Annotated in this window: 38 protein-coding genes (1 of these 38 only partly in view); 20 read left to right on the top strand and 18 right to left on the bottom strand. The window is 53.5% G+C overall.

What is annotated here, in order from left to right; translation table 11 throughout:
• The 3 genes from HALA3H3_RS23815 to HALA3H3_RS23825 form a co-directional block, all read left to right on the top strand.
• Positions 1-503: the 3' end of an N-acyl-D-amino-acid deacylase family protein gene (locus HALA3H3_RS23815; RefSeq protein ID WP_022524042.1), read on the top strand. It extends 985 nt beyond the left edge of the window; 503 of the gene's 1,488 nt are visible here — the last part of the coding sequence; the start codon falls outside the window, past its left edge; it ends in the stop codon at positions 501-503.
• Entirely contained in the window at positions 500-892 is a 393-nt protein-coding gene (locus HALA3H3_RS23820) for a RidA family protein (RefSeq protein WP_022524043.1), read from the top strand. The genes HALA3H3_RS23815 and HALA3H3_RS23820 overlap by 4 nt, the downstream gene beginning before the upstream one ends.
• A 156-nt stretch (positions 893-1,048) precedes the next feature.
• Positions 1,049-2,563, top strand: coding sequence for a sodium:solute symporter family protein (locus HALA3H3_RS23825; RefSeq protein WP_022524044.1), 1,515 nt, complete (start codon positions 1,049-1,051; stop codon positions 2,561-2,563).
• Positions 2,564-2,635: 72 nt separating this feature from the next.
• On the opposite strand, the gene HALA3H3_RS23830 is transcribed toward HALA3H3_RS23825, so the two are convergent.
• The 11 genes from HALA3H3_RS23830 to HALA3H3_RS23880 form a co-directional block, all read right to left on the bottom strand.
• Positions 2,636-4,111: a mannitol dehydrogenase family protein gene (locus tag HALA3H3_RS23830; RefSeq protein ID WP_022524045.1), complete on the bottom strand. Its 1,476-nt coding sequence runs from the start codon at positions 4,109-4,111 to the stop codon at positions 2,636-2,638.
• A 3-nt stretch (positions 4,112-4,114) separates the two neighbouring features.
• A complete protein-coding gene (locus HALA3H3_RS23835) occupies positions 4,115-5,395 on the bottom strand; it encodes a TRAP transporter large permease (protein ID WP_022524046.1) in 1,281 nt (426 codons plus the stop codon).
• A gap of 2 nt (positions 5,396-5,397) precedes the next feature.
• Positions 5,398-5,976 (bottom strand): TRAP transporter small permease, encoded by a 579-nt coding sequence (locus HALA3H3_RS23840; RefSeq protein ID WP_022524047.1) that lies wholly within the window; start codon positions 5,974-5,976, stop codon positions 5,398-5,400.
• Positions 5,977-6,070: 94 nt separating this feature from the next.
• Positions 6,071-7,039 (bottom strand): TRAP transporter substrate-binding protein, encoded by a 969-nt coding sequence (locus HALA3H3_RS23845; RefSeq protein WP_022524048.1) that lies wholly within the window; start codon positions 7,037-7,039, stop codon positions 6,071-6,073.
• Positions 7,040-7,125: 86 nt separating this feature from the next.
• Complete coding sequence (locus HALA3H3_RS23850) at positions 7,126-8,148, bottom strand: Zn-dependent oxidoreductase (RefSeq protein WP_009287704.1); 1,023 nt, start codon at positions 8,146-8,148, stop codon at positions 7,126-7,128.
• Positions 8,149-8,162: 14 nt separating this feature from the next.
• Positions 8,163-9,374 carry a D-mannonate dehydratase ManD gene (manD, locus tag HALA3H3_RS23855; protein ID WP_022524049.1) on the bottom strand — a complete coding sequence of 404 codons (1,212 nt, stop codon included), beginning with the start codon at positions 9,372-9,374 and terminating at the stop codon, positions 8,163-8,165.
• 30 nt (positions 9,375-9,404) lie between these two features.
• Positions 9,405-10,826 (bottom strand): glucuronate isomerase, encoded by a 1,422-nt coding sequence (uxaC, locus tag HALA3H3_RS23860; RefSeq protein ID WP_022524050.1) that lies wholly within the window; start codon positions 10,824-10,826, stop codon positions 9,405-9,407.
• Between the two features lie 36 nt (positions 10,827-10,862).
• Positions 10,863-12,152, bottom strand: coding sequence for a TRAP transporter large permease (locus tag HALA3H3_RS23865; protein ID WP_022524051.1), 1,290 nt, complete (start codon positions 12,150-12,152; stop codon positions 10,863-10,865).
• Positions 12,149-12,643 carry a TRAP transporter small permease gene (locus HALA3H3_RS23870; RefSeq protein ID WP_022524052.1) on the bottom strand — a complete coding sequence of 165 codons (495 nt, stop codon included), beginning with the start codon at positions 12,641-12,643 and terminating at the stop codon, positions 12,149-12,151. The genes HALA3H3_RS23865 and HALA3H3_RS23870 overlap by 4 nt, the downstream gene beginning before the upstream one ends.
• Before the next feature lie 95 nt (positions 12,644-12,738).
• A complete protein-coding gene (locus tag HALA3H3_RS23875; protein ID WP_022524053.1) occupies positions 12,739-13,698 on the bottom strand; it encodes a C4-dicarboxylate TRAP transporter substrate-binding protein in 960 nt (319 codons plus the stop codon).
• A gap of 106 nt (positions 13,699-13,804) precedes the next feature.
• Complete coding sequence (locus HALA3H3_RS23880; protein ID WP_022524054.1) at positions 13,805-14,536, bottom strand: GntR family transcriptional regulator; 732 nt, start codon at positions 14,534-14,536, stop codon at positions 13,805-13,807.
• 355 nt (positions 14,537-14,891) lie between these two features.
• Here HALA3H3_RS23880 and HALA3H3_RS23885 point away from each other — a divergent pair, with 355 nt between their 5' ends.
• The 8 genes from HALA3H3_RS23885 to HALA3H3_RS23920 all read left to right on the top strand — a co-directional run bounded on the left by HALA3H3_RS23885 (position 14,892) and on the right by HALA3H3_RS23920 (position 24,092).
• Complete coding sequence (locus HALA3H3_RS23885; protein WP_022524055.1) at positions 14,892-16,445, top strand: sensor domain-containing diguanylate cyclase; 1,554 nt, start codon at positions 14,892-14,894, stop codon at positions 16,443-16,445.
• Between the two features lie 40 nt (positions 16,446-16,485).
• Entirely contained in the window at positions 16,486-17,151 is a 666-nt protein-coding gene (locus tag HALA3H3_RS23890) for an ABC transporter ATP-binding protein (RefSeq protein ID WP_022524056.1), read from the top strand.
• Positions 17,148-19,649 carry an FtsX-like permease family protein gene (locus HALA3H3_RS23895; RefSeq protein ID WP_022524057.1) on the top strand — a complete coding sequence of 834 codons (2,502 nt, stop codon included), beginning with the start codon at positions 17,148-17,150 and terminating at the stop codon, positions 19,647-19,649. Before HALA3H3_RS23890 ends, HALA3H3_RS23895 begins: the two co-directional genes overlap by 4 nt.
• The gene (locus tag HALA3H3_RS23900; protein WP_022524058.1) at positions 19,646-20,818 is read left to right on the top strand and encodes a lipocalin-like domain-containing protein; all 1,173 of its coding nucleotides are present in this window, start codon (positions 19,646-19,648) and stop codon (positions 20,816-20,818) included. Before HALA3H3_RS23895 ends, HALA3H3_RS23900 begins: the two co-directional genes overlap by 4 nt.
• A gap of 115 nt (positions 20,819-20,933) precedes the next feature.
• Positions 20,934-21,854, top strand: coding sequence for a beta-keto acid cleavage family enzyme (locus tag HALA3H3_RS23905; RefSeq protein WP_022524059.1), 921 nt, complete (start codon positions 20,934-20,936; stop codon positions 21,852-21,854).
• Positions 21,851-22,804 (top strand): L-carnitine dehydrogenase, encoded by a 954-nt coding sequence (locus HALA3H3_RS23910; protein ID WP_022524060.1) that lies wholly within the window; start codon positions 21,851-21,853, stop codon positions 22,802-22,804. The genes HALA3H3_RS23905 and HALA3H3_RS23910 overlap by 4 nt, the downstream gene beginning before the upstream one ends.
• Positions 22,804-23,259, top strand: coding sequence for a thioesterase family protein (locus HALA3H3_RS23915; RefSeq protein WP_022524061.1), 456 nt, complete (start codon positions 22,804-22,806; stop codon positions 23,257-23,259). The genes HALA3H3_RS23910 and HALA3H3_RS23915 overlap by 1 nt, the downstream gene beginning before the upstream one ends.
• Before the next feature lie 14 nt (positions 23,260-23,273).
• Positions 23,274-24,092 carry an alpha/beta hydrolase fold domain-containing protein gene (locus HALA3H3_RS23920; protein WP_022524062.1) on the top strand — a complete coding sequence of 273 codons (819 nt, stop codon included), beginning with the start codon at positions 23,274-23,276 and terminating at the stop codon, positions 24,090-24,092.
• Between the two features lie 69 nt (positions 24,093-24,161).
• Here HALA3H3_RS23920 and HALA3H3_RS23925 read toward each other — a convergent pair whose 3' ends face one another.
• The 3 genes from HALA3H3_RS23925 to HALA3H3_RS23935 form a co-directional block, all read right to left on the bottom strand.
• A complete protein-coding gene (locus HALA3H3_RS23925) occupies positions 24,162-25,145 on the bottom strand; it encodes an ABC transporter substrate-binding protein (protein ID WP_022524063.1) in 984 nt (327 codons plus the stop codon).
• Positions 25,146-25,242: 97 nt separating this feature from the next.
• A complete protein-coding gene (locus tag HALA3H3_RS23930; RefSeq protein ID WP_052475578.1) occupies positions 25,243-26,232 on the bottom strand; it encodes a GlxA family transcriptional regulator in 990 nt (329 codons plus the stop codon).
• 34 nt (positions 26,233-26,266) lie between these two features.
• Positions 26,267-27,502, bottom strand: coding sequence for a GAK system CofD-like protein (locus tag HALA3H3_RS23935; protein ID WP_022524065.1), 1,236 nt, complete (start codon positions 27,500-27,502; stop codon positions 26,267-26,269).
• A gap of 258 nt (positions 27,503-27,760) precedes the next feature.
• Here HALA3H3_RS23935 and HALA3H3_RS23940 point away from each other — a divergent pair, with 258 nt between their 5' ends.
• The 7 genes from HALA3H3_RS23940 to HALA3H3_RS23970 all read left to right on the top strand — a co-directional run bounded on the left by HALA3H3_RS23940 (position 27,761) and on the right by HALA3H3_RS23970 (position 34,013).
• On the top strand, positions 27,761-29,221 hold the full coding sequence (locus tag HALA3H3_RS23940; RefSeq protein WP_053857087.1) for an aminoglycoside phosphotransferase family protein: 1,461 nt from the start codon (positions 27,761-27,763) through the stop codon (positions 29,219-29,221).
• Positions 29,214-30,140, top strand: coding sequence for a GAK system ATP-grasp enzyme (locus HALA3H3_RS23945; RefSeq protein WP_022524067.1), 927 nt, complete (start codon positions 29,214-29,216; stop codon positions 30,138-30,140). Before HALA3H3_RS23940 ends, HALA3H3_RS23945 begins: the two co-directional genes overlap by 8 nt.
• Positions 30,137-31,246: an HprK-related kinase B gene (locus HALA3H3_RS23950; protein ID WP_022524068.1), complete on the top strand. Its 1,110-nt coding sequence runs from the start codon at positions 30,137-30,139 to the stop codon at positions 31,244-31,246. Before HALA3H3_RS23945 ends, HALA3H3_RS23950 begins: the two co-directional genes overlap by 4 nt.
• Positions 31,246-31,938 carry a histidine phosphatase family protein gene (locus tag HALA3H3_RS23955; RefSeq protein WP_022524069.1) on the top strand — a complete coding sequence of 231 codons (693 nt, stop codon included), beginning with the start codon at positions 31,246-31,248 and terminating at the stop codon, positions 31,936-31,938. The genes HALA3H3_RS23950 and HALA3H3_RS23955 overlap by 1 nt, the downstream gene beginning before the upstream one ends.
• A gap of 27 nt (positions 31,939-31,965) precedes the next feature.
• Positions 31,966-33,300, top strand: coding sequence for a metallophosphoesterase (locus HALA3H3_RS23960; protein WP_022524070.1), 1,335 nt, complete (start codon positions 31,966-31,968; stop codon positions 33,298-33,300).
• Entirely contained in the window at positions 33,297-33,578 is a 282-nt protein-coding gene (locus tag HALA3H3_RS23965) for an amphi-Trp domain-containing protein (protein ID WP_022524071.1), read from the top strand. Before HALA3H3_RS23960 ends, HALA3H3_RS23965 begins: the two co-directional genes overlap by 4 nt.
• Positions 33,579-33,695: 117 nt before the next feature.
• Positions 33,696-34,013 (top strand): hypothetical protein, encoded by a 318-nt coding sequence (locus tag HALA3H3_RS23970; RefSeq protein ID WP_022524072.1) that lies wholly within the window; start codon positions 33,696-33,698, stop codon positions 34,011-34,013.
• Between the two features lie 46 nt (positions 34,014-34,059).
• Here HALA3H3_RS23970 and HALA3H3_RS23975 read toward each other — a convergent pair whose 3' ends face one another.
• Entirely contained in the window at positions 34,060-34,314 is a 255-nt protein-coding gene (locus HALA3H3_RS23975) for a putative hemolysin (RefSeq protein ID WP_022524073.1), read from the bottom strand.
• 258 nt (positions 34,315-34,572) lie between these two features.
• Between HALA3H3_RS23975 and HALA3H3_RS23980 the strand changes: the two genes are divergently transcribed.
• Positions 34,573-35,061, top strand: a complete 489-nt coding sequence (locus HALA3H3_RS23980) for a pyridoxamine 5'-phosphate oxidase family protein (protein ID WP_022524074.1) — start codon at positions 34,573-34,575, stop codon at positions 35,059-35,061.
• On the top strand, positions 35,042-35,617 hold the full coding sequence (locus HALA3H3_RS23985) for a CAP domain-containing protein (RefSeq protein ID WP_022524075.1): 576 nt from the start codon (positions 35,042-35,044) through the stop codon (positions 35,615-35,617). The genes HALA3H3_RS23980 and HALA3H3_RS23985 overlap by 20 nt, the downstream gene beginning before the upstream one ends.
• Positions 35,618-35,632: 15 nt before the next feature.
• Here the strand turns inward: HALA3H3_RS23985 and HALA3H3_RS23990 are convergent, their stop codons facing one another.
• The 3 genes from HALA3H3_RS23990 to HALA3H3_RS24000 form a co-directional block, all read right to left on the bottom strand.
• Positions 35,633-36,121 (bottom strand): CreA family protein, encoded by a 489-nt coding sequence (locus HALA3H3_RS23990; protein WP_022524076.1) that lies wholly within the window; start codon positions 36,119-36,121, stop codon positions 35,633-35,635.
• Positions 36,122-36,298: 177 nt separating this feature from the next.
• Positions 36,299-37,069: a SapC family protein gene (locus HALA3H3_RS23995; protein ID WP_022524077.1), complete on the bottom strand. Its 771-nt coding sequence runs from the start codon at positions 37,067-37,069 to the stop codon at positions 36,299-36,301.
• A 72-nt stretch (positions 37,070-37,141) separates the two neighbouring features.
• Positions 37,142-41,809 carry a putative Ig domain-containing protein gene (locus tag HALA3H3_RS24000; RefSeq protein WP_022524078.1) on the bottom strand — a complete coding sequence of 1,556 codons (4,668 nt, stop codon included), beginning with the start codon at positions 41,807-41,809 and terminating at the stop codon, positions 37,142-37,144.
• Positions 41,810-41,921 lie beyond the last annotated feature (112 nt).

Here is a 41,921-nt window from a genome sequence, read left to right on the forward strand (position 1 = left end):
CGGCCAAGCAGCTACAGCCGGCGGGGGCGGTTTACCACAACATGAGTGAAGCGGATATGCAGCAAGTGTTAGCGCACCCGCTCTCCATGGTCGGTTCCGATGGATTACCGAACGACCCGCACCCCCACCCACGCCTTTGGGGAGCCTTTCCGCGTGTGCTGGCCCACTACAGCCGCGATTTAAAGCTAATGCCGCTGGCCGAAGCGGTACGCAAAATGACCAGCCTTTCAGCGGCTAATTTCGGTTTAACGGATCGCGGCGTGATCCGCATAGGCGCCTACGCAGACCTCACTCTTTTTGATCTAACGATTCTTGAAGATACGGCCAATTACGAGACCCCCATTGCGGCCGCTAAAGGCATCGAAATGGTCATAGTGAACGGCAAAATCGCCTATCAACACGGCGCCATTTCAGACCAACGCGCTGGCAGGATGCTGCGCAGAACAGAGCGTATTGCTCAATCGATCCCCACCTTTCAACCCAACCAGGAGAAAACATCATGAGCATTACACGATACGGCACGGAAGGCGGCGTAGGCACCGGCGGTCAGAAGCTGCCCTTTGCCCGCGCCGTAGAGGCAGGTGGCTGGCTATACGTCTCCGGACAAACACCCATGACCGACGGCGAAGTCGTTGAAGGCGGCATTGTTGAGCAGACCCGCCTCGCCTTCGATAACTGCCTGGCCATTATGCAAGAAGCAGGTTTCGGTGTTGAAGACGTCGTGCATGTCACCACCGTGCTCACCGATGCGCGCTATTTCACCTCGTTCAACAAGGTGTTTAAGGAGGTCTTTGGCGACAACCCACCAGCACGCATCTGCAGCGTTCAAGACTTGGTGGTGGATTGCAAAGTCGAGGTTGACGTGAAGTGCTTCCGCGCTGATCGCGTCTAGACACCCAGCTTTAAGTACCCAAAAAAAGCGCCGCACCCCGGCAAGGGCGCAGCGCCAGATTACCGCGTGATTAGGATAAAAAGCCCCGCGGTAATCGCTTCCATTGCCTACCTTCGGCCGCGGCAACGGCCGGATAAACAACGATAAGAGGTTAACATGAACAGCCAACTATTCCTTATTACCTTCGTGCTCTACATTGTCGCCATGATTGTGTTTGGCTGGTGGATTTCAAGACACAAACGGGGCAACGGCGACGACTTCCTACTCGGTGGGCGAAGCGTGCCGCTATTCCTTACCGTGGGTACTACAGTGGCGACCATGGTGGGCACCGGCTCCAGCATGGGCGCCGTTGGGTTCGGGTTCGGTTACGCCAACGGCTGGGCGGGTGCCTTATACGGGCTTGGAGGCGCCGTGGGTATTCTACTGCTCGCGGTCTGTTTTGCTCCCATACGTAAACTTCGCTTTATGACCATGAGTGAGGAACTCGCCTATTACGTCGGTGCGAATCGGCTGGTACGTAATGTGGTCGCGCTACTTATCTATATTGCCTGTATAGGCTGGCTGGGAGCACATATTCTTGGCGGTGGTCTCTACCTTTCCTGGATGGCGGATATCGATCTAACCACCGCACGTATTCTGGTGGCGTTAGGCTTCGGCATTTACTGCGTGGTGGGGGGTTATTTTGCGGTTATCTGGACTGACACCATTCAAGCGGTTGTACTGTTTGCGGGTTTTATTTTGATGGCGGTGCTGGCGCTAGTGGAGGTTGGCGGCTTCTCAGGCCTTACGGCAGGTATGGATGCGGGGGCCACTAGCTTTCTAGGTATTGGTCAAATTGGTGCGCTGCCAGCGCTGTCACTCGCTGCCGTCATTGCCATTGGCGTGCTTGCTACACCCTCCTTTCGTCAGCGCATTTATTCAGGAAAATCAGTCAAATCGGTACGCCGCTCGTTCTTAATCACCGGCGTTCTTTACCTGGGCTTTTCGATCATTCCCGCGATTATTGGTATGGCCACCCACGCCCTTAACCCTGGGCTTGAAAATAGCAACTTCGCCTTCCCTTTCCTGGCCACTGAAATTATGCCCCTAGGATTAGGACTACTGCTATTGGTAGCGGGTCTTTCCGCTACGATGTCTAGCGCGAGCTCCGATGCCATTGCCGGTGTTTCCACGCTGATTCGCGATCTATATGTGCGGGCAACGGGCCGCACGCCCTCAGCGCGAAATGTAGTGCGCTTCTCGCGTATTGCGCTAGTGGCAACCATTGGTCTGGCGCTGCTGTTCGCGCTGGCCTCAGACAATGTCATCACTTACATCACCCGCATGATCTCGACGATTCTTTCAGGGCTGTTTGTGAGTGCCATGCTGGGCCGTTTCTGGCCGCGTTATAACTGGCAGGGTGCCATCGCCACGCTGATTTTCGCATCAGCGACGTCATTAACGATTATTGCCAATAGCGACTGGACAGCCTTCTGGGGTAATCCAAGCATCCCCGCGGTGCTGGTAGCGCTGGTAGCGCTGGTAGCGGGTGTGATTGTAAGCCTAGCGACGCCCGCTTCACGCGTGACTTCTGCCCAGGCACTGGCAATTCTTGACCAAGAGCGCAAGCGTATGGAGCAAGTGCCCGAACCGACTCTCACGAACGCTGAAGCGCCCGCTGCACCTCGCTAATCGTTAGCCATTAGTGCGCACTAAAAAACCCCACTGATTGATTCAATCAGTGGGGTTTTGAACTTAACGGGATTATAAGCCCGCTAGTGCCTCACGCAACCCGCCCTGGGTGAGTGTTTGATATGCCACCAGCACCGCCTGTGCAAACGCATCGTCTTGTGCCAATGCGTTTGGCACCACATCGTCCATGGCTAAATAGGCCGCTACCAGCGCGCGGGGATCGCTACCATGCATCTGGTGCAGCTCTGCAAAGCGCTTGGCTAGCGGATCATCCACGAGGTAACTATTTCCTTGCAGGTCTTGACCCGCGGTATAGCGAATCCAGGCCGCCACCCCCAACGCCACGCAGGGCGAAGTTTGACCAGCGGCACTACGTTCCAGCGCGCCGGAAAGCCAGCGCTGTGGAAGCTTTTGGCTACCATCCATAGCGATCTGCTGCAGACGATGACGCAAACTGTCATTGGCAAAGCGTGCCAGCAGCGAGTCAGCATAAGCGTCTAAATCGATTCCCTCGGGCATCTCAAGTGTAGGTGCCGCTTCTTCAAGCATATATCGGCGCAACAGCGCCCGAAGCTCGACGTGATTGATGCCGTCATAAACCGTTTCGATACCTGCAAGCGCGCCAAGATAGGCAAGCAAGGAGTGGCTGCCATTGAGCATGCGCAGCTTCATGATTTCAAACGGCGCCACATCTGCCACCATCTCAACCCCCTCAGCTTCCCAGCCGGGTCGCCCCTGGGGGAAGTTATCTTCAACCACCCACTGCGTGAACGCTTCGCATACCACGGCGTTTGGATCGGTAACGCCCAGTGCCGCTAAGCGCTCAAAATCGGCGTCGGTCATCGCGGGGACGATGCGATCCACCATGCTGCAGGGAAAAGCCACTTCACTGGCAATCCAACTGGCCAACGTTGCGTCTCGATGCTCGGCCAGTTGCACCACCGCTTGGCGAGTCCGCTTACCGTTATCCGGCATATTGTCGCAAGAGAGCACGGTAAAGGGGGCAATGCCAGCCTCATGCCGCCGAGCTAACGCTTCCACCAATAGCCCTGGTGCGGTACGTGGCTGCTGGGGCGAGGCTATATCGCCGATGATCATGGGGTCATCGACTCTCAACTCACCGCTGGCAGGGTTTAAAAAGTAGCCTTTCTCAGTGACTGTTAACGTAACGACACGGGTATCCGCAGACGCCATTCGCGCCAGGAGCGCCTCTCGGTCTCGGCCCCAGCTATCCATACCTTCGTCCGCGCCATCACGGCCCGAGAATAGCGTCTCTTCAATAACGCCAATTTCACGCAGCGTGACGCTGTCACTATCGGCGTACTCCGCTACATGATAGCGCTGCCCTGCCGCACGTAAGCCGTCGACTAAACCAACGCTAGAGCGTAAATTCGCGCTGCAAACGCCCCACTCACCATCGCCACTGCGTTGGCGATAACGTTCTAAATAGACCGCTTGGTGGGCACGATGAAAAGCGCCTAACCCCAGATGGACAATCCCGATCCGACCACTTCTTGGCTTTGCTTCAATAAGCTTTGGAGCCATCATCAACTACTCTCCCATCAGCAAGTTAGGCAACCAAAGCGAAATCGCGGGGACATAGGTCACCAACAACAGTACCGCCAAGTTGCACAGCAAAAAAGGCACGATGGCTTTTGCCACCGTCAACATAGGTAGCTTGCCAATCCCCGCTACCACGAATAGGCAGACCCCCACCGGCGGGGTTGTCAGCCCAATCATCAGGTTCAACACCGCGATTACCGCAAAGTGAACCGGATCGACACCCACGCCAGTGGCGACTCCCACCAAGGCCGGGAAAAGAATAATCAGCGCGGCAATAGTCTCCATAAAAGCGCCAACAAACAAAAGAATCAGGTTAAGGATGAGTAAAACAATGAGCGGGTTATCGCTAATGGAGAGAATCAGTGAGGCTATCATCTGAGGGATCTGCTCACTGGTGAGTATCCAGCCAAACAGGTTGGCTAACCCCACCATCAGCAGGAGTGCCGAAGAGGTTAATACGGTGTCTGACAAAATCGCCGGAAGCTTTTTCCACGACAGGCCTTTATACACATACATGCCGACGACCAAGGCATAGAGGCAAGCCACAATAGAAGCTTCGGTAGGGGTAAAGAACCCGCCAATAATGCCGTAGAGAATAATCACAGTCATCAGCAGTGCCCAGAAGGCCGTTTTGGCTTCGCGCAGCAGCTGCAAAAACGGTACCCGCTGCTCTTTGGGATATCCACGCCGAACGGCCAGGATATACACCGTAATCATCATGGCGAGGCCCATTAGAAGCCCCGGTACGGCACCTGCCAGGAACATCCGTCCGACCGAAATCCCGCTGAGCGAACCGGCAATGATCATGGGTACGCTGGGCGGTATAATCGGCCCAACGGTTGACGAGGCGGCGGTAACCGCAGCAGCAAACGGCTTGTCATAGCCTGAGCGAGCCATACCGGGAATCATCACCGAACCGATGCTGGCTGAATCTGCAACCGCCGTGCCGGAGATACCACCGAAAATCATCGACCCTGCCACATTGGCCAAGCCAAGACCGCCGCGAATGTGGCCTAACAGAGCATTGGAAAAACGCACAATATGATCAGTGATATTGCCCACGTTCATTAAATTGCCGGCCAGCACAAAGCCGGGAATACACAGCAGCACGAAGGTGTCGATACCCGCATACATGCGCTGCGGCACGATGGTTAATGAAATGCCTTCAAGCAGCAGATAAGAGAGCGAGGCTAACCCCAGCGCAAACGCAATGGGCATTCCCACCAAGAGCAAAACCAAGAAAACGCTAAAGAGGATAATAACTTCCATGCTTACGACTCCGGAAGGGAGGCAGAGGAGCGACACATTGCGATAATTCCCTCAAGACACCCCAGCAAGCTGTAAACCAGGAGAAGCGCAAAGGTGACTACCGTTGAGAAAAAGATATACAGCATGGGAACATGCAGCGTTGGCGAGGTTTGCCAAGCGCCGTTTTGCGCATACTGCCAAGCGTAAGGCAGCACCAAAAAGGCAAACAGGCCAATCAGCGCACAGATCAACACTTGAAAGGCTGCTTGTATGCGCGGCGCCAGTAGATGATGGAAAAGCTCAACGCTGATGTTTCGGTTCTGTCGCAGCACCACACCAACAGATAGTGCCACCATATAAATAAACAGATAGCGCGAGAGTTCTTCGGTCCAGGCTATCGAAAACGGCAAAAATAGCCGTGAACAAATTTGCAGCAGTACCGTGGCGGCAATCGCAATCAGCGCCGTAACAGCCAACGTCAGAAAGCACGTGTCCACCCAGCCAATGACACGCCCAATGGGGCCTTTAAATTTAGGCACCGCCGACATTGAATCCAGACTCTCCAACGCTTGCTGTTCAAGCGCTTTGTGACCCGAGTTCATAACCGTATCCTCATGGGCAAGCTGCTTGTATCGTTAGAAAATGGACTGGCGCACGCCAGCCCATTGTCATTATCAATTGACCACAAATCCGAGCTTACAGGTCTTGGATAGCGTCAAAGAGTTCACGCTGCTCTTCGGTTAAGGCCTCAAGCACGGCGGGGCGAGCTTTCTCTGCAAAGGCATCGACATCGACTTCCACGAACTCCATGCCACGCTCCTGTAGCGCTTGCTCAAGACGTGCTTGGTCATCAACGAAAAGCTCGGCTTGATACTCCTGCATCGTTTGAGCAGCGTCTCGCACCACTTGCTGAAGTTCTTCCGGCATACTTTCCAACTGGTTACGGCCAATCACCACGTAGATCCAGCTGCGCACATGGCCGGTCATGTTGACGTAGTCCTGCACCTCATTAAAGCTGGCGCTTTCGATCAGACTAAGCGGGTTCTCTTGACCTTCCAGGGTGTTTTGCTGCAGCGCAGTGAACACTTCGCTAAACGCCATTGGGGTTGGACGTGCCCCCATTGCCTGCCATGTATCAACGAATAGCGGCACGTTAGGAACGCGAAGACGTAACCCATCCAGCTCATCAGGCGTGCGGATAGGACGATTGGAGGTCAGCTCACGGGGGCCACGCTCAAACCACGCCAAAGGTACCAGGTTAGTGCGTTCAGTGATTTGCGCTTCAATCTCAGCACCAATATCGCCGTTAACGGCGGCATGGAGGTGTTCGGAATCTCTAAAGGCGTACGGTACCGCCATCATCGCGGCTTTCGGCGCCCAGTTCTGTAAGCTTTCACCGGTAATAGTCATATCCGCCGTGCCCAGTTGGATACTGTTGATCACGTCCATCTCGTTCCCAAGCTGCTCACTGGGATAGAGGCGTACTTCGATCTGCCCGTCAGAGTTTGCTTCGACCTCCTGTTTAAATTTCTCAGCGGCCTGGTGCCAAATGTTCTGCTCATTGGCTAAATGGCCAAAACGCAGGGTAAAGTCTGCCGCCATTAGTGAGTGACTGCCTAGCATGGCGGCCCCAAGAACAGCGCTGGTGATAAGTTGTTTGATCATTATCTTTCTCCTGCACACGGGTGTTGTTAGTTGTTTATTGCAGCTATTAATTTCGCGTGGGTTGGCGTGGGTTGGAGTAGCATCCCTCAAGCACTGATTTGAATCAGCACCTTGCGGGCCTCTTCTGGCCGGTGATCAAGCATGTCGATGGCGCTGGGCATGTCGCTTAGCGGCAACCGGTGGCTGACTAACGCCAACGGATCCAACTGCCCACTTGCCATTAGCTTTAGCACCTCCGGAAACTTACGGTTGTTGAGCCGCGACCCGACCAGGGTTAGCTCTTTCTTAATCACCTCTAACTGCACTAGCTCGCTGGGCTGAACGCTAAAGCCCAGTAGACCAATGCGCCCTGCTGGCGACGCTAAACGCAGCATTTGCGGTAACAGCGCTGGCACGCATGCCGCATCGGCAATAAGCGGCACGCCTTCCCCCTGGGTTAAGGCAAGCACCTCTTTTTCCACATCCTGCTCGCGGCTATTAAATACCTGCGTTGCCCCAAGCTGTTTTGCCGCCACTAACCGCTCGTTAATAACGTCAGTGACGATGACCTCTTCAATCCCCTTGGCCAGGGCCATTTGCAGGATCGTAAGGCCAATAACGCCGGCGCCCAGAATCATTAGTCGATCACCAGGATGCGGCTGCATACGATCAAGTACGTTGGCGGCAATGGTATAAGGCTCAACTAAGGCAGCGGCGTCTAGCCCGATATGCTCGGGTAGGTGGTGTACGTTAGCCGCGGGTACGGCCACAAACTCTTCAAAACCACCATCGCGATGCACGCCGATCACTTCCAGCGAACTGCACACGTTGGGACGTCCAATCCGGCAGGGGTAGCACTCACCACAGCTGATAACGGGGTCAATGCACACGCGATCCCCAACGGCTACGTCAGCCACGCCTTCCCCTACCGCCTCCACTACCCCGGCGAACTCATGACCGGTGATGCGCGGAAAGCGCACAAAGGCGTTGTCGCCATGGATAATGTGCATATCCGAGCCGCAGATACCGGCAAATGCTACGCGTACCAACGCTTCACCAGCGGCCACCTTGGGCGGATCAACTTCCGCGACCTGGTAGTCATGGGGCGCCTTTACCTGGAATGCTTTCATCTAGATGAACTCCTTCACCAGTGCCACAAGGTGCCGTCTTCTAACCGGTTCACCGGCAGGCTGGCGCGCTTATAGGGGTATTGCTTGGCTAATTGTTCATCGATATCGACGCCATGCCCCGGCTTTTCGCCGACAATGAAATGCCCATCTTCAAAGCGATAATCGTGGGGGAATACCTTGTCAGTAGCGCTGGTATGCGGCATATACTCCTGGATGCCGAAGTTGGGTACCCAGGTGTCAAAGTGAATCGCCGCCCCCAAGCAAACCGGCGAAAGATCCGTTGGCCCATGGAAGCCGGTACGCACGTGATAAAGACCCGCCAAATCGGCGATGCGGCGTACATGGGTGATCCCCCCGGCATGGGTTAGAGTGGCGCGGATATAATCGATCCACTGATTCTCGATCAACGCTTTGGCGTCATACAGGCTGTTAAAGACTTCGCCCACCGCCAATGGCGTGGTGGTGTGCTGGCGGATAAGACCAAACGCCTCCTGGTTCTCAGCCGGTACGCAATCTTCAAGCCAAAAGAGATGGTAGGGCTCAACTTCTTTGCCTAAACGAGCAGCCTCGATGGGCGTCAGGCGATGATGAACATCGTGTAGCACGTGCAAATCATCGCCGAAGCGCTCACGCACGGTGGCAAATAGTTTAGGCACATGGTTTAAGTATTTACTGGTACTCCACACATGCTCTGCGGGCAAATCAGAATCTGCAGGTTCATAGGGTTCACCCTCTTTTTTAGCGACACCATAGATGCTGGCAATGCCTGGCACACCAGCTTGAACGCGTACCGCTCTGTAGCCCTCATCCACATGGCGGGCGACCTCTTCTAGGCACGCTTCAATATCACGCCCTGTCGCATGACCGTAGACCATCACCCGATCACGACTCTTACCACCCAACAGCTGGTAAAGCGGCATGCCCGCAAGCTTTGCTTTGATGTCCCATAGGGCTACGTCCACTGCGGCAATAGCCGTCATCGTTACTGGACCACGCCGCCAGTAAGCGCCGCGATACAGAAAGTGCCAGATATCTTCAATGCGGCTAGCATCGCGACCAATCAATGTTGGTAACACATGTTCTTCCAGGTAGGCGACCACCGACAGCTCGCGGCCATTTAATGTGGCATCGCCGATCCCATACACTCCTGATTCGGTAACAATTTTCAGCGTGACAAAGTTGCGGCCTGGGGACGTTACGATTAAATATGCATCGCTAATGATCATGGTAAATCCATCACAAGAAGTAAAAAGAAGTTAACGCTCAAATAGGTAGCGCTGCACATTGTGGTAGCACACCGCACGAACCAGCTCGCCAACTCGGTCAATATCGTTGGGTAACTCGCCGCGGGTCATTTGAGTCCCCAGCATTTGGCAAAAAATACGCCGAAAATACTCATGACGAGAAAACGATAGAAGGCTACGAGAATCAGTCAGCATGCCCACAAAGTGGCGCAGCAAACCAAACTGCATCTGGGTAGTTAGCTGGCGTTCCATGCCATCACGCTGGTCGTTAAACCACCATGCGGCTCCAAACTGCACTTTTCCGGGGATTCCATCACCTTGAAAGGAACCGGCCAGCCCAGCGAGCATTTCGTTATCCCGCGGGTTAAGGTTATAAAGCACGGTGCGCGGCAGTTGATGCTGGCTATCCAGCGCATCCAACAGCGCCGCTAAAGGTTCTGCGTAGGTGATATCGCCAATCGCATCGAAACCACTGTTAGCGCCTATGTCACGACGCCCCCGCTGGCTTAAATCGCGCAAAGCGCCAATGTGAAGCTGCATGACCCAGCCCCGGCGTGCATACTCCTTACCGAGCCATAGCAGCACCGCTGTGGTAAAGCCGTGCACATCACCACTACTCAGTTCATTTCCGCGCTTTCTGCGGTCGAGTATCCGATCCAGCTCATAAGCTGCAGGAGGCTCAACAAAAACGGGCTTCTCAAGGCTATGGTCGGAAAGGCAGCAACCTAAACTTTCGAAATGTTCGAGACGCTGGTACAGAGCAGCCAGCAAATCATCGAAACGCTGTATCGTCACGCCACTGGCAACTTCGAGCGTAGCGAGATAATCGACAAACGCTGGCTGTTCTATTTTGAGAACCGCATCAGCTCGAAATGTCGGCAGCATAGTCGGCCCAGTGTTCGCCTTCGCGTGCCGTTGATGGGTTTCCAAGCTATCCACAGGATCATCCGTGGTACAAATAGTACGCACGTTAAAGCGCTCCAAAATCCCTTGAGCACTAAGCTGTGGAGTTGCTAGCCGCTGTTTAGATAGGTGCCATATCTCCTCAGCTGTCTGTGCAGAGAGGAGAATATTGTCGATCCCTAACGGCTTCTTAAGCTCAAGATGCGTCCAATGATAGAGTGGATTGCCTAAGCAGTCGGGTACGGTTTCCGCCCATGCTTGAAAGCGTTCTCGGTCACTGACATCTCCGGTTATACGCTGCTCAGCAACACCCGCGCAGCGCATTGCACGCCATTTATAGTGATCCCCTTTTAGCCATAGCTGGGTTAAATTATCGAACTGAGTATTATGAGCTATTTCGACTGGATCTAAGTGCGAGTGATAATCGCAAATCGGCATGATCGCTGCGTGCTCATGATAAAGCCGTCGGGCTGCTTCATTTTCTAACAGAAAGTCTTTGCCCATGAACTCAACATTATCATTAAACTTCATCATCGCTCCTTCATTATGAGAGTGTCATAGGCAGATTTAGCCCAGCAATAAATTAGGCAAAAACAGCACTACATTGGGGAAGAAGAGAATGCCCAGCACAACCACAAATACAGCAAAGGCAAAAGGCAGTAACTCACGGCTATACTCATAAAAAGAGCATCGTAATATTCCGCACACGGTATACATTGAAATACCCACAGGAGGTGTCATGCCACCGAACGTAACCAGCGTCATCATTAACAGCCCAAAATGAACAGGATCAACACCTGCGGCTTTAATAACGGGCACCAAGATGGGGGTTAACAACATGACAACAACCGTGGCTTCTAACAACATACCTAGAAAAACAAGTATTACGGAAACTGCCAGCAACAGTGTTATATGACTAGAGAATACGCCAAGTGTTAGCTCTGCTATTGTTTGCGGCACCCTTTCAAAAGAGACGACATAACCAATAATGCCTGAGAACATAATAATCAGCATTATCATGCCAATATCTCTTACGCTGGCACGCATGGCATTAAGTATCTCTTTAATACCCATTTCTCGGTGTATTACGCAGCCCACCAACAAGGCATAAGCAACCGCAAAAGCACCTGCTTCGGAGGGGGTAAAAAGTCCATAGCGAATACCCACCAAGAGCCATACGGGGAAGAGAATTGCCCAGATACTGCCACGTAGGGCCTTAAGCACTTCACGGCCGGTGGGCAACCGCTCCCTTACTGGCTGATAGCCCCGTCGTTTAGCCATGATGTAAGTGGTCAGCATCAGCGCCACCATTAGCAAGAAGCCCGGCACGAGGCCTGCGATAAATAGCCGCCCTATCGAAACTTCGCCAAGATAGCCGTAAAGGATCAAACCGATACTCGGTGGAATGGTCGCAGTAATCAGCCCCCCAATAGAGAGCACCGCCCCAGTAAACCCCGCTGAATAGCCTCCCTTAATCATGCTTTTTCCCAGCACCCTGGATTGCATTGCGGCATCCGCCACGGCAGAACCGGAAACCCCGCCCATTAAGGTGCTCAACACGATACTTGCCTGGGCTAAACCACCGCTCATCCATCCTGCTAATAGAGTAGAAAGGTGAACCAAACGGGGGGTAATACCGCTGGCGTTCATTAAATGGCCGATGAAAATAAACAACGGCACAGCTAATAGTGGAAATGATTGCGTCGAAGATACAATGCGCTGGACGGCAATGCTTGTCGGTAAAAATGTTTCTGGCAATAAGAAATAGGAGAAACCCGCAATTCCAATAGCAAAGGCAACGGGCATACCTATCGCCATGAGAAGCAGACCAAATCCTAATAACAGAGCTGCCGTCATAGCGCCTCCTCCACAATGTCATCATCGTCAACAACCAAACTCCCGATGACGCCCTTAGCGAACAAGCGGCGTACCAGTGAAAGCATCATTAACAATGCCCCGACAGGAAGTGCCAGAGTGATATACCCATAACTAAGTCCTGCCACTCCCATGGGACGCTGCCAGTTTGAAGCTGCTAGAACGAAGCCATACCAGATTAAAAGAGCTAGAAAGAGCATCATCATCCCAACACATAGGCTGGTAATCATGAGCTGTAACTTAAGAGGTAAACGAATGACAAGGGCATCAATTCGCACCTGGCCTCCCTGGCGCAGAGTAATATCAGCCCCTAATACAGCAGTCCAAATAAACAAAAATTGTGCAAGCTCAGCGCCCCCTGCAAAAGGATTCCCTATTGCCCTAGCCGTTGAGCTAACTAACATGGTGAGAGAGGTACCACCGAGTAGCATAATAGCCAGCCACTCCTCACCTTTATCGTACCAATGCCACATACAGCATTCCTCGCCCTATACGGGCATCCGGACAGTTAAGTAATAGCAAAGAGGAAAAAAGAGAAGCCCTTGCCCTAATGGGCAAAGGCTGAGACTCACTCTGAAGAAAGCAATTGATCACGATACTGGTTGTAACCTAGCTCTTCATAAACGCTGCCCATTCGATCTCTGAATACGCCCATATCCACTTGAGAAAACGTAACACCCTCCGCTACCATCCGCGCGCGCACTGAGGCTTGAGCCGCTGAGGTTGCTTGACTAGCGGCTTCACCAGCTTTTAGCAGTTCTTCATCAAGAATAGAGCGCAGCTCATCAGGTAATGCTTGATACCACTGTTCAGAAGTCGCAATACCGGTCATCAAATGAATATGGTTTGTTAGTGCCACATGAGTAATAACTTCATGCAGATTTTGGCCTTCAGCGGCGGTTAGTTGTGCTTCAGCCCCGTCGATCGACCCTAGCTGTAGCGCTGAGTAAACTTCTGACCAAGGCAGCGGTGTTGGAGTAGCGCCCATCGCTTCGACGGTTTTCACCCATACTGGTGAGTTGATAGTCCGTACACGCACACCACTCAAATCATCAGGTGTCTTCACTTCATTTTGAGTCAGCATCTGCCGTGACCCTTGAAACCAGTTATAATTGAGTAATCGTAAACCACTGGTTTCTGCCATACTTTCGACCCAATCAAGGTAAAGCGGAGATGTTGTGATTTGGTCATAGTCACGATAGTCTTCAACTAAATAAGGGGCACTTAAGATACCCAACTCAGGTTGATACTCCGATAAACGCCCCGCATCGACTAAGATCGCGATATTGGCACCACTACGAATTTGTTCGATCACGTCTTCGTCAGAACCAAGCTGGCTGTTTGGGAAAATCTGAATGGTCAGCTCTCCCTCTGAGCGCTCATCAATCGCCTCTTTAGCGCTCTCCATCGCCTGAGCAATGGGATCCTGAGGACTCAACGCAATTGAGACATTAAGCTGGTAAGCAGCGTGAGCCGAATGGCTTGCGACAACCAATGCAACAGCAGGCAGTAATTTTGTGAGTTTCATGTAGGGCTCCTAAAGACATCTATTTATTGTTGATAATTCACCAGCCAGTTCTGGCTGGATCTACTTCATGCAACTTGTGCAGCGTTGTTGTACTCATTAGTGGGTTTTATATAGTTAGCGCATGAACATTCATGCTCACACCTTCAAACAGCTCCGGAAAGCGATGCTCTAATTCAGGCAGAGAGTGGAGTATTTCACATTGATGAATACTCATTGCCTGAACTGCCGCTTCAGTATCTCCAGCAGATATCGCATCCACGATGGCCTGATGCTGATCGGCCAATTTCGGAATAGGCGTAGAATCAGGAATACTCAAATACCGTACTCTGTCTAATTGTGCTTTGACGTCTTCAATCACATTCCACGCCATGGTTTGTCCCGTAGCCAATGCCAAGGTGCGATGAAACATTTCATCAAGAAAGAAGAAGCGGTCATGGTCTTGTCGCTCGATGCAGCTACGCTGTCGATCAATAAGCTCGTTAAGCTCCATTAGCACGCCAGACTGAAGGGGTTGCTTGGTGGCTTCGCGTACGATTGACACCTCAAGCGACTCACGAATAAATCGTGCCTCTAGCACCGCTTGGCGCGAAATGCGTACAACATAGGTTCCCCTTTGAGGGCGAACTTCCACCAAGCCTGACTCTGAGAGCCTTATGAAAGCTTCCCGCACTGGCTGACGGCTCACCGAAAAAGTGTCGGCAAGCTCCTTTTCCGATAGCGCCTGCCCCGGCGCCAGTACCATCTGAATAATCGACTGCCTCAGCACATGAAATAGCCGTTGGCGAACCGATTCCCCTTCGTGGGTTCCCTGCCAGAGCGTTTGTAATGTCGTGTGCATTGCACCTGATCCTAATTAGAGAAGCCTGAGACGATTAGTGTCAGAAGCTGATATGACTAGTATGGTAGTTGAATTGAGATAAAAAAAGGCTCATCGCCATACCCTTTAGTCGCATGTCGCGCCGGACATCTAATAGCCAACTTCTTAGCTGGTTCTGAGAAATATCTTACATAACCTCTCGGTTTAGCGTATTTTTTGAACTTTGAGCTGTAATAAAATCGGCATTCAAACGCGAGTATTTAGCAGACGAATCACCTAAAATGGTTTGAGACAAACGACTGAATACTGCCCAATACGGCAATTGCCATGGATGGCTCACGGCTGCTGCAAGCTAAATACGCGTAAGGAGAGAATAATGCAGGCCATCCAGGCAAAGGATAATTCGAAAGACCTGGTCTTAACGACAGAATTACCGTTATTTTTGATAGCTGATCTACTCAAGTGCCCAAACTTACCTACCCTCCCTGCTGTCGCCGTTAACGTTTTAAAAGTGGCGCGTACTGAGCATCCGTCGGTAAACGACTACGCCAATGCTATCGAGCGTGATCCTGCCTTGAGCATGCGTATCATTGCCCTTGCCAATAGCGCTTTTTTCTCACGTAGTCATATAAAGGTACATGCGTGCCAAGAAGCAACGGCACGTTTGGGGTTAGACACCACGCTGGCAGCGGTAATGAGCTTCAGCCTGCTTCAAAACAGAGGTATTGACGCCCATTACCAGCGGGTATGGATGCGCTCTATCATCGCCTCGTTAGCTGCACGACACCTTGCCATACAGCTTTGCCCGGACATGGCGGGGCCCGTTTTCACTGCCGCCTTACTACAAGACATTGGCATCATGGCTTTAAGGGCAACATACCCTAAAGAGAGCCATGAGTTGTATGCTGAAGCCGCACTCTCTCATCGACAGTTATCCGAGTCGGAACAGCGCCTTTTTGGCTGCGATCACTCTCAAGTAGGTGCTTGGCTTGCCGCCAAGTGGGGTGTTCCAACACCGCTCGCTCAGCGTATCTGCGATAGTCACGATGAGTACGACATTACCGCCGCCGATAGGCTTTGCATTCAATTGTCTGGGCCCATCGCCGACGCCTGGCTCTCTTCACATCCTGCGCAGTCGCTCGTCGCCGTAATACGAGAGTTTGAAACCTACCAGGGTGCCCATGCGATCTCATTACGGCTTTTGTTAGAGAATATTCAGGAACAGTTGCCAGCGCTGGCGGACATGCTGCAAATGACGGCCCCCCCTTTGCAGGATAACGAATCGTTGCTTGCCGAGGCCCAACAGCTGTTGTTTCAACAGACGTTACAGCTCAAAGCGCGCTTTGAAACGCAACAAGTAGAGCTCGCCTCCCTGCGTCAACGACAAGAAGAGTTAGAAGAGCGTTCACGAACCGATATGCTCACCGGTCTTGCCAACCGATCCTGGCTTGAAGAGCAGATGCATAAGCGCTTTGTCTTGTGCCAGGAACAGTCTCGCATCATGTCAGTGGTATTTATTGACCTTGACCACTTTAAGAAGCTCAACGATCAATACGGCCACCAAATGGGCGACAACGTGCTGCAAAAATTCGGCAAAACGCTGCAGTCGCTTATTCGTGAAGGCGATCTTGCGGGGCGCTGGGGAGGCGAAGAGTTCCTGGTCATTTTGCCAGATGAAGATGCCCAGGCAGCTCAAGTATTCGCCAAACGTATTGCCCAGCGTTTAGAAAAAACGCCCATGGCTCACAACGACCCGCACCCTATCTATGTCTCCGTTTCGATTGGCATTGCCTGCCTGAACGACGGCGGATTTGGCGATGCGGGCGAGCTTATTGATGCCGCGGATAAAAGTATGTATTTCATTAAACGCACGGGCAGGGGTGGAATAGCAGTATATGGGGAGCGCGGTGCACCAGGGGCTCCAAACTAGCATCAACTAGCCTCTACCTTAATGGACAACAAAGGCAGCCATGCTGGAATTTCATCAGGTACATAAAACCTACACGACGCCACAAGGGCCGCTGAACGTGCTCAACGATGTCTCCCTTCGTCTCGCGGCAGGAGAAAGTCTGGCGCTAATGGGAGAATCTGGGAGCGGCAAATCCACCCTACTGCATCTTGCCGCCGGTTTAGATCTTCCCGACCAAGGAACAATTAGCTTCGAAAACCAGAATGTCGCGTCTCTACCTGAGCCCACGCGCGCCAAGCTACGCCGCGAGCAACTGGGTTTAGTCTTCCAGCAATTCCACTTGGTGCCCAGCTTAACGGTCATCGACAATCTGCGCTTACAGGCGCGCTTAGCCAATCGCGACGATGCCGACTGGACAGACCACTTAATTGAGCGGCTTGGGCTGAGTGGCATGGAAACACGTTACCCGGAGCAGCTCTCTGGCGGGCAGCAGCAGCGCTTAGCTATTGGTCGTGCTCTGGCGCCGCGCCCACCTCTGCTGCTTGCCGATGAACCCACGGGCAATTTGGATGAAACCACCGCAGGCGAAGTGCTTGAACTGCTATTGAGCCTGGTTCGCGAAACTCAGTGCGCCCTGCTCATTGTCACCCACAGCCCTCAAGTGGCGGCTCCGCTTGATCGCTGCCTACGCCTAAGCCACGGTCATCTACTAGAAGCGGCTCTATGACCCGAGTGCTATCCACGCTACTTAGCCACTACCGGCGCCACCCCAGCCAACTGATTATGCTGCTGCTCGGCCTATGGGTGGCTAGTGCCCTATGGAGTGGCATCCAGGCGATCAACGCCACCGCTCGCGACAGCTACGCCCGCGCCGATGCGCTGTTTGACACCCAGCTGGATCAGCTTGAGCGGCGCGATGGCATGCCATTCAGTCGTGCCGAGTATCACGCCCTGCATCAAGCAGGCTTGCCCGTATCGCCCATGCTAGAGGGTGAAGTCGTTACCCAAGATGGCACCCGGCTAACTCTGATCGGCATTGACCCACTGACCCTTTCCAACGATAACGCGCTGGCTCAAGCCAACATCTCCGCGTCGTTAAGTGACTTTCTAACGCCCCCGTGGCAAACACGCGTAGCGCCTGACGCTTTGGAAGCCCTAGGGATAACGCGCGAGAATGCATCGGCTGCCACCCCGACCTTGGCAGATGGCAAAACACTCCCGCCGCTCGTTTTAGCGCCAGCACTACCCCCAGACACGCTGATCATGGATATTGCCGCCGCAGCGCGGTTGCTTGAAAGCGGCGACCAGCTTACGCGCATCGTGGCCGCCCCGGGGGCACTCACTGAAGCGCCCCCAGGATTAACGCTCACCCGCGCCACCACGCTTGCCTCCCCTGGTCAACTGACCGAAAGCTTTCACCTGAACCTTACCGCACTGGGGCTACTTGCCTGGGTCGTGGGGCTATTCATCGTTCAAGCAGCGCTAGGCCTAGCGTTGGAGCAACGCCTGGGCATGCTGCGCACCCTGCGAGTGCTGGGTGTATCAGGGCGCAGTTTAGTGCTAGCGCTCAGCTTAGAGCTGCTCCTGCTCGGCCTAATCGGAGCACTTGCCGGTATTGCCAGCGGCGTATGGCTGGCACGTTTGTTACTGCCCGATGTCGCGGCAACCCTGGGCTCACTTTATGGCGCAGGCATCGGGCAAGAGCTCAACCTGCCCTGGCATTACTGGGTCGGTGGGCTGGCGGTTAGCCTTGGCGGACTACTGCTGGCAGGCAGCGGCGTGCTATGGCGCGCGGCCCGCTTAAACATGTTGGAGTTAGGTCAGATGCAGGCCTGGCGTAGCGGTTACCGCCGCCAATTATCGCTAATGAGCATCGGCGGCGCTTTCGCGATGGGCGTTGCGCTAGCATTGTATGTTTGGCTTCGCTTTCAGCCCCCTGGCGATGGATTAGTGACAGGCTTTACGCTGGTAGCGGCGTTACTTCTGGCTAGCGCCCTGTGGCTGCCGCCCTTTTTAGCACTGCTACTAAAAGCGCTGACGTACCTCGCCCGGCGGCGCCCACTTATTCACTGGGCACTGGCGGATATGCAGCTTCAGCTACCTAGGCTGTCACTGGCCATGATGGCACTACTTATCGCCCTGGCGACCAATCTGGGGGTCGGTAGCATGGTCGGCGGCTTTCGCCTGACGTTTTTAGACTGGCTCGATCAGCGCTTGGTCGCCCCACTCTACTTGAATGCCCCCGCCGAGCAATATGCGGATATTGATGCTTGGCTGGCTGATCGCCCGGAGGTCTTCGAGCGCCTGCTCACACGGCGTAGCGATGCAACACTACAGGCCGCTACAACGCCGGAAGGCAGCCGCTCGATAGGCACGCCTATCGAGCTTTACGGCATTACCCCTGGCGAATCACTCACTCCGCACTGGCCGCTGCTGGCAACCCAACAAGACCGCTCATCCGCCTGGGTAGCCTTTAGTGATGGCGCGATTTTTATTAACGAGCAACTTGCCACTGCAGAGAACCTCTCCCCCGGTGATCGCCTGACGCTGAACGCGCCTGGCGCCAATGAAACGCTGACCATCGCCGCTATTTATCCCGACTACGGCAACCCCAGCGGGCAGGTGCTAATGGCATCGCCCCAGCTAGCCGCGCGTTTTGATGCGCCGCCTAGCTCCATAGGGTTAGTGCTGAGTGACGATGCCAATGTTGATGCCCTGCGTACTGCCCTGCTCGAACGCTTTGACCTCGGTAGCGATGCGCTGAGCGATCAACGCGAGATCAAGCGTATTGCCACCGAGATTTTTGAGCGTACCTTTACCATTACCCGCGCGCTCAATGCATTAACCCTAGCGGTAGCGGCACTAGCGCTGCTCGCCAGCCTGCTGACCCAGGCACGCAGCCGACGCCAACAGTTAGCGCCGCTATGGGCGCTGGGCGTTCCCCGAGCACAGCTGGCACAATTAAATCTGGCACAACTGAGCGGTGCCGCATTAGCCACCGGCCTGCTGGCCATTCCACTGGGTATCGCGATTACCTGGGGATTAGTGGCGATTATTAATGTGGCCGCCTTCGGCTGGCGACTACCGCTCTATCTATTTCCTGGGGAAATGGCCGTTACTCTGGCCACCGCCGTTGGTGTGGCACTCCTGGCAGCAGCCCTGCCCACGCTGCGTTTCTGGCGCGCCTCACCGCGGGCCTTACTAGCAGAAGAGGCCAATCAATGAGCTTAAGGCTTCGACTAACCTTGCGTCTTCTACTGATAGCCACTGTGGCGCTGACACTTTTCGGCTGTAGCGAAGAGAATCAAACCGAAACCAACAGCACAGGCTTTGCCGGTTTAGAACAAGACGCCGATGGTTTTAGGCATGCCGAGCCTAATCAGCCGCTCAGTTTTCCACAAGAGCACGCCGCCCACCCGGACTACCGCATTGAATGGTGGTATATCACCGCCAACCTTGAAGATACCGCAGGAGAGCCCGTCGGCCTGCAGTGGACGCTATTTCGCCAGGCGCTGATGCCACCCAGCGAACGCCCCGCGCCTACTCCTTGGGCAGCCGATCAACTGTGGATGGCCCATATGGCGATCTCCCAGGGCAAGCAACACCAGGTGGCCGAACGTTTCGGGCGCAGCCATTCACAGGCCTCATTGAACACTCCCCAGGACAGCCAAGCAGGCGTAATGATTAGCCCCTTTCATGCCTGGCTGGATGACTGGCAGCTTAAAGCTAACGAAGAAGCCGATAGCAGCGATTTTAATCACCTTACACTAACCGCCTACAGCGGCGAGGGTGCATCGCGTTTTGGCTACCGTTTAGAACTGACTGCAGAGGGGCCGCTGGTGCTTCACGGCGAAGAGGGTTTTAGCCAGAAAGCCGCCAATGGCCAGGGCTCCATGTACTACAGCCAGCCCTTCTGGCAAATAAACGGCGAAGTCACCATTAACGGCGAGACAAAAACCGTTAGCGGGCGCGGCTGGCTGGATCATGAGTGGAGCAGCCAACTGCTTGATGCCCGCCAATCAGGCTGGGACTGGTTCTCGATTCACCTTAATGACGGCCACAAGTTGATGGCGTTTCAACTACGTGGCGGCTCCGCCCAAAACGCCGACTACCGCTCCGGCACCTGGATTACTCCCCAAGGCGACTCCACGCCCTTAGCAACCAATGACATTACGCTGACGCCGCTGGCAACGTCGGCTGTCGCCGGTCGCAATGTGCCCACCCAATGGCGGCTGGAAATACCGTCAGTAGGGATCGACATCAACATCGAAGCGCCCCACGCCAACCGCTGGATGACCACCAGCGTGCCCTATTGGGAAGGTGAAGTGGTGGTCAACGACCGCGCCAGCGTCGAACCGCTTGGCGAGGGTTATTTGGAAATGACCGGGTATTAATTAGCCGAGATCAAAAATCGCATCTTATGTATAGCGAATGTCGCTTTATGACAACTAATGTCTGCACACGGCGACACACTAGTAAGCGAATAAACCGCTGACTAGAGAGCACGCCATGAACCGCAATGTCATTCTCACCTGTGCCGTGACGGGCGCGGGAGATACCACCGCAAAAAACCCCAATGTGCCTGTTACACCCAAGGCCATTGCAGCTTCCTGCATTGAAGCGGCGCATGCCGGGGCCAGCATCGCGCATATCCATGTTCGCGACCCGGAGACCGGCGGCATCAGCCACTCTACTGAGCAGTTCCGCGAAGTGATGGAGCGCGTACGCGAGGCCGATGTGGATATTGTGATGAACATCACCGCTGGTGGCGGCGGCGACTGGATACCCGATGCCACCGACCCAACGCGCGGCGGCCCAGGCACCGATATCCAAACACCCGCCGAGCGTCACGCCCCGGTCGGCGAACTGCTCCCCGAGCTGTGTACGCTGGACTGCGGCAGCCTCAATTTTGGCGATATGGTCTACGTAAACCCCGCAGACTGGCTGCGTGAACACGCCCGCCTAGTTCAGGCCGCAGGCGTTAAGCCTGAGCTGGAGTGCTTTGATCTGGGCCACGTCTGGTTTGCCCGCCAGCTTCAGCAAGAGGGCTTGATCGATGGCGACCCGCTCTATCAGCTCTGTCTGGGTATTCCCTGGGGTGCTGAAGCGGACACAGAAACGATGCTGGCCATGCGCAACAAATTACCTGCCAACGCTAACTGGGCCGCCTTCGGCATTGGTCGACATCAAATGCCCATGGTCGCCCAGGCGGTGCTGCTGGGTGGCCACGCTAGGGTTGGGTTGGAAGATAACCTGTTTTTAGAGAAAGGCGTGTTGGCCAACAACGGCCAACTGGTCGAGAAAGCGTCGACCATTATTGAAAACCTCGGCGCCCGAGTAATGACGCCTGCAGAAACCCGCGTTCATCTCAAACTACGCGACCCGATGACCGGACGTATCATGGGTAACGCAGTCGGAGGTGATGTATGAGCCGCTTAGCCGTGATTGGTACCGGCGTGATTGGCAACGGTTGGATTGCCCGCGCCCTCGCCCAAGGATGGGACGTCGTCGCCTTCGACCCAGATCCCCAGGCGCCAGCGCGTACCCAATCGTTTATCGACAATGCCTGGCCCTCGTTAACCCAGCTCGGTTTAGCACCCGATGCTAGCCCTGAGCGGTTAACCTTTGCGGATACGATTGAAAAAGCCGTGGATGGTGCGGACCTGATTCAGGAAAACGTGCCCGAGCGCCGACCGCTAAAACAAGAGATTTTAGCCGCGATTGACGCTGCTGCCTCACCGAACGTCATTATTGGCTCGTCTACCTCCGGCTTTAAACCCACCGACCTGCAGCAGCAGTGCCAACAAGCGCCTGGGCGCGTGATCGTCGCTCACCCCTTCAACCCGGTGTATTTACTGCCATTGGTAGAGCTTGTTGGGGGTGAGTCAACCCAGCCCACACAGACCGCCAGCGCCCAGAGGCTGTATCAGGCGCTCGCCATGCGCCCACTGGTGGTTCGCCGAGAAATCGAGGGCCACATTGCCGACCGCTTAATGGAGGCGCTGTGGCGGGAAGCCCTGCATCTGGTTAACGATGGCGTGGCGACCACCGAGGAGATCGATGCCGCCGTGGTTTACGGCTGTGGACTCCGCTGGCCGTTGATGGGCACGTTCTTAACCTTCCACCTAGCGGGCGGCGAGCCAGGCATGCGCCATATGCTGGAGCAATTTGGCCCAGCGCTAAAACTGCCCTGGACCAAGCTGGAGGCCCCGGAACTCACCGATGAACTGATTGATAAAGTCGTCGAGGGGTGTGAGCATCAAGCGGCAGGACGTTCAGTGGCTACGCTCGACCGGCGCCGGGATGACTTTTTAGTCGAGCTGCTCGAGGTGGTGCAAAAATATTGGCCGGAAGCCGAAGGCTTACAGGGGCGCATTTAATGATTATTTATAAAACCCACGTCGCTCCCGAGTGGGTCGACTACAACGGGCATATGAACGACGCGGAGTACGCCCGCGTCTTCTCTCTGGCCTGCGAGGCGCTTATCGACACCATTGGGTTGGATGAAGCGGGCCGAGAACACTATGGCTACACGATCTATACCTTGGAAACGCACCTCTGCTACCGCCGCGAGGCCCACCAAGGCCAAGCCCTGAACGTCAGCCTGACACTACTGGATAGCGACACAAAGCGCCTGCACGTCTTTTTCACCCTGTTCGATGAAGAAGATAACCTGATAGCCACCAGCGAGCAGATGTTGATGGGCATGAAACAAGCCTCTGGGCATCCAAGCCCGTTTCCAGAAGCGGTCGCAAATCGCGTGACAGAACTACCCCAAGCTCATAAAGACGCTTGGCCCGAGCTTGCTGGCCGCACCATTGGTATGCGGCGCTAAGGGTTACAGTAGCGATGATCGTGGACGACTTTATTCAGCGCTTTAACGCCGGGCTGGCAAAGATAAAGGAGCTACAATTACCTCAAGCGCGGCGCGCCTACGTTGAGCTTTGCCAAACGTTCGCCCCACCCGACCCGGCTGGAATGCGGGTCGAAAATAGCGCTTTGGGTGGTGTTCGCGTGCGTCGTTTTATTCCCCAGCAGCGAACGCCCGGCTGCGTGCTGTTTATCCATGGCGGCGGTTTTACCATCGGCTCAACAGAGAGCCACCATGGCCCCGCCGCCAGCTTGGCCCAGATGCTTGAGCGTGAAGTGGTAAGCGTTAACTATCGGCTGGCACCAGAGGTAGATTACCCCACCATGCTGGCAGACTGCCGTACGGTGTTAGAAGCGATTTATCCTGTTGCGCTGGTGGGTGACAGCGCGGGCGGGCGATTAGCCATTGACCTTGCCCATCAGCAGAATGAAGCGCCACCGCTAGGATTGATCTACCCAACCGTTGGCGCGCTTTCCCTTGAATGCTTGGGAGAAGATGCGCCGCTACTTTCACGGGATGATGTACTCGACATTCGTCAACAGTGTCCTGACATCATTGCTACTCAGCGTGATCGCCGCCCTCCTGCCGCAAGCATTGAAATGCTGACCGTGGAGAGGGATCCACTGACACTCCCCATCGAAGCCGCAATAGCCAATTGGCGCGAGGAAGGTGCCTCGGTAGGCTATCGCTGCGCCCCGAACATGGTTCATGCCGCCCTTCACGCTCATGCGCTGCTACCCGGTATGAGTGCGGCTTGGCAGGACTTTTGCCAAAAACTAAAACAGCGCCTTAATTAATAAGGCGCTGTTTGGCATTATCGCTGCTTAGGCTTTACGAATCGTGTGATTAAGAGCCGAGCTTTACTATTAAGAACCGTATTGGGCCCGAACTTGCTCGATGGCGGATTCCCCATCGCGGGTTTCAACACCCTCCAGCCACTCGGCAACGGTATCCAGGTTGTTGCCGATCCACTCATTAGCCACTTCATCCGCCGGGCGCTCTTCGTAGCTGTACTCGTGCACCCAGTCATTCTGATCTTCGATATCGATCACGTACTGCGACAGAAAGCGGTGAACCTCAGGCGCTTCTTCCGCCAGGCTGGCAGGGGTAATTGTCCATACCGTGCTTTCAATAGAAGCCACGCCCGCATCATCGCTATCGGCTAAATAGGCCAGATCGAAGCTCACGTTCATCCAGTGAGGCTCCCAGCCGACAAAGGTCACCCACTCTTCATCGGCCATTTTTTGCTCAGCCTGGGCCAGCATGGCCGAAGTGGAGCTTTCACGGAGCTGCCAATCGCCCAGCCCCGCAAGATCATTATCGATGGCATTGAGAATCGCATCGTTAATACCGGTGCCTGCTTCAATCCCCTGAATTTCACCATCGAAGCGGTCGTGATGCTCTGCCAGCTCAGCCACCGTGGTGACGCCTGCATCGTAAACATACTGGGGAACCACTAGCCCGGAATTGGCGCCGCGGATATTGGAAACCACTTTTTCGACTTTACCGTCGGCCACCAGGGGCTCGACCATATCAGTCTGAACGGGATACCAGCCGCCTAGATAAATTTCCAAGTCGTTCCGCGTTAAGCCTTCGAGGATAACGCTCACGGCTAAATCTTGCTGTCGGGTCTCGTACCCCATGGTCTCAAGTAGCTGGGCCGCCACTTCAGACTTTACCGTCACCCCAGGCCACGGCGGCACCCCAAAGCGCAGTTCATCAAGCTCTGCCATAGCGGGTGTGGCAGCAAACGCAGCGAGTAAAAAGCTCGCTGTCAACGACAGCGTCTTAGTAGTGGTAGGGCTGGTAGTGGCAGAGCTAGTGGTGGCGAAGCTAGTTGTGACCGACATTTGGCTAAACCTCTTTATTAGTTGGGTTTAGCTAGTATGCGCGGCTACTCCCCTATCACTAGACACTAAGCGACGCTTATCAGGCATTAAGCGACACTCATTGCGCTTTAAAGGTCTTCTCCGCTATGGCAGAACGCACCTGCCGAGGCGAGTAGCCGTAATGCGCACGAAACGTACGCGCAAAGCTCGACGACGAACTAAACCCACAGGCCACGCCCACTTCTAATACCGCTAAGTCAGTCTCGGCCAGCAGCCGCCGGGCGCGCTTCACACGCAGCTGCAAATACCATTGACGCGGGGTCACGTTTAGCTCCTGCTCAAACAGACGCTGCAACTGGCGCACCGATACCTCTACTTGGCTGGCTATCTCGTCAAGGGGGAGCGGTTCTTCCAGGTTCTGCTCCATCAGCGCAACCGCCTCCACAACGCGCCGGTTATGCGTACCTAAGCGCTTCACCAACGCCATGCGCTGCTGATCGCTGCGGGTGCGAATTCGGTCATGGATCAGTTGCTCGGAGACATCGATAGCCAACTTTGCGCCATGCCGCCGGGCAATCACTTCCAGCGCCATATCCATCGCCGCTGCCCCACCCGCACAGGAGAAGCGCCGCTCGCCCAACTCGTAAAGCTCATCGGTAGTGTCAATACCCGGAAAACGCTCACGAAACGCGGGCAGACTCTCCCAGTGCAGTGCCACCCGCTCGTGCTTTAACAACCCTGTAGCGGCGAGTAGAAACGCTCCGGTATCAATACCACCCAAACAGCAGCCCGCCTGATCCAACTGATGAAGCCAGGCCATTAACGGCCGGGTAAGATGCGCCTCGGGAGTAAAGCCGCTGCATACCGCAAGCGAGGGCAAATGGTGAACATCCGCCGTTGCGTGATCCACCATCAAGGTCATACCGTTCGACGCCGTCACCGGCCCGCCATCAGCGCTAATCAACGTCCAGTCGAACAGCGGTCGATGGGCAATGCGGTTGGCAATTCGCAGCGGCTCCACCGCCGCAAAGAAAGCCATCATCGAATACTGCGGCAATAGCAAAAACCCCACCATTTCAGGCAGCGGGCCCTGGTAACTAAGACGCATAGCAATGCCCAAGGTCATTTAGAGTATGTCGGTGTCAGGTCAACCCAAGCAGCGCTTCAGCCAGCTTAACGTCATCATAACGTTGGGTATCAGCATTCTCCGGCGCAAGATCTAGATCAATAATTTGAATACCCATTTCATCGCGTAGCGTCTCAATCTGATCAGCCGAAACACTCAGAAGCTGCGAATCAAACAGTAAAAAATCGATTGAAGACCGCTTAGACGATAAGGGTTCGAGTGTGCCAGACAAATGCTCATTGAGCACTTGAACCTGATCCACCAACGTCATGCCAAGCGTTTCAAGATCAGTTCCCAGGCTTGGCACATACACCTTGGGTGACGGGTTTTTAGCCAATGCCTTATCAACCCCCTTTGGCAGCAGGTTGGCAATGACACTGCTATAAAAACTGCCCGGCGGGAAAACCAACAGCTCTGCCGAATCAATGAGCTTACGGGTCTCTTTACACACCTTGGAGGCATCCAAGGTATCGATATCGTCCGCCTCGCCTGATAATTTTATCGCTCTGATGGGCGAATCGATTTGAGCCGTCTCTTTGCCGGTAAAGCAGTGTTGACCAATAATCGTTCGACCGTTCTCTAACAATACCTCCAATTGAAGGTTGGCATCCGTCGTTGTCCGAACGGTGCCGCGGGTCTTGATCAGTTGACCAAAGAGAAAGGCGATCGGATCCAGAGAGCGGTCATGAATCAGATAGCCGCCGGTCAAGATGAGGTTCCCGACACTGGCACCAGCGAGGCTAAAATCCTTGGGCATATGTTTGTAGAATGCGGCGATATAGCTCTGGATCAGTGACCGCATGGGCTCAGCAATTGCCTTGAGCAGCGGGTGCTTAGCACTGACAAGAGCCTGCAGGCTTTGCTCAAGTGCTGCCTTTGCCGCCGCGTCTTCCAACCCCTGTGCTACTAGCCGATGTGAAAAAAGCGCAGCCACCTCAGGGTGCCCGGTGACTGAATCATCAGCAAGAGCAAGCAGGCGTGCCCTTAGGTCGCCCACCGCAGGCATCGCGAAGGCCCGGCGTAACTCTGCCGAGCTGCCTCCTGAATCAAAAGGGGTAACCAGATGAATGGAATTATGGGTATAGTCCGTCAACACCTCAGAAAAATGTCTCAGTGCCGTACCGCCACTAAAGAAGAGTATTTTCGGCCCTAGCTCGGGGGCTTTTCGGTATCTGGCCAGACGCAGATCCCGCCCCTTGCCAATCTCACGGGGCAGACACATTCGGGTACCGATAAAACGTCTTTTTTTCATACAACTCTTTGAACTGTAAGAAACATGTAACGTAAAAGATGGCACTGTTACTTATACTGTTGACTCTCAGAAGCAGTAACCACCTAAGCGCACGTTATCTTGGTGAGGCAGCGTATCAATACGTCGATTTTGGAGCATTTCTATTTTCTACGATTCGAAGTTGAAAATCACTTCGAGTTAGTTGAAGTTTATGTGACTCAGCCAAGTGAATCCGTTTCTCGGCGCCTGATCAATCGCACAGGCTATAGGAACACGCTGGTGGAGAAAGTTGAGCTCGCCGTCGCCATGGATGTGCAGCGACGCAAAGTCGATGGGCAGGGTTTTCAACAATCCAAATCCCTTGAGCGCTTAGCCCGACTACTTGACCAGTTAGGCCAATCCTGCCTTGAATTCACCGCCATCAAGGCCCTAAAGCAGCTTCCCGATAAATCGCGAAAAGAGTACGCCAAGCTCATTCGACTGGTGGGTAAATCATTGAAGCTGGTGATCATTAATATCGATGATGCAAACACTCGCCAAGGCCTGAAAATTGGACGCCGAATTCCCAAAATAACCGCCCGCTTAACCACTGATTTTGAGCAGGACGCTTCAGGCATGCGTAACAGCGCCGTGGTGGATTTTCAGCTTAACCGCATGATTCATCTGCTTTCAGAGCTTGCCGACGCCCTACTCGCCGCCAACTTCGGCCCTGCCGTACGCTTGCAAAATTACAAGCAACTGAAAAATGCCGCCCACGCGATGACCGCCCAGAATGACGACTTTACCGTCGAGCGGCTGGCGCTTACCCGCAGCGGCAGCACCATTGCCACACTGAGAGCCGAGCACGCCCCCTCTGGCAAGATGATGGCAGTCTACAAAGAGGGTGAAAGCCAGAAAGTCATTGAAGAACTTTACGGGGTAGATCAATGGAAACGGGTCTATCCGAAGGTGGCTCCAACGGTTCTCTCGCACCATGTCGAGCAGGGGGATGAGCTGGGTTCAATGGTGATCGAACACCTTCCCGGCCGAACGCTTGAGTCACTACTGTTAAACGACCAGTGGAAATCCGCCAAGCAACTTGCCCACACACTCCAACGGACGTTGAGAAAGATCTGGAAGACATCACGTACTAACGAGCCGGCTCAACCCGAGTATATGCAGCAGTTGCGTAAACGCATGCCCGAAACCCGCCACACGCACCCGACACTGTTTCATACACACCAAACCATTTGCGGACTGCCCCGCCCCAGTTTTGATGAGTTGATCGATCGCGTAGAGTCCCTAGAGCGTCAGCTTAGGGCGCCATTTTCCGTGCTGATCCACGGCGACTTCAACGTCGACAACCTCATCTATGACGAACTCAAAAATCGCATCTACTTTATCGACCTGCACCGCGCCTCCTATTCTGATTATGTTCAGGATTTATCCGTTCTGATGGCGTCAATTTATCGGCTGCCCATTATGGATGCGGCCCCTAGAGCCGAACTAATGGGATTGATCAGACAGCTCTATCAGTTTGCGCGCCGGTTCGCCAAAGAGAATAACGATGTAAGCTTTGATGCGCGGCTAGCCATCGCGCTGGGGCGCTCCTTTGCCACCTCTACGCGCTTTATCTACGACAAACGTTTTGCCAACCGACTCGCCCTTAGAGCGAGCTACCTGCTAGAGGCCATAACACTTCTAACCCCTGAGAAAATAGAGAAGTACAGGCTTCCCCTAGAGGATATTTTTAGTGATTAATAAGCGAATTGCGGTCATTGGGATACCTGGCAAATGGTCAACCGAGGTCTTGGCGAATCATTTGGAACAGCGCACCGGCTACCGCTGCGTTATCGATATGGCTGACGTAGTGCTGGAACTTGAAACCGGCGAGTTACGTTATCGGGACACCCTGCTCAACGCGCTTGACGGCGTGATCATCAAAAAAATAAGCGAAACCTACTCCCCAGCCGCCGACGACCGACTGCGCATGCTTAGCAGCCTTGAGGAGGATGGGGTGCGCTGTTTTAGCAGCCCAAACCAGGTAAGCCGCTTGATTAATCGTCTTGAGGGCACCGCCGCCCTGGCATCAGGCGGCGTCCCACTGCCCGCGACACGAGTAACCGAGAGCACTGATGCGGCGCTGGAGGCGATCCAGGCGTTCGGAAAGGCGATCTTAAAACCGCTCTACTCGACCAAAGCCCGCGGCATGGTGGTGTTAAAAGCGGCAGATGGTGTTAAAGCCAATACTCAAATACTGAATAAATTTAAGGCTAAGCATGGCCTTTTTTACCTTCAGAAATTCGTCAACCTGGGCGGTCAAGATCTAGGCATGGTATTTCTAGGCGGCAAGTACCTGTGCACCTATGCCCGTGTCGGCGATGACAAGTCGTGGAATACAACGATTCACAGCGGGGGCAAATATCGAACCTTTGATGCAAGCTCTGAGCTGATTGAGCTTGGCCTAAAAGCCCAGTCATGCTTCGATCTAAGCTTTACCACTGTAGACATTGCATTGACCGATGAAGGGCCCGTGGTCTTTGAGGTCTCGGCCTTTGGCGGATTTAGCGGCGCGAAAAAAGGCTGTGGTATCGATGCCGCTGAGAAGCTGTGTGATTATGTGCTTAGCCAGCTTGAGGCCGAGACAGCAGAGACAGAGACAGCAGAGGCAGGTGAATGATCAACCTTTTTGATAATCAACAAATCAATCAGGCAAAGGCCGCCTGCACCTATGCGTTACCGCTGACGTTCAATGGTTTAACAATTCGCGTGCTGGCCGACCACCCAGCCATTCTTGACCATCTTGAGGTTTACTATGCTGGTTTAACGGCGTCTGGTTTGCTCCCGAAAGAAGTCCATACCCTTGACCAGCCAGAGCTACCGGTATGGCTGTTGGATCAGCAAGCGGATACCAGCGGCCGCGAGTGGACAGCGGTAACACGGGCCAAAACCAGCGCTCTGGGGCTGAAAGAGGCCTACGTGGATACGCCTCAAGGGCGCTGGATTCATAAAGTACGCACGGGGATGGTGCTGTTCCAATCGTTAACGGCGCCAGCTGCGATTGGCGAGTTAAACAAGCACTCATCGCAAGTCATCAACTTTATTAACAACCAGTTCCTCAATCATCATCAACGCGATGGTTACCTGCTCGGCCACGCCTCGGCCTTTGATATCGATGGCAACGTCACGGCCATTGCCGCCAGCTCCGGTGGTGGTAAATCGACGCTAATGCTGAAAGCGCTGGAAATCACAACGGCGCGCTTTCTCTCCAATGACCGGATTCTGTTTAAGCCCGAAAACGACCAGGTAAGCGTTATCGGTGTCGCCAAGCATCCTCGCGTTAACCCAGGCACGCTGATCAACTCCCCGCGTTTGAGCGACATACTGCCCACTGACGAGCGCGACCGATTTACCGGCATGCCCAAAAGCCAGCTATGGGATATTGAGCAGAAGTACGATGTGTTGATTCCTAACGCCTATGGCGAGGGTAAAACCGCTCTCTCCGGCACGCTCAAGCACCTGATACTGCTGGACTGGGCATTAGACGCTACCGCCCCTACAGCCCTGAGTAGCGTGGATATCACCCAAACACCTGAGGCGCTTGAGGGCTTACGCAAAAGCCCAGGGCCATTTTTTCAGCACGCGGATGGCCACTTTCCCACCGAGCAAGCCCAATCTGCCAAGATCTATGCCGAACATCTAGCGAGCGTTGAAGTGCTGCGCCTCACCGGTGCCATCGATTTTGAGCGTGCCATTGCGCTGCTCCAAGCCAAAGGCATTCTCTGATGGTGGCACTGGCGCTGATTCGGCACGGTGAATATTCTCAACTGGCGGATACACCCAGCGCCCTGCAGCCCTACCCACTCACGGAAAAGGGTGCGGAGGACGTTCGAGAGCAGGCGCGTCGATTCGGCGCGTGGCTAGCCACTTCAGGCTATCAGCTCAATGCGGAGATACACTGCTCGACACTGCTAAGAGCCTGGCAAACAGCCGAAATCTTCCGCGAAGAGCTAACGCCGCTGTTTGCGGAGCCGCCCCGCTTGCGCAGCTTTTCGGCCCTTTGTGAACGCAGCGTTGGGGCGCTGGCCAATCTGAGCATTCAGGAAATAGAACGGATCGTTGCTCTCGACCCACGCCTTGAGCCTTTACCTAAGGGCTGGAAATCAGCCAGCGATTTCAGACTGCCCTTCGACGGCGCGGAATCCCTGTTGGAAGCAGGCGAACGGGTCTCTGCACATTTACAAGCACTTTTAGATATACCGCCGCGACTTGAGGGGGCTAAACGACTACAGCTGGTAGTGGGCCACGGCGCCTCTATTCGCCACGCGGGCTATCATTTAAATGTCATACCCTTCAGCGATATTAAACGGTTAAGTATGTTTCATGGTCATCCGGTCGTTTTCGAGCGGCATAACCAAGGCTGGCACCGACTGTACGGAAACTGGAAACAGCGCCAGCCAGCAGACCCACTCGATTAAACGATAGCGATGAATAAGATGGCTTCTATGACCGCGTTCAATGTTATTCCAAAGGTAAGCAAACAACCGTATCACAACGCCATCTTGACGCGCCTTCCGACAGAGTGGGCGCCCTGGCCCGATGATGCTACTTCGGTCAATCACGATGAGGCGCTAAGCACCTTTGTTAAGCGCTCGCGAAAAAAGGGCTTCGCCTGGCCCAAAAAGCCAGTGGCATTCATCTCAGACCCCCATGCGGACGCCGAGGCATTTGAAGCCTCGCTAATTGCTGCAGGCGTCATCGAACGCGAAGGCTCCCACCTATGTGAATATGCACTGACGAAATTCGGTAAAAAAGCCGAAATCGTGGTGGGCGGAGACTGCCTGGACAAAGGCCCCAGCAATCTGATGATGCTGCGCAGCCTGGCCCATTTATACCGCCTCAAAGCAGATATCACTCTGCTGGCCGGTAACCATGATCTCCGCTTGCTGATGGGGCTGCTATCGTTGGAACGCGACACTGACGCCGGTAGCCAACATCTCTTTGTGCGCATGGGCAAGAAGGTCATACCGCTGTTTAAAGAGGTATTCGATCAATACCTGGCCGATACCCAGTGGGACAAAGGATTACCGTCCGAGCAGGCGTGCCGACAGGCGCTGTTTCCAGGCAACGACTGGTTCGAAAACTTCCCCTTCTATGCCGCCGGGTTTCTCACCCCCGAGGGTATAGAGCGTGAAATCAGCAAGATGACCACCAAGGCGCAGAGCTTCGAGGCGCACTGTGCAAAAAACGGCCTGTCGCTCACCCAAGTCTACGCCGCCGCGATGAAGTGTCGTTCGCTATTTCTTAACAAATCGGGGGAATTTAGCTGGTTTTTCCGCCGCATGCAGTTGGTTAAAAAGCGCGGTTCCTTTCTGTTTCTGCATGCCGGCCTCGATGATCATATGGCCGAACTGCTGGCCAAATACGGCGTAAAACATGCCAACCGCGCTTTCAAAAAAAACCTAATGCACCAAAACCTGTTCAGTTTTTATTATGGCTCTTTGGCCAATACCTTTAGAACCAAATACCGTAAAGCCGATCTTCCCCTTACGCCGCGCGGCGCCTACGTTGCCCGGCGGGCAGGCATTCAGGTGCTGGTTCACGGCCATATCAACCAACACTTTGGCCAGCGGGTCACGCTCAAAAACGGGCTTATCCATATCGAAGCCGATATCACCCTGGACGCTCACTCGCGTAAAAATGAGGGGCTCGATGGCTACGGTGTAGGGGTAACGTTAATCGACAAAAACCGTGGGGTGATCGGCCTTAGCTGCGATTACCCTCAGGCAAAAGTGTTCAAGCCCGGCCGCAAAGGAAAACTGGTGGAGCCCGCTAAATGAAGTCAAAAACGAAATTCAGTCACGATTCCCTGCTGGATCGTCAGTCAACCCAAGAGTTACTGATTACCCTGGCCAATGCAATCAATAAAGGCGAATTAGCCTTTCAGGAAAGTGAAGGAGAGCTGGTACTTTCCCCCCAGCAGTTACTGCAAGTCTCCCTGCGCGCCAGTGATGAAGGCGATAAACAGGAGGTGGAAGTAAAAATTAAATGGCGCACCAAAGAGAAAGAGCTTTCCGATACGCCTCCCAAAATTAAAACAAAAGCGGGTAAACGTTAAGAGCTGCCTCCCCGAGCCCTACCCACATGAATGTGGGTGTATGATGCCCATGTTCGTGCCAGAGCCCTTTAGGCTCACGAAAGAAAGCTATGGGAGAAAGACTATGGGAGCGTGGAAATGGACGTCACACATTTAGAGCACGTCGTTATCGCTTTGATCATTCAGCTCTCACTATTGCCCTTTGTTTCTGCTCGCGTGGCGGGTGTTATCCCGGTGGCAATACTGCTTGGCCGCGAGATCGCTCAGCACGAATACAGGCTAGGCATCCAACGAGGTTGGGAATGGGGCGAAACGCTACCGGTCGGTATGTTTGAGGGCGTCTGGCGTGGGTGGACGTTAGACTCAGTGCTTGATGTTCTGCTGCCAGCACTGGCGTGCGGGCTGCTAGCGCTTATGATTGGCTTTAAAAAAAGGCATACAGCCAAAAACAGCTAGGCCCTTGGCACCCAGTGGCTGGCCTGGGTGGCATCAAAGGTGCCAGCTAGTCATTATCGAGATGCTCGGTACGGTATAACTTCCACTCATTTTCAACCCGGCCATCAGGCAAGCGGCAATAGCGGCCAGTGCCTAGGCTGCTTTCGCGAATTTCATTCTCCCCACCGACACTTCTGCAGTATTCAGCCGCGTATTGGGTCATCTGGTTTTGAGAATTGGGGTCACCACCGCCCGTGGCACAGCCGCCGAGCATTAGTAGCACTGTCATTGGGCCGTAGCGGTATATAGATCCTGTAAGCATTGGAACCTCCCTCCCTGAGCATACAGTTCAGCGTCACTTTGATTCTGGTGAGTAACCGCGGACACATCAAGCAGGATGTTACTGGGCAAGAGATATGATGATTCCATAGAGCGTTTGCTGATATGGAAAATGGTAGCTAGGCTATAGCTAGTCATCTTCGATGTACAAGCATTGTCCATGGCTATTTTCAGTATTGAATTCATAAGGCCAGTATCTATTTTATAAGGCCAGGATCGTATTCATAAGGAGAGTGACGCTATGTCCAGCCCGGAACATAAGCAGAAGATCTGGAAGATGATCAAAGATATCAAAGTCGGCATGCTGGTGACGTTGGATCACGACACCCCGCGCGCCCGGCCAATGCACTTGGTGCAAGATGAGTACGACGGCACCCTGTGGTTCTTCACCCGCCGCAGTGCCGAAAAGGTATTTGAAACCAAAAGCGACCACGATGTGTGCCTGAGCTTTTCCGACCAGGAAGATGGCGTCTACGTTTCGCTATCGGGTAAAGCCAACCTGACAGATAACCGCGAACTGATCGAAAAATACTGGAACCCCTTCATCGCTGCTTGGTTCCCGGAAGGTAAAGATGACCCAGACGTCGCCCTGCTAGAAATTAAAGTGCAGATGGGGGAGCACTGGAAAGCCAAAGAGAGCAAAACATTCCAGCTCTACGAAATCGCCAAAGCCAACCTCAAAAAGGACGCCACGCCGAACCTTGGCGAGAATGAAAAGTTCGGTGGGTAACTTCCTTCCCAAGCGCCCCGCTGCCGGGGCGCTTTACGGCCTGACCGTTATCATGCTGCTCATGGGTTCATCCAGCTCATGGGCCACTGATCAGTCCCAGAGTGATAATGCTCCCCCACAGGGCGAATGCGAACTCAACGATCAGCAGCAGGCAATGCTGTCTCAAATCAACGAGGCGCGTAGCCAAGCGCGACAATGCGGTGACCAGCAGTTTGAGGCCGTAGGGCCGTTAGCATGGAGTTGCAAGCTGGAAGCAGCGGCCAAAAGCCACTCCCAGGACATGGCCGAGAATGACTACTTTAGCCATACCGGCCCGGAAGGCGCAGGTATTGAGCAGCGTGTGGGTAACCAGGATTACGTGTGGCAAGCCGTGGGTGAAAATATCGCCGCTGGCCACACCTCCGTTTCAGCCGTGGTGGAAGGCTGGCTAGACAGCCCCGGCCACTGCCGCAACATCATGAATGACGCCTTTACCGAGATGGGCATGGCAAAAGCCGAGGATTCGGAGGCGCGCTACTCAACCTACTGGACACAAACGCTAGGCAACCCACGCTAAGCGCACACGAGTCAATTATTGCCCGCCTCCTAACTCACCGTAGTGCACAGCCGTAATCGCATTTTTAGGCGAGCCATCGACCAGCTTGGTGCTATAGGTCAGGTACACAAAGGTCTGGGTTTCGGCGTCATGCATGCGCACAACGCGCATATTCTTGAAAAGCGCAGAGCGACGTTGGCTAAAAATCACCTCTTGCTCCTCTACTTCCGCAGGGTCGAAGACAATCTCCCCCGTCTGCCGACACGCCACGCTCGCCTCACTGGCCTCCTCAGCAAGCCCCACCGCACCGGAGATCCCGCCAATCTGTGAGTAAGAGAGATAACAGGAGATGCCCTGAACCTTCGGGTCATCGAAGCGCTCCACTTCAATGGTGTTGTTCGGGCCCAGCAGCTTGAACTCAGTACGCACGCTGCCAATATGGGCATCCTGAGCGAATAGCGTGGGCGGCAGCAGTGACAACATAACCATAAGTGGCCCGAGGGCAGCGCGTTTAGAGAAAAACATGGTGAGCTTCCTTGATAATAGTCAGTCGAACGATGATCAAGCCTAGAGGATACGTTAATCCAGGAGAAAGCTCAGCGATTATCAAATTACAGGTACACATTAACTAAGTGCTATTTATTGTTACGAGGTGCTGAATTCGATGCTCGATAGAATGAAGCCAACAACTACGTAATAAAATCAAAATTTAAACTCATCTCCGTCTTCGTAAAATAGATCAATATCATTTTCAAGCTTTGACTGTTTAGCCTGCTCTTGCGCATGGAATTTCACTCGTTCTGTTAACTGAATTACTTGACTCATTGAGAATAGTTGAGCGTAGGCTAACGGCAAGGCACCGCGGCGATGCAAATCAGCTAACGTTCCTTCTCCTAATTGGTTCAGAGCTTGCTGATTAATACAATGTAAACCCTGCATATGCAGTGACGCCTGCTTGTCACCCCAGGTCGGCTGTAGAGGCCAAGGCTCGATTAGGCCTGCTTCACTTAACACTTGGCAGGCAGCAGTCGTTAAGTGTCGGTTACACTCGCTTTGCTTGAGAAAACTCAGTGTTAGTTCGACTTGATTAGCAAGATTTCCCTTCTCTCCAAAAAGTGGCTCGGCGCTCAAATCGTCAGTGAGGTGCTGCCGTTCTATGCAGAATACTTTTTTATTCGTCTCGGCCTTTGCCAAGGTAAACGGATACTCTCGCAGCGACGCGGGCACGTAATCACCCAGCCAACGACCATCGCGATGCAAATACAAGTTGCATTCGTTAAATCCGAGTACTGCTACTGGGTGATAACCCTCATTCTGGTAAATAAAGCCCAATACATAATGGGGTACCAGTCTGGCTAGCTCTTCCAGAAGAATGGGAGCCAAGTGATATTCTGCAGAAAAGAAATAGCCTTGACGTGGCCAGAATCGTTTATTGACATGCTGAGTACGTGATATGGCGATCCATTCAAGCATGAGTGCACCTACTGTTCTTCAAAAAAAGGGGCTGGTAAAACCAGCCCCTCATGCTACTAAGCTACTAACTTATCAAAAACTTCCTACCGTTGACTCATCATTAATACCAACTAGGCCAACTTCTTGGCTCATTGATGAGGGATTGAGAGTTCCAAACTCATCATCTCCCGGCATATCACTTATAGAGTTACTCTCGAACAGAAGGGTTGCATTATTACCTAGTTGGCTAGCACTGGCGTTATCAGCCACAGTAATAGCAAGCGTTGGAGCAGTCCGGTCTCCTCCAGCCGCCTCGACAAAGCGAGTCCCACCAGTTCCTTCTATTTTGACCGTGATCAGATCTCCTGAGTTAAGCCCCTCCTGAGCAATAAGCAAATTAAGTTGATTTGCCAAGTTAATACCTACGGTTATATTTTCACCATCCTGCCATGTACCTGTAGACTGCCACACTTCCTCTTCAGAGAGATAATTTCGGTTAGTGACTGAGCCGAAGCCCGCTCCGCTGAGTGAGTTCTCTACGGAGAAAGTCATCGTCGAGTTGGCAGCATGCGTCCTATCAGATACCCAGCTGATAATCGCACTATCAATAGTTTCACTATCATCAAGATTAATATTATCAGGCACGGTAAATTGAATACCGACAACATATGAGCCTATCTCCAAATCAGGACTAGACAGAGATGAGCCCTGTTCAATGTCGCCATTAGCACTCTCGACCATGGCGACAAAGTAAGTATCTGGCTCGTTTTGATCCTCTGGCACCACCACCAAGTCAAAACCTGCTGTCGCAGTAGCACCATCTTCATCGGTTACCTGAACTTCCAGCGCGTAATTACCTACCCCTGCACTAGGGCTCCCCGAGAAAGTCTTCGTTTGTGCGTCGAAGAAGACTCCATCAGGTATGTTTAGGGCTTCATAGGTCAATATATCGCCATCCAGATCGCGAAAGGTATCATCAGGAATCTCGAAGAAAAACTCATCTTCAGCTTCGATCGTCTGATCTTCAAGAGGGTTATTAACGAAAGGCTCGGTATCACCACTAAGTATAAAGGTAGAGTTCGTCGCGTTTATACTTGGCGCATTGCCTTGGTAAAGCTCAAAGAAGTCAATATGGAAGCCTTCGGAACGGCCTGCGAAAGTAATCGTATGAACACCGGCGTCAAGCACAAACTCCGCTGGGAAATTCGGTACCGAATCCGAGGTGCTATCGATAAAGTTCGCGAAGCCAAAATCGCCTGTTGCATTACCATACAGCTTTATAAACCCACTATTATCTATCGCATTGACATTACTAACGAGAAGCTCTTCAGCATTGTCATCTATCTTCACCCAGACATCATTCTGGGCATCGCTGGCCCCACCTGGATCCCGTGTCCCCCGAACTCGCAAGGTAAACTCCCCTGCTGCCGACTCAGGAATGACGAATGTATAGGTCAGTTCTGCCTGCGGCCCATTAAGAGCCTCACTGTCCTCATCGCCCCAGAGATAGTAACCAACTCCCTGGAAGTTCGCCTGGTTACCATTTTCGTCTGCCTCATCGAAGAACTGCCATTTGCCAGGAGGGTTTACTCCACCAGGTCCATTTATATCCTCAAACTGTACTTTAAGACGACTGTCCTCCATAAGGTAATAACCTTCCGACGGGATTGTCGTATCGCCATCCACAACAGGCGTACCATTCGAAATTAGATAGATCGGCTGCGATACCGGCCCCAATCCCAAGCCATCAGAGGTATTCGGGTTATCAATGACGGATGCAACAAAACCAAGCGGAAGTGTGTCATCTCCATCGAAGCTGGAGGTGTCGTTCAGGAAATCCCCATAGGTAAACTCCTGCGAAACATCGGCTGTGCCACTGGCGCCCAGCTGTACATCTACAAACTGGAACTCTGCAGCATTGTTAGCAGGGAAATTCTTATCCGCTAGACGGGCATTTACAGTATCGGCAATGCCATCCTGATTATTGGTTACTGGCTGGTGCCCTTTAGTCATGACGACTCGCACCCATTCACCAGCTGGCCCGCTAACAATTACCGAAGGTACTTCACCACCGTAGGTCCCTTGACTACCGGCAGAAAGCCCGTTGACACTCAATTCGGCAACTAGGTTAGGTGGCGTTTCACTCACCAGCACTTGTGCTCCAGCCTGGCTGCCATCGCTCATCAATTGTCCGCTGGCAGTACTACCATCAGTAAACTTGATATACACATTGGAGCCGATAAGTTCCGCCCCTGAGATCCCCCCCACATCCCAGAAGGGAATCGATCCCGTATCGACACTGGATTTGGTAAAGCCAGCAATCGAGTTAGGATCCATATCACCACTGAAACCAACTGTTTCACCGTTAGTAAATCCACCGTTGGCAGTGGCCGAAAATTTCACCAAGGCCCCACGGTAACCACCATTATTATCTGAATTCTCAGGCTCAGGATCGATTCCCGGCAGGAAATAATGCTCGTAGCCAGACGACCCCACAGGCTGAATTGCCCCGGTGTTACCGGCACTGTTGATCGCCCACTCCTTGGCTGTCGCATCCCCACCCTTGCCATCGGGATCAAACACGCTATCGCCATAGAGGGCTGTCGTCACATCAAAGAAAACCGCAGTGATCTTCTTATCTCCGGTATTTTGCACCTGGAACGAGTTACTGCCGTAATTGGAGCTCTGTACGTCATTCCCGCCAGGAGTCACAGTGACCAATGCAGAGCCAACATCACCTTGATCATAGCTATCCGATAATTCGAGGTTAGCACCAGCAAAAATTTCTTCGATCTCGGTCGTCGGCACCGGCAAAGGAGTGCTAGTGTCCTCCTTGGCACTTACCTCGAAGTAGTCATAGGCAGCGGTAAAGGCTTCCGCCGCACCATGCGTGTGGGTAATCCCTACGCCGACCGAAGCTGCAGGGTCTAGTATCGCCTCCTTAAGGGCTCCGGTGAGTTCCAACCCGCTAATGGTCACGCTGGCATTACCCGGTAAAGGTTCACCTGATGCGTCCAGTAAAGTGACTGTCGCCGTCGCCATAGTATTGCCGACGTTATTGACACTGACATCGAGTACTAGCTTCGCTTTTGCAAAATCACCGAAGCCATAACCATCTGGGAAGTCAGCCCCAAGTTTGGTTTCGGCGTTGTTGTCGCGCGAGGAAAACTCAATGTCCTGACCAACACTGCCAAATACCAACTTGGCAAAATCATTACTGTTCACACTAACCGCCAGCCCTAGCTGCGAATAACTACCGGGCGCCGAAGCAAAGGGGTTATCCACCACGGACTCCAGGATGAAGCCTCCATCACGAATAATGCCCAAGTGATAATCATTCTGTGGCGTATTTGCAGACCCCGTATCACCACTCGTTGTCGTGACCCTGAGTTGATTATCGGCAACGATGCCGGCGCCGGTATCTTCGTCCTGAAATGCCACATCAGAACTGGCCATAACCCCGGTGAAACCGTTCTGATAGGGAGTGCCGTTTACTTCGAAATTAAGGCGTATGCTTTCGCCGTCGGCCAAAGGCTGCCCATTTTGGGCGTCATAAGCAAAGACATCATCTACATTGGCATCACCATCACCATCAATATCTTCATCCGCCTGATTGGCAGTGCCATCTTCGTCCAGGTCATCACCCGGGGCATAACCGCCAAGCGGGCTGCCCTCATCAAAGTCGATCATGAAGCTCGTCGATGGCGTTGAATCGACAAGGTTGGCATTCTCTGAGGCATCTGAGACCGCCCCCTGAGCCACCCAGACCGTATAACTACCATTTTCATTCCAACCTCCAGCTGGAGACGAGATCGCATAAGTTGCTTCGCCCGTCGTTGCGTTGAAGCCATCGAAGCTGATCGTGGCAGCAACTGGAACCCCATCCAGCATGAGTGCGATGTCACTGTTATCAAGCGTCTCCGTAGCGATGCCCGAGGCATCAGCGTAAGTGACAACAACCGTAAGTTCCGCGTCGGTGTTGACTGGCTGTAGGATAGCAATCGTCGCGACCGGATTGTCGTTATCGTCAGTGGATTCTTCGCCCTGTTGCTGAATACGCAAGTAGTCATAATTAGCAACAAAAACTGGACCGGAACCAAACGAGGTCTGGGTTACGCCAACACCGAACTCTTCTCCCGCACTAGTAATGGCTGTATTCAAAGGGCCATCCGGTAGGAGCAGTGCTGGCAGAGCCGTATCTCCCAAACTTTGTCCTGATGCATCAAGGAAGGTCATGGTGCCCGAGAAACTTGCCATGCCACCATCAACACTGGCTTCGATAGCCACAACAACATCAGCAATCTGCGCGAAGCTGATGCTTGGCGGCAGGCTGAAGGTCTGTTTGCTTTGTGAACCTCCTAGCTCATAGGAGTATTCAATTTGCCCGCCTCCGACGTTGCCGAAGGTTACCTTCAGATATTCGTCCTGGCTGAGGCTTATATTAAGACCCAGCTGCGAATACTGTGCAGGCAGCGAAGGGAAAGGGTTGCCAAATTTAAGCTCAGCAGTAAAACCATCACCTCCAGACACATTAGTATAGTAATTATCATTGGCGTTATTACTGCCTCCAGCATCACCCTCACTGGCCGAAATAACCAAATTTCCATTAATGATTTCAGCTGTACCGGTTTCCTCTGTGTCAGTACCCGAACCTTCAGTCACTCCGTCAAATAAGCCTTGTAGAGTCTCACCTTCATCGAATTCAAGATTGATCGTCGCAGGATCGGTGCTGGTAATATCATCCTCCGTCACCGTTCCCATTGCCGTCGCAGCAGCGGGATCGATAGCAAACGCCTCGTCTGCAATCCCGGCTAGGATGACACTGACCTGCTCCGGGCCGTTGGCTTGATCATCGTTGGCGACGTCAACCGTC

The sequence above is a fragment of the Halomonas sp. A3H3 genome, assembly GCF_000982975.1.
Taxonomy (GTDB): domain Bacteria; phylum Pseudomonadota; class Gammaproteobacteria; order Pseudomonadales; family Halomonadaceae; genus Vreelandella; species Vreelandella titanicae.

Bases quoted from the DNA above. Each gene is read 5' to 3' on its own strand.
- HALA3H3_RS23920 (WP_022524062.1), top strand. From the start codon at position 23,274: ATGATCGTGGACGACTTTATTCAGCGCTTTAACGCCGGGCTGGCAAAG.
- HALA3H3_RS23965 (WP_022524071.1), top strand. From the start codon at position 33,297: ATGAAGTCAAAAACGAAATTCAGTCACGATTCCCTGCTGGATCGTCAG.
- HALA3H3_RS23850 (WP_009287704.1), bottom strand. From the start codon at position 8,148: ATGAAAGCATTCCAGGTAAAGGCGCCCCATGACTACCAGGTCGCGGAA.
- HALA3H3_RS23935 (WP_022524065.1), bottom strand. From the start codon at position 27,502: ATGAAAAAAAGACGTTTTATCGGTACCCGAATGTGTCTGCCCCGTGAG.
- HALA3H3_RS23875 (WP_022524053.1), bottom strand. From the start codon at position 13,698: ATGAAACTCACAAAATTACTGCCTGCTGTTGCATTGGTTGTCGCAAGC.
- HALA3H3_RS23950 (WP_022524068.1), top strand. From the start codon at position 30,137: ATGATCAACCTTTTTGATAATCAACAAATCAATCAGGCAAAGGCCGCC.
- HALA3H3_RS23915 (WP_022524061.1), top strand. From the start codon at position 22,804: ATGATTATTTATAAAACCCACGTCGCTCCCGAGTGGGTCGACTACAAC.
- HALA3H3_RS23830 (WP_022524045.1), bottom strand. From the start codon at position 4,111: ATGATGGCTCCAAAGCTTATTGAAGCAAAGCCAAGAAGTGGTCGGATC.
- HALA3H3_RS23990 (WP_022524076.1), bottom strand. From the start codon at position 36,121: ATGTTTTTCTCTAAACGCGCTGCCCTCGGGCCACTTATGGTTATGTTG.
- HALA3H3_RS23820 (WP_022524043.1), top strand. From the start codon at position 500: ATGAGCATTACACGATACGGCACGGAAGGCGGCGTAGGCACCGGCGGT.
- HALA3H3_RS23980 (WP_022524074.1), top strand. From the start codon at position 34,573: ATGTCCAGCCCGGAACATAAGCAGAAGATCTGGAAGATGATCAAAGAT.
- HALA3H3_RS23890 (WP_022524056.1), top strand. From the start codon at position 16,486: ATGCTGGAATTTCATCAGGTACATAAAACCTACACGACGCCACAAGGG.
- uxaC (WP_022524050.1), bottom strand. From the start codon at position 10,826: ATGAAGTTTAATGATAATGTTGAGTTCATGGGCAAAGACTTTCTGTTA.
- HALA3H3_RS23870 (WP_022524052.1), bottom strand. From the start codon at position 12,643: ATGTGGCATTGGTACGATAAAGGTGAGGAGTGGCTGGCTATTATGCTA.
- HALA3H3_RS23895 (WP_022524057.1), top strand. From the start codon at position 17,148: ATGACCCGAGTGCTATCCACGCTACTTAGCCACTACCGGCGCCACCCC.
- HALA3H3_RS23845 (WP_022524048.1), bottom strand. From the start codon at position 7,039: ATGATCAAACAACTTATCACCAGCGCTGTTCTTGGGGCCGCCATGCTA.
- HALA3H3_RS23960 (WP_022524070.1), top strand. From the start codon at position 31,966: ATGACCGCGTTCAATGTTATTCCAAAGGTAAGCAAACAACCGTATCAC.
- HALA3H3_RS23880 (WP_022524054.1), bottom strand. From the start codon at position 14,536: ATGCACACGACATTACAAACGCTCTGGCAGGGAACCCACGAAGGGGAA.
- HALA3H3_RS23825 (WP_022524044.1), top strand. From the start codon at position 1,049: ATGAACAGCCAACTATTCCTTATTACCTTCGTGCTCTACATTGTCGCC.
- HALA3H3_RS23995 (WP_022524077.1), bottom strand. From the start codon at position 37,069: ATGCTTGAATGGATCGCCATATCACGTACTCAGCATGTCAATAAACGA.
- HALA3H3_RS23865 (WP_022524051.1), bottom strand. From the start codon at position 12,152: ATGACGGCAGCTCTGTTATTAGGATTTGGTCTGCTTCTCATGGCGATA.
- HALA3H3_RS23975 (WP_022524073.1), bottom strand. From the start codon at position 34,314: ATGCTTACAGGATCTATATACCGCTACGGCCCAATGACAGTGCTACTA.
- HALA3H3_RS23900 (WP_022524058.1), top strand. From the start codon at position 19,646: ATGAGCTTAAGGCTTCGACTAACCTTGCGTCTTCTACTGATAGCCACT.
- HALA3H3_RS23910 (WP_022524060.1), top strand. From the start codon at position 21,851: ATGAGCCGCTTAGCCGTGATTGGTACCGGCGTGATTGGCAACGGTTGG.
- HALA3H3_RS23925 (WP_022524063.1), bottom strand. From the start codon at position 25,145: ATGTCGGTCACAACTAGCTTCGCCACCACTAGCTCTGCCACTACCAGC.
- HALA3H3_RS23840 (WP_022524047.1), bottom strand. From the start codon at position 5,976: ATGAACTCGGGTCACAAAGCGCTTGAACAGCAAGCGTTGGAGAGTCTG.
- HALA3H3_RS23930 (WP_052475578.1), bottom strand. From the start codon at position 26,232: ATGCGTCTTAGTTACCAGGGCCCGCTGCCTGAAATGGTGGGGTTTTTG.
- HALA3H3_RS23885 (WP_022524055.1), top strand. From the start codon at position 14,892: ATGCAGGCCATCCAGGCAAAGGATAATTCGAAAGACCTGGTCTTAACG.
- manD (WP_022524049.1), bottom strand. From the start codon at position 9,374: ATGATCATTAGCGATGCATATTTAATCGTAACGTCCCCAGGCCGCAAC.
- HALA3H3_RS23835 (WP_022524046.1), bottom strand. From the start codon at position 5,395: ATGGAAGTTATTATCCTCTTTAGCGTTTTCTTGGTTTTGCTCTTGGTG.
- HALA3H3_RS23905 (WP_022524059.1), top strand. From the start codon at position 20,934: ATGAACCGCAATGTCATTCTCACCTGTGCCGTGACGGGCGCGGGAGAT.
- HALA3H3_RS23955 (WP_022524069.1), top strand. From the start codon at position 31,246: ATGGTGGCACTGGCGCTGATTCGGCACGGTGAATATTCTCAACTGGCG.
- HALA3H3_RS23970 (WP_022524072.1), top strand. From the start codon at position 33,696: ATGGACGTCACACATTTAGAGCACGTCGTTATCGCTTTGATCATTCAG.
- HALA3H3_RS24000 (WP_022524078.1), bottom strand. From the start codon at position 41,809: ATGGGAACGGTGACGGAGGATGATATTACCAGCACCGATCCTGCGACG.
- HALA3H3_RS23985 (WP_022524075.1), top strand. From the start codon at position 35,042: ATGAAAAGTTCGGTGGGTAACTTCCTTCCCAAGCGCCCCGCTGCCGGG.